This is a genomic window from Naumannella cuiyingiana (assembly GCF_013408305.1).
Lineage (GTDB): Bacteria > Actinomycetota > Actinomycetes > Propionibacteriales > Propionibacteriaceae > Naumannella > Naumannella cuiyingiana.
This window is the reverse complement of sequence record NZ_JACBZS010000001.1, coordinates 735,794-792,027: the sequence shown is the minus strand read 5'-3', so window position 1 is coordinate 792,027 and position 56,234 is coordinate 735,794. Positions and strand designations below refer to the sequence as shown.

Genomic DNA, 56,234 nt, shown 5'->3' with positions numbered 1-56,234 from the left:
CTGCGGTCGGCCGCCACCAACGAGGCTGCCGGGGCGTTGCTCCGCGAGTTTGTCGAGCGGGTGGTTCTCGGGCGCCTGGTCGGCCGGATTCGCGACGATCATCCCGAGCTGCGGGCCGCCCTCGCCGGGTCGCAGCTGATCGGTGTGGCCCTGGCCCGCCACGTGCTGCGCGTCGGGCCGCTGGCCGGCGTACCCGTCGAGACCGTGGTCGCCGCCGTCTCGCCGGCCATCCAGCGCTACCTGACCGGGAGGCTCGACGGGTGATCGGCGCTGGCCGACGGCATTGCTTGCTGATTGGAGCGCTAGGACTTCCGGCGTGGTGAATCCCTCGCGAACGCGGGGTCCGGGAGCACGAGGAAGCCGGCCCACACGTCGGGGGCGAAGAACACGTTGAGAATCCCTCCCCGAGCGCGGGGCCCGGGAGCACCGCGCTGGCCGAGTTCGCCGTTGATGATCTGGTCGATGTTGAGAATCCTCCCGAGCGCGGGGCCCGGGAGCACGAACCGCTCGATCAGTGCAGCCTCGACCATGGTGCCTGTTGAGATCCCTCCCGAGCGCGGGGCCCGGGAGCACCGCGCGTCCAGCCGGTCCAGCGCCGCCTCCGGCAACCAGTTGAGAATCCCTCCCGAGCGCGGGGCCCGGGAGCACCCAGCACCGCCGCGATGTGTCAGACGTGCTCGCGATGTTGAGAATCCCTCCCGAGCGCGGGGCCCGGGAGCACGTATGCCCCTCGGGGGCCGGGAGCCTTTGCCGCGTTGAGAATCCCTCCCGAGCGCGGGGCCCGGGAGCACGTATGCCCCTCGGGGGCCGGGAGCCTTTGCCGCGTTGAGAATCCCTCCCGAGCGCGGGGCCCGGGAGCACCGCTATCAGCATCGGTCAGGCCGCGGAAAGGCTGGCCGTTAGAATCCCTCCCGAGCGCGGGGCCCGGGAGCACGTCGGACTGGATGGCGACGCCGAGGCGCCGGCGGGGCGTGTTGAGAATCCCTCCCGAGCGCGGGGCCCGGGAGCACATCGCCGCCCCCGTGGTGCGGGCGGCCGTCACGGTGTTGAGAATCCCTCCCGAGCGCGGGGCCCGGGAGCACTGTAGAGGTCGTCGCCGTACTTGCGCATCCCGTCCTCGTTGAGAATCCCTCCCGAGCGCGGGGCCCGGGAGCACCTCAACCTGCGCGGCCGCGATCTTCTGCTGGTTCGCGTTGAGAATCCCTCCCGAGCGCGGGGCCCGGGAGCACACGGGTCGAAGATCACCTCGACATTAGTCACATCGGTTGAGAATCCCTCCCGAGCGCGGGGCCCGGGAGCACGACCGTGGCCGACACCGACGGGGAGACCCATGCGGTGTTGAGAATCCCTCCCGAGCGCGGGGCCCGGGAGCACGCGACCTTCCCGGACTCGGTTCCATCACGCGCATCGAGTTGAGAATCCCTCCCGAGCGCGGGGCCCGGGAGCACGCCTCAGTTTCCTTTCTCGATGCTTCGCTTCGGTGAGTTGAGAATCCCTCCCGAGCGCGGGGCCCGGGAGCACCTGACTCGACACAACGGGGCGGCAATCCGCGCGTTCAGTTGAGAATCCCTCCCGAGCGCGGGGCCCGGGAGCACCCTCGGCATCCACGGTGCCGACCGACTGCACGGGGATGTTGAGAATCCCTCCCGAGCGCGGGGCCCGGGAGCACGGTCTGAGGGTTGGGCTGATTCTACTGCGTCCGAAGTTGAGAATCCCTCCCGAGCGCGGGGCCCGGGAGCACCCCCGCGCCAGCACGCGCACAACCGCTGCCCTGGCAAGTTGAGAATCCCTCCCGAGCGCGGGGCCCGGGAGCACGATCGCGCCCTACCAGCGGCGCCTACGCCTCAGCGATGTTGAGAATCCCTCCCGAGCGCGGGGCCCGGGAGCACCTGAGCTATAGGCCCTTGGGGAGACTGCCGGGACTCGTTGAGAATCCCTCCCGAGCGCGGGGCCCGGGAGCACAGGCATCGCCGACCCTCTCCGCGGGCGATGCCTCCGTTGAGAATCCCTCCCGAGCGCGGGGCCCGGGAGCACGTCTTGCGGCCCTTGAAATCGCGGTGAACTGGTCCACCGTTGAGAATCCCTCCCGAGCGCGGGGCCCGGGAGCACCGCCGGAAACGGGGTCCCACTGGTCCTGGGGGATGGTGTTGAGAATCCCTCCCGAGCGCGGGGCCCGGGAGCACCTGAGCTATAGGCCCTTGGGGAGACTGCCGGGACCGTTGAGAATCCCTCCCGAGCGCGGGGCCCGGGAGCACCGCCGGAAACGGGGTCCCACTGGTCCTGGGGGATGGTGTTGAGAATCCCTCCCGAGCGCGGGGCCCGGGAGCACGTCTAAAGCTATTCCAGCCGCAATCAACCGTATTAAGTTGAGAATCCCTCCCGAGCGCGGGGCCCGGGAGCACCTGAGGCGCGACGAGTGCGATCCAGTTGTCAGCGATGTTGAGAATCCCTCCCGAGCGCGGGGCCCGGGAGCACGTAGACAAGCCACCAGTAGTCGCAGTGCCGCATGTTGAGAATCCCTCCCGAGCGCGGGGCCCGGGAGCACGAACAACTTCCCGCCGACCGCGGCGATCCCGCCGCCGTTGAGAATCCCTCCCGAGCGCGGGGCCCGGGAGCACCCCCCGTGACAAGCCACATCACTAAGAGGCTGGGGAACCACAGGGATTGCGCCAAGCTTCTCTTCAGGTTCGTCCGTCGACGTGTGGGGTGGCGCCGGGGCTGACGACATCGCCGATCCTTCCCCAGCGTGACCAAGTCTAGATGGTCCACGAGCGGTCGGTCGGCAACTCGCGGCATCGCCCCATCCTCACCACGTCGCGCTTGAAGTCAGAGCGGATTGGGTAGATGCGCAGGCTGTCCAGTTCAGGATCGACTGTGTCTTGGAGTTTCGCGAGCAACTGTGCGAACAGGGTCGGCGAGCACGTAACTTCGAAGACCGAGTACTGCACGCGCTGACCAAAGCCTTCGCAGATTCGAGCCACGCGGCGGAGTCGTTTCTCTCCTTCTGGTGTCGTCGTGTTCACGTCGTATGCCACCAAGTAGTTCATCTACGTCACCACGAGCTGATGAGGCGAATACTGGCCGTTCTCGCGTAACGCCTTCGCGAGTGCGTTGGCTTGGACGATCGGAAGCGCCGCGCGCGGAAGGGGCTCCGCGGCCCTCCTGATCTTGACGTCTGCTTGTCGATGTCGGTGCCAAGCGTCGAGAACGATCTGGCGACCCGCGTCGTTGAGCGCAACGGCGCCGCCGAGCTCGTCGGTGAAATGTTTTCGTCTCAACTGCCGACGATTGAACAAGCTGACGGCGAAGCGGTCTGCGCCTGGACGAAACTCTTCGGCGAGATCCAGGACGAGTGATGGCTGATCGCTGCGGTCTCCATGTAGGTACCCGCAGAATGGATCCAAACCGGCAGCCAGGATGGCTCCTTGAGTCGCAATGGTGATCATGCCGTACAGGAACGACAGGGTCGCGTTTACTGGATCTCGTGGCGGACGGCGAGTACGGGTGTTGAACGTCGTCTCGCTCAGGACAGCGCGCATTGCGGAGAAGTACCGGTGCGTCGCGGCGCCTTCGATGCCCAACAGCTGTTCCCGATGCTCGGATCCCGAGGGAGGCACCATGCTTTCGATGCCCGTAGCGTGATGACGAAGCTCAGCGGCTGCTGTAGCCGGGGCGTCGCGTGCCCACTGACGAAGCCCCCACGCCATCTGATGGATCTTCCCCGCGACGATGACGCCGGCCAGCGCCGATCGGGCCTCGGGGTCAAAGTGTCGGCGGTATTGCGACTCGCGGAGGAGCCCTCGCCCGTCTTGCGGGCCGAGGACGGATGCTCGGGCCTTCCCGAACTTGCTCAGAAAGGTGAGCCCTCGCCCGTCCGTCGCGCATCGGGTGAGTAGAGGGGTCGACACATCGATGCCCGACAGCACGACGATGGCATCGATGGCGGTCAGAGGCAGCCGCCGCGCTTCGCCATTCGGCATCAGCGCCTTGACCGCGTCGCCCTCGAGGACGAGCCGGGTACCAGGCGTTTGTACGACGAGCGTACGCAACAGGTACGTGCTCATCGCCACTGAACCCCGCGGGGCTGGCAGGAGTTCTGCAGGCTGCACGACTTGCACCTCAGCCGCTCGTACACCCCGGGGATAGCTCCAACGCGAAGCCGCCGGCGCGCCTCAGTGACGAGTTCGATCACCCGGCCGGAATGTGTCGCAACGTCGACGTACTCCCGCCGTCTCTCGCGGACCACGAAGATCGCGGCCTCGGGAACAGGTTGTCCGATCATCTCCGCCAAACACAGCGCTTGGGCAACCACCTGGACCGTTGTGGGCCACAGATCTCCGGCGCCTCGTCCCCGCTTGTGTTCGACTGGCATCAACCTTCCGTCCACATCCTCTTCGATGGCATCTGCAATGCCGTGGATCCGAAGCGCATCCGAGTGCAACTGCACCCGATGATGCACGCGCACGCCGCGACGCTGATCAAATCCAGGTTGGTCCACCCGCTCGTGTGCTGTGTCGCCCTCGACGGTGAGGTGATTGTCCAGCCAGGTGCCGTCGAGGATGAGCGATGCCTGCGTTGGGCAGTAGGCGTAGTGCTGCAACAGCGAGAGACGGAGCCAATCGTCCGGGATCTGCATGAGTCATCAGTCGGGTATCAGATCACACTGGTGAAAGTCACGCCCGAGGGCAGCTCGCCTGTCGCAGGGAGCTCGATCTTGTAATCGGCGTACGACTGCGGGGTCGGCCGCTCGGACGTCCTGGTGATCGCGACGGTGTCGAACAAGACGCGGGCTGGCGCGTTGCCGAGTGGATTGTCATGGCTGAAGATCAGGAGTTGGCGCGCAGCGACGTCCGGGCGTGCAGCGCTCCGGGTGTTCTCGAACATCGTCGCCAGTGAGTCCCAGAGGAGTTGAAGATCATCGGCGGACACTGCGTTGCCCTTTGTCGGCTGATAGTGCACCCGCGTGACGTACAAGCCGTACGGAACGACCGACTTGTTGCCCATCTGGGACGCGTTGTCCTTGGCTTCCTCGCGTGTGGAGGCGGTCCTGGTGATCCCCATCTCCATGGGCATCACCGGATCGACTGAGCGCGCGATGCCGATCGTCACAGGGCCGGTGACCTTGCCCGCCTGCGCCTTGCCTGTCGACATCACGGCACCGAACATCCGAACGTCGTAGAAGTTCTCCCGCATGTACTGCTCGCCCTTGGCGACATGCTCAGCATTCGGCTTGTCCGCCGGCTTCTGGTCAAGCGCTTGGTACGCCTTTTCCAACTGCTCGTTGAGGGACAATCCGCGACGGATGAAGATTCCGTTGCGCTCCGAGGCGAGCCCGTGCTCGATGCGATAGAGCACGGAGTCGCGCACCTTGCGCTTGAGGCTGACATCCGAGACGACGCCCTGACCGGTGTCCAGATCGACACGCGGCCGCCCGCCATTGTCGGGGTCGCCGTTCGGATTCGAGTCCGTGGCTTCGAACACGAACAACGCATCGTGTTTGACCGCGGGGTTGGTGTGGGTGCTCATTCGTCTGTTCCTTCCGGATTGGCAGCGTCGGCCGTTGAGTTCGGATCGTGGTCGGGCGGAGACTGCCCGGCGAGCTTCGCAGCTCGGTACTCGGCCGCTTTGGCGAAGTCGTGCTGGCGTTGCTGGAAGTAGCCGCAGATCCAGGCGGCCTCCTGCTCGGCGGTCTGCCGCGACGGTGCATCGCCCATGGTCGACTCAAGCTCGGTGAGGAGGCGCCCGATGGAGACGGCCGCTCCACGGCCGGACTCTGTGCGGCGCAACGCGGCGAGGTGCTGGTGCGCGAGGGTTGCCAAGGTCTTTTCGGTGGTCGCGGGGTTGGAGACCGCGCGCTCGAAGTAGCGATTGGTGATGGTGGAGGTCACGCCTCGGACCGCGCGTCGTTGCAGCGCCTCGCGGACAGCGAACAGTCGTCCACTCAGGTACGACTTGTCCTTACGGTCGGGGTCGAGTTCGGTCGACAACTGGTCCTCCTGGAGGTAAGTGCGGTTGAGGATGAGCTTGAAGAGTCCGACGCGGGCGTGCATTCGGCGCCGCGCGATGTGCACGGTCAAGCGGTCGGCACTGGTCAGATGCGTCACCTCGGCTTTGGCACGGCCGATTGCGGTGAGGAGATAGTTGGTGGGTACGCGGGCGCCGGCAACGGCCACGCGCAGCAAGGCTTCGCGAGCGCCCTCAGGGGCGGGCGCCGTCCAGCGTCCGTCGCGACGCACCATGGTGCCAAGGCTGCTCGCCACGGCACCGAGGGATGAGTACGGCGACTGATCGCCGTACTCGACCGCGACGTCACGGAACCACGCGGCGACGTTCGCGCGCATCTCGATCAGCGGGAGATCGATCCAACCCCGTATCACCAGGCGTGCGACGTTTCCGGAGAATGTCAGCGCATAGAACCGGTCCGCACGGATGTCCCTACCGGTAAGGCTTGACGGCTTGTCGAGCGTGCTGAGGAATTGCTGCACCCATTGCGGCTCCGGCTCCTCGAGTTGCTGGGTGAGCTCCTCATCGCCGCGATCTCCACCGCGGAGCCACCAGATCGTTGCCCGATCCTCGTCAGGGCGGCCCCACCGATGATCATCAGATCCGGCGAGGCGATTGAACGCATCGATGACGGCCAGGCCGCATTCCGCGCAGATCGGCGCGGACCGGAGCCCCTTGCCGGTAGCCCCGCGCTGGGCTGCCGGAAAGTTTCCGCTGAGCAGGGCGACGTTCGCGGTCTTCGTGGCCGGCACCAGTCCGCCGGCGATCGACTGAGGAAGAGTGCTGACCAGCGGCCTGGTCCTTCCGCAGACGAGGCAGACGCCCGTTGCGGCGTCCTCACTGCCCATGACCCGGGATTCCCAGAAGGCCTGCCCCTCCGGTTTGGCGTACAGCGGCGGACGTCGTTGGACGGCTACCGCGATCAGATCGACGTTGAGGCGCTTTCGCAGAGACTCGGGCAAGGCTGCGATGGCGGTGTCCAATCCCGGCTTCCCTTCGCGGTACCACGCGATGATCTGATCCGCGTCGCGGTCTGACGTGGCAGCGCAGTACTCACCGAGCAGCTCGACGAAAGCCTCGTTCTTCGCCCGCGCCGTCGCGTCCTCCTTTGGCTGCGCGGCAGGCTCTTTCGCGACCTTCGGCAGTCCGAGCACAAAGGCGGCGTTGTCGCAGGCAAACAGGGGCGGAGGGTTGTTTGCCCGCGTCAGGTTGGGCACCCACCGACTTGGCGCGACCGGACGCTTGCCATCTCCCGCGGGATTCTGTTCGTACAGTGACGTCAACTGCGCCGCAGGGTGTCTGGGATTGACCTGCAGGAGGAAGCCAATGGGCTTCTTGGCATACCCGATCGGCGCACGTTCGCCGGCCGCCGCGGTCAACGCCTGAAGCAACATCATGCCCCGCCGAGTTGGATGCCGTGTCGCGGAACCGTCATCACGCCGGACTCCACGGACGCGGGAAACCAGGAGTAGGTCTCCTTGCGCGTGCGGGATTCGGTGGTGATCGAGTGCAGCATGATCCCGAGGTCCTCCGTCCAGTCGATTGGCGATGTCGCGTCGGGCTCGTAGACATCTGCGTGGAACTCGCGACATCCCAAGAACGGTGTGCTGAACGTTTGCCCACGTCGCATCCGGCGGTGGAACTGGTCGCGCCACTTGGCCGGGTTCTGCTCCCTGGCGTCGGGGTGCACCCAGACATGGGCGTGGATGCGATAGGAGACGTCCTTGAGCATCGTCGTCATCCGCTGCTGGGTGACCGTGTTCACGTCGAGATGGCCGCGAGTGATCATCTCGCGGGTGATCGCCGTCTCGCTCTCGTTGCGTCGCAGTGTTCCCCACTTCACCGGGTTCAGGACCTCAACCTTGTCGATCACCCACTTGATCTCCGGCTTCCAGAACACGCTGCGGAAGAGCCCCTCCGCGGCCGTCGGAGTGATCACCGGATACGAGACTCGCTCAGAGGAGAACTCCGGTCGCGTGAAGACCGCGGCCTCCCCGTCGACCTGGAGGGCCAGCGCGGAGTGTGTGAACGATCGCGGAGGCCGTATAGTCATCCAGTCGTAGAACATACTTCATGCTCCTTGAAGTGAAGCACGTCGCCCTGTCTGGATTGACGATGGCAGCCGCAGATGGCGTTGTCAAGGGCGGTAATGATCAGCGAGGGGCTCCGCAGGTGTGTGCCGGCGGAGCCCCTGAAGTTCGTCACTTCAAGGCAGCATGTTGAGAATCCCGCCCGATCGGGCGCAGCGGCCCAGCGTACGCGGCTCACCAGATGCTCGCTTCGCTCGCGGCGTCGAAGGTGACCCCGCGGGCGGGGTGGTAGTCGCCCACCCACTGCTGGACGCCGCTCCGTCGTTCGACGATTTGTCCGATGGTGTGGTGCGGGCGTACCTGCACCGTGAACCGGTTGACCAACCGCCGGTTGGTAGGCGATCGGAGCAACTCGGGGTGCTCGTCGGCCGCGTCGAGGAGGCGCAGCAACTCAGCGGTGTCGCCGTAGGCATCGACAACCACGCCGATCGTGTCGCTGTCGATCATGGAGAACTCGTGCGCGGTCTGTGGGAAGTCGTGCTTCCCGCGCGATTCCTGGATCCGCTGCGACCGGGCACTGTCGCCGCCAGGGAGGAGTGAGTGGTAGAGGTCGAGGTAGTACTCGGTCAGGAACTCGGGGTTGCTCAGATCGAATTCCTCGCCGAACCCTCCGAGCTCCGGGAAATCCTCCATCAGGTAGCGAGTCTTGGTGGTCGCGGTCGCATAACTGCCGGGCGGCAGGCCGCCGTCGATGGGCGAGACGACATGCACCGTGCCACCGCGTGCGCCGAGGCGACCCTCGCGATTGCAGCGCCCTGCGCTCTGGATCAACGACTCCGCGGGTGCGAATGCACGGAAGACGACCGGAAAGTCGAGGTCGACGCCGGCTTCGATGATCTGGGTGGAGACCAGGATCAAATGCTCTCCAGCACTGATTGCGCGCCCCACCTCGGCAAGGACGTCCAGCCGATGCTGTCCGCACATGCGCGTCGACAGGTGGAGGGTGGGGGTGTCGGTGCTGTCTTCGATCATCGCGTGCAGGGATTGCGCGTCGCGTGTGGTGTTGACGATGGCCAAGGCCCGATCATGACTCGCGATGTCTGCCGCGACCGAGTCCCACGACTGTGGCGAGTTGATCAAGAACCGGGCCCGCTGGGTCGGCTCGGGGACGTCGGCAGGGTCGGCGATGTCCGTGACCTCGAGGTCCTTCCACATGTCTAGGGCCCAGAAGGCGGGCTGTGTTGCGGAGGCGAGCAGGACCGTGACGCCATACCCTTCGACAAGTTCCCGCAGGATCCCCAGCACGGTCGGTACCAGCTCAAGTGGGATCGACTGGACCTCGTCCAGCACGATCACCGAGTCGGCGATTCGATGCAGGCGCCTGGTCCGCGATGGCCGGTTGTCGAGCAGTGAGTCGAATAGTTGGACTGTCGTAGTCACGATGAACTCGGCGTCCCAGTTCTCCGCACTGAGCTTGCGCCATGCCACCTCGCGGACTGCATCCTCGTCGTTGTCGTCGCTGCCGCTGGCCGCGGATGGGCCCCCAGCCTCGACGATGTTCGAGTGGTGTTCGAGCACGACGTCACGGCCGAGCTCGTCGAAACGATCCCGGTAGGCCGCTGCATTCTGGGTGGTGATGGATGTGTAGGGAACCGCGACGATCACGCGGCGCTTGCTGGTGCTGACGGCGTGTTCCAGCGCGAACGCCGCCGCTGCCATTGTCTTCCCACTTCCTGTCTGCGCTGGGAGGCGGTAGACCCCATGGGGCAGCGGGGAGGCCGCGCCGATGGTGCGGCACTTCTCGTACAGCTCGGCGCGTACCGCGTTGATCCGCGTGTCCGACGCATCACCGAATCGAGCTGCATAGGACGCCACGAATGCGTCTCGCAGTCGGATCATCCCGCGGCGCGCGTGCTCGCGTGGCGCCTGAGCCCCGGCAAAGTGTCGAGCCGTGTCCAGATAGTCGGCATCGCACAACGCCGAGTGGCACATGCGTGCAAACAGCTCGACATCCGTGGCGCGCCCGGTGCTCACCCGAGCTGGCAGTCGCACGTTGGCGGCGACGTCGCGCAACGACAACCCCAACTCGCCGTCGAGCAAGCCGATCAACTCGTTGAGCCTCCCCGGATCCTTCCGCATCGCGTCGAACACCACCGAGAGGGGCCATCCGCTGCTCGGATCCCACGCAGGGATCTGGTTGTGGTGCCCGTAGGCGGCCAGGCACGCAACCCGTCCCGCAAGCGGGTTGCCCGCTTCGACCAGCAGGTATGCCAGGGCTGCGCCCTCGAGCTTGTGCGGCGTGCCGAGCCGTGCGGCACCCGTGCGGAGGCACTGCCGAAACGCCGCCTGCACGTCAGCGGTGGCCTTGCCTGCGTCATGGATCAAACCCACGAATCTGCAGATGGACTCGCCGTCGAAGGCGGAGCCGAACTTGCCGGCGAGGTCTCCGACGGTGATCAGATGCTCGCGTAAGGTGTGCCAACCTTGCGCAGGGTCGTCGACGCGCGGCGTGTGCGCAACAAGTGGACACTGGGCAACTGCCCGAACAGGCACGTCGTCTATCACGTTCTCTCCCCGGCGCGGTGACGTGAGTCTGGCAGGAGGCGAATCGCCCGACAAGACCTCGCTCGATTTCTCAACTCCGCGCCCGCGCTGCTAGAGTTCTGCACCGCGCGCCGCTAGCTCAATTGGCAGAGCAGCTGACTCTTAATCAGCGGGTTGGGGGTTCGATTCCCTCGCGGCGCACCGATCGCAGATCGCAGCAGACCGGCCGGCACCCCATCGGGCGCCGGCCGTTCGCGTTGGGGCCGCCGCTACTCGAACCAGCTCAGATCGACGCGGCTGACGCTGGGCAACAGGTCGCCGACCTCGACCCCGAGCGCTTGGGCCAGCCCGACCAGCACTCGCAGCGACGGGTTGGCCGGCTGGCCCGGCTTCCACGCGCCGCGTTCGAGCTGCTGATAGTGGGTACGCGTCATGCCGGCCCGGCTGGCCAGCTTCTCCTGGCTCAGCCCCGCGACGGAGCGGCGGCGTTGCAGCTCGAGCCCCAGTTCGCGGGCATAGGACTCCCAGTCGGTTGGTGCGGGGGATTGCACGCGGACAACGCTCTCAGCCGGCGTCCTTGACAGACGCCAGAAATATTTGGCCTAATTGATCAGGCAGTGGTTCGGGCCCGGGAATGATCAGGGCCGGGTGCGGTGCGGGGGTTCGCGCCCGGAGCGCCCGGATCGCGGGCGCGACTCCGGGCCCGTTCCACTGCTCGCTCAGTCGGCGTAGGGCGTCTGCGGGCCCCAACTGTCATTGAGCAACGTCAGCTCGTCGGCGCTCAGATCGAGGTCGGCGGCGCGTACCGAATCGGTGATCGACTCCGGGCGGCTCGCGCCCGGGATCGGGATCACCACCGGGGCCTGCGCCAGCTCCCACGCCAGCGTCACCTGCTGCGGGCTGACCCCGCGCGCCTGCGCGACCTCCGCGATGGCGGGGTAGTTCTCGCCCAGCGTCTTCGAATCCGCCCCGGTCCCGCCCAGCGGGCTCCACGGCAGGAAGGCGATCCCGCGCTCGGCGCAGTACTCCAGCTCGTCCGCCGAGGACCGGTACCGCGGCGAGAACTGGTTCTGCACGCTCGCCAGGTTGCCCTCACCCAACACGTCCACGGCGACCGCGATCTCCTCGACATTGGCGTTCGAGATGCCGATGGCGGTGATCAAGCCCTCGTCGCGGAACTTCGCCAGCGCCTCGACGCCCTCGGCGTAGCGGATGTTCCGGTCCGGCCGATGCCACTGGTAGAGATCGATCTTGTCCCGGCCGAGGATCCGCAACGACTTCTCCAGCGCCGCCCGCAGGTACGCCTCGGAGCCGTCGCGGCCCCAACTCTCGCCCTCGCCGCGGGTGATGCCGCCCTTGGTGCCGACGACGATCGAGCCGGCATCGCCCGACCAGGAGCCGAGCGCATTCGCCACGATCGCCTCGTTGTGGCCCATCGTGTCCCAGCTCGGGGCGTAGATGTCGGCCGTGTCGACGAACGTGATGCCGGCGTCCAGCGCGGCGTGCACCGTGGTGATCGCCTGCTCCTCGCTCGGCTGGGTGTTGCGGCCCATCGACATCGGCATGGCGCCGAGCCCGATGGCCGAGACGGTGAACGGTCCGAGGGTGCGCGTCTTCATCTGCCCAAACTAACCCGGCCGTCCCGGGCTGGCTATGCTGCCCCGGTGATCATCCGTGCGGGCGGAGCCGCGGCGGTACTGATCATGCTCGCGGCGCTCGTCGGCTGCGGCGGAGGTGTCGCGGCGCCGGCGAGCCCGAGCGACGAACGAGCGGCCCGGATCGCCGACGAGCAGATCGACTGGATCGCCAAGGACCTCGGCTATCGGGAGAACCCTCGCGACGCCGAACAGGTCGCCGCCGAGTTCGCCCCGAGCCGCTCCGACAGCAACGGCCCGACCATCGCCGTCGAGACCCTCGGCTGGGCCGGGGAGGTACGCCAGATCGGCCAGCCGGCGACCATCGACGTCCGGATCACGGTCGATCTGCCCGAGACGAACAACGCCGGATTCGGCGGCACCGAACCGCCCGGACATGCGGTGCGCTGCTATCAGCTCGTGGTCGAGTTCAATCGCTACACCGAATACCGCCCGCTCGACTGCGCGCCTGACGCCGCCGCCGTGACACCCGCGCCGAAGCCGATCGAGCGACTGCCCGACGACGCGGCCGACCGGCTCGGCGCGGCGCTGGCCGATGCCGACCCGGACACCCTCGAGGCCCGGATACGCGCGGCCTTCGACGAGGGATATGTCACGACGACCACCGAGGTACGCGGCAAGGAGCTGATCGCCACCGCCGGGGTCGCCGGCGAGCGCGACTGCGTCCTGGTGGTACGCCGCGCCGACGGCGAGATCGTCCGGCCCGGCTTCGACCGGATCCAGCTCGAACCGGGCGAGACCGGATGCCGGACCGCGCTCTACCGCGACTGAGCCCGCCGGGGCGATCCCGCGCCACCGGCCGGCATCACCTTCCACGCTAGTTGCCGCATTCCGCACCTTGCTGACGCTCGCGAACGCTCGCCGCGGCGCCCACCGCGTCGTGGCGCCGTGTGGCGGCGGACCGATGTCGCCGAGAGTCAGCATGGTGCGCGGCAGCGCGTCAATGTTGCGTCTCGGCGCGGCCGGCGATCCCGCGGCGCCGACCGAGCGCGAAATAGTGGCGGAAGCTGTAGATCAGCGGGCGCCAGGCCAGCGGATCGACATGCGAGGTGCCCGCGACGGTGAGCGGAGCGTCGACGTGCACGGCGCTGCACCGGGCGTGGGCGACGGCCAGCCCGCCGGTTTCCTCGTGCAGCGCGGTGACGCGGGCCTCGAGGTGCACCGCCAACTCGGCGACTCGCGCCGGCGCGACCGTGGTGGCGGCCAGCGGCGACCATCCGGCGGCCGCGAACTTGTCGGCCGCGTGCCGGGTGTCGGCCGGCTTGTCCGCCGGCACCGGGTGCGCGCCGGTCAGCCGACCCAGTCGCTCGATCGGCTCCCACTGGTGCTCCTCGGGCAGGTTCAGCACGAGCTGGGGGCGCTGGCGCAGGTTCGCGGCGGTGTGGCCGGTCGCGCCGAGGCCGATCACCAGCAGATTCCCCAGCGCCCAGAACGACGAGATCGGCGCAAGGTTGGTCGACCCGTCGGCATTCGACGACGAGACCACCGCGACCGGCGTACCGAAGTAGAGAACCGAAGGCGTGATCGTGCGGTGTGCGCGCATCCGGCCATCCTGCGGCCCGTTCACTTCGGGGTACGCCGAAGCGCCATCTGCGATGCGGGCACCAGCGCTCACGCATCCGCACGCGCCCTATCATTCCGGGGTCATCGAGGCGGGGTCCGACCCGTCGTGCTCTCGGAGGGTCGCATGAAACGCCACATCGCTCGCACGTCCAGTCCTGCCGGGTTTGCCCTGCTCGCCGGGGCGATCCTGCTCGCCGGTTGCGCGGCCCCCGTCGACGAGTCGGGACCGGCCGCCGGCGCACCGGAGCCCACCACCTGTACCAAGGAGGCGCTGGCCTCGGCCGGGGCGCTGAAGGCCGACGGGGTGTTGACGATCGGAACCGACAAGCCGGCGTATGCGCCCTGGTTCGTCGACGACGACCCGAGCAACGGCAAGGGCTACGAGTCGGCGGTCGGGTACGCGATCGCGAACCAGCTCGGCTTCGGCAACGACGAGGTCAGGTGGGAGGTGGTCCCGTTCAACTCGGTGATCGCGCCGGGGCCGAAGGCGTTCGACTTCGATCTCAACCAGGTGTCGATCAGCGACGAGCGGAAGCAGGCGGTCGACTTCTCGTCCGGCTACTACGACGTCCAGCAGGCCGTGATCACCTACCAGGGCAGCCCGATCGACGGCAAGACCAAGATCAGCGATCTCGCCGGCGCCAAGCTCGGCGCGCAGGTGGGCACCACCTCCTACACCGCGGCGACCGAGCAGATCAGACCGACGCAGCAGGTCGCGGTCTACGACACCAACGATCTGGCCGTGCAGGCGCTGAAGAACAAGCAGGTCGACGGCATCGTGGTGGACGTGCCCACCGCGTTCTACATGACCGCCGCCCAGCTCGACGACGGCGTGATCGTCGGACAGTTGCCCGCTGCCGGCGGCGAGGGCGAGCAGTTCGGGGCCGTGCTGGACAAGGGATCCACGCTGACCGGCTGCGTCACGCAGGCGGTCGACGCGCTGCGCGCGGACGGCACGCTGGACAAGCTGGAGCAGCAGTGGCTCGCCACCCAGGGCGCGCCCGAGCTGACATGATCACCGACCGCGCCGGGGATCAGTTGGCGGCGGCGGACGAGTGGACGCCATCGCAGCGGCAATTGCAGCGGGAGGCGTACCGCCGGCGCCGCGCGCGACGCTCGACCGTGATCGCCCTGGCGTCGACCGCGGTCGTGGTCGGGCTGCTGGTGGCCGGCGTGGTCGGCTCGCCGGGCTGGCCGCGGGTGCAGCAGACCTTCTTCGACCCGGTCAAGGCGGTCGAGGCATTCCCGGACGTGCTCGCCGGGTTGTGGCTGAACATCCGGGTGATGCTGGTGTGCGCGGTCCTGATCGGCGTGATCGGCCTCCTGCTGGCGATCCTGCGTACCCTGCGCGGCCCGGTCGCGTTCCCGTTCCGCCTGCTGGCGACGATCTACGTCGACCTGTTCCGGGGACTGCCGCTGCTGTTGGTGATCTTCCTGCTGGGCTTCGGCGCACCGGCCCTGCGCCTGCAGGGACTGCCGACCAGCGTGCTGTTCTGGGGCGGCGCGGCGCTGGTGCTGACCTACTCGTCGTATGTGGCCGAGGTGTTCCGCGCCGGCATCGAGTCCATCCATCCCTCGCAGCTCGCGGCGGCGCGCTCGCTCGGGCTCAGTCACGTCCAGACGCTGCGGTTCGTCGTGTTGCCCCAGGCGGTACGCCGGGTGCTGCCGCCGCTGATGAACGACCTCGTGTCGTTGCAGAAGGACTCCGGCCTGATCGCCGTGCTCGGCGTGATCGACGCCATCCGCGCCGCCCAGATCGCCACCGCCACCGACTTCAACTTCACCCCCTATGTCGTCGCCGGCGCCTTGTTCATCTGCCTGACGGTGCCGTTGGCCCGGCTGACCGACTGGGTCGCGAAGCGGCAGGGCCTGCACACCACGGCGGGGGTTCCATGATCGGCAGAGAGGACGCGGGCGCGTCGGCGCCCGGCCCGCTGCTGTCGCTGCGCGGCGTACGCAAGTCGTTCACGACCCACGGCCATACCAACGTCGTCCTTCGCTCGATCGACCTCGACGTCGCGGCGGGGGAGTGCGTCGTTCTGATCGGGGCCAGCGGATCGGGCAAGTCGACGCTGTTGCGCTGCGTCAACCTGCTGGAGACCGTCGACGACGGGGTGATCACCCTCGACGGCGCCGAGATCACCGATCCGCGCGTGGCCGTGGACCGGGTACGCGCCAAGATCGGCATCGTCTTCCAGGCCTACAACCTGTTCCCGCACCAGTCGGTGATCGACAACATCACCCTCGCGCCGATCCGCGTGCACAAGGTCGCCCCGGCGCAGGCGCGGGCGCGGGCGATGGAGATGCTGGAGCGGGTCGGCCTGCCCGACAAGGCGCATGCGCGGCCCGACGACCTGTCCGGCGGCCAGCAGCAGCGCGTCGCGATCGCCCGTGCGCTGGTCAACAACCCGGCACTGATGCTGCTCGACGAGGTCACCTCGGCCCTGGATCCGGAGCTCGTCGGCGACGTGCTGGATCTGCTCGGCGAGCTGTGCCGCGACGGCATGACCATGATCGTGAACACCCACGAGATGACCTTCGCGCGGCAGATCGCCGACCGGGTGTGCTTCCTGCACGGCGGCGAGATCCACGAACAGGGCACCCCGGAGGACGTGCTCGGCGCGCCGCAGCAGGAGCGTACCCAGCAGTTCCTGGCCCGGCTGCGCGACTGACGGGCAGGCTTCGTGCCGGTGATCAGCCGGTCGATGGCGCCGCTCAGCTCCCCGCGCCCGGCCCCAGCACCCGCACCGCGAGCGTGATGATCATGGTGGCGCCGAACAACACCAGGAAGCCGCCGGCGAGGCGGGTGAGCCAGGGCAGTACCCGGTCCATCCCGGCCAGCGCCCGCCGGGAGCCGAGGAGGACGGCCACGAAGATGTCCCAGGCCAGGAGGATGCCAACCATCCAGGCGCCGTAGCCGACCAGCGTCAGCGGTGCGGCGGCGCCGACCACCGCCGCAAGGCTCAGGTAGAACAGCGCGTTCTTCGGGTTCAGCAGCCCGGAGGCGATCCCGAGGCCGAAGTTCCGCAGCCAGGTGGTGCGCTCGGCGCCCCGCACCTGATCGGGATCGATCCGTGCCCCGGACCTGAGGAACGCGACGCCGACGAAGATCAGGAATCCCGCGCCGGCCAGTTGGATGGCGTCCAGCACGACCGGATGGGAGATCAGCGAAACTCCGGAGAACGCGGCCGCGATGATCATCGCGTTCGCGGCGGCGATGCCGAGGCAGGCGCCGGTCGCGTTGCGCCAGCCGCCGGTCATCGCCGTGCGCGCGATCAGGAAGAAGTCGACGCCGGGGATCAGCAGGGCCAGGAAGTGCGCGATGGCGACGCCGACGAACTGCTCCATGTCTCCCCTCGAGGACGATCAACCCCGAGAGCATCGGCGATCGGTCGGCGAGGGGTCTTGTACGTTCTTGCGGTCAGCCCCGGTACGCCCCGGGCGAGGTGGCGACGTGCGCCCGGAACACCCGGTGGAAGTGGCTCTGGTCGACGAAACCCAGCTCGTGGGCGGTCTCGGCGATGGGCCGGCCGGCGCGGAGCATCCGGCGGGCCTGCAGGATGCGCGCGTTCTGCCGCCAGGCCAGCGGGGTGAGGCCGGTGGCGCGCCGCACCGCGCGGATGAGCTGGTACGGGGTCATGCCGATCGAGTCGGCGAGCGCGCCGAGCGCCGGGTTCGCCCGGTCGGAGCGGAGTCGGCGCAGGACCGGCGCCAGCCGCCCGAGCAGCTCGGCGTCGGGCTCGCCGGCCACGAGATGCGCAGGAGTCGCGGTGGCGAGTTCGGCGAACAGCGCGGCCGCGCGCGCCTCGGTCGCCTCCCGGTCCGCCCCGGCGAAGATCGCCTCGGCCAGTCCGCGGGCCAGCGCGGTGACTTCGGGTCGGCGTACCACCCGGATCGCGGCGAGCAGGTCGCCGGTGGCGGTGGGCGGCGCGAGCGAGGCCGCCCACTCCTGATCAACGTGGATCATCTGGTAGCGCCACGGGCCGGTGTCGGGATTGCACGCGTGCACCCGACCGGCGGGAATGGTGATCACGTCGCCGGCGGCGAGTCGGAGCGGGCCATCGGGCGAGCCGGTGACCACCGAGGAGCCGGCCTCGATCACGCCGAGGGAGAAGTCGTCGTGGGCGTGCGGCCGGTAACAGTCCCTCTCCTGGCGCGACCGGCGCGCCTCGACCTGGGGCAGCGCCGCGCTGCGACGGAACTCCGCTACCACGCTGCCTCCTGCTCCCGATCCGGTGCGTAGTACAGCACGGCGAATGAAACGCGGACCTCCACACCCGGCCAGGCGGGCGCGGCTTGGCTTTCCGTCATCCGGTCACGTTGGACACTCAGCGCCGCCGAGACACCCGCGATGCAGGTGCGCCCTTCAGAGAAAACCTTGCCCCCGACCCGTGAGTCGGGGGCAAAGTTGCTGGGGTGGATGACGGGACTTGAACCCGCGACCACCGCGACCACAACGCGGTGCTCTACCAACTGAGCTACACCCACCATGTCCGCCCGTGGGCGGGACCGGTCGATTCTAGCGAACCTGCCCGGGCTGTGCGAAATCTTCGGCCGGTACGCCCGGTCTTCAGCCGCGCGCCGCCTCGCCGACCCGGCGCGCGATGTCGCGGGCGGCGGCGGAGTCGGGGCCGGGCGCCGGGACGAACACCGCGTCGCGGTAGTAGCGCAGCTCGTTGATCGACTCGGTGATGTCGGCGAGCGCCCGATGGTTCCCGCTCTTGGCGGGCGCCTGGTAGTACGCCTTGGGGTACCAGCGCCGGGCCAGTTCCTTGATCGACGACACGTCGACGTTGCGGTAGTGCACGTGTCCCTCCAGCTCGGCCATGTCCCGGGCCAGGAAGGCTCGGTCGGTGCCGATCGTGTTGCCGGCCAGCGGTGCCTTGCGCGCCTCCGGCACCCACTCGCGCACGTACTCCAGCACCCGGCGCTCGGCCTCCGCCAGCTCCAGGCCGCCGGCCAGCCGATCCAACAATCCGGACTTCGCGTGCATCTCCCGGACGAAGTCGTTCATCTGCTCCAGTGCCTCATCGGGCGGCGTGATCACGACGGTGACACCCTCGCCGAGGACGTTCAGATCACCGTCGGTGACGAGCGCGGCCACTTCGATCAATGTGTCGGTCTGCAGGTCGAGTCCCGTCATCTCGCAGTCGATCCAGACCAGGGCATTCTGCGGCTTCGCACTCACGACGGCCCACTCTACGGGTCGCGGCGGCGTGCACCCGACGACCCTTCCGGGGATGGACCGCCGCGCAACCCGGGCGGCAGCCAGCGGGCCAGCCAACCCGCGCCGGCCAGCGACAACACGCCCATCAGCACGACCGCTGCCGGCAGCGCCGCGACTGTCACCACCGCGGCGATCAACCCGGGTCCGACCGCATTGCCGAGATCGGCGGCGAGCCGCCACAGCGCCAGGAACTTCGGTCGCCCGGCGACGGGAGCATGATCGGCGCCCAGGGTCAGCACCACCCCCGCCGAGATCCCGTTACCGAGCCCGATCACCACCGCGACGACGCCGAGGCTGACCGGATCGCGGGCGAGCACCAGCGCCAGCAGGCCGGCGCCGATCACCACCAGAGCCGGTACGCCGACCCAGAACCGTCCGAAGCGGTCCATGATCATCCCGCCCGGATAGAACAGCACCATGTCCGCGGCCGCGGCGATGCCGAAGATCACGCTCGTGGTCGCCGCGTCGATGCCGAGGGACTCCGCCCACAGCGGCACCAGAGTCAGCCGGGCGGCCCGCGCCATCATGATCAACATGATGCCGATGCCGAGCGTACCGAACAGGCCGCGATGGGCGATCAGGACGGACCGGAAGGACACCGCTGACTCCGGGCTCGCCCGCCGGCCGCGGCCGGGCAGGTTCGGCAGGCTGAGGTTCAGAGCGGCGGCGCCCAGCGCCGTCACGGACGCGAACAGGTACGCCGCGGACAGCCCCCAGGTGGCCACGACCGCGGCGCCGGCCAGCGGACCGACGAACATCCCGATCCGGTACACCCCGCCGAGCGTCGACATCGCCCGCGCCCGCTGGTGGGCGGGAATCGCGTCGGTCAGGTACGCCTGACGCGCCAGCCCGAAGACCGCCGCCGACATCCCGGCGACCAGCACCGCGGCACCCAGCACGACGACGCTCCGCGCCTGCCAGGCGACCAGGAAGGCGACCGCATCCAGCAGGGACGCCCCGACCAGCGCCCGCTTCTCGCCGAACCGGGCGGCGAGCTGGCCCGCGGGCAGGTCGCCGAGCAACTGACCCACCCCGAGCAGCGCCACGACCAGCGCGGCGGTGCCCACATCGGCGCCCAGCGCCCGCGCCGACAGCGCGACGAGGGGATAGATCGCGCCGAGCCCCGTCGTCGCGATCAGCGTCGGCGCATAGGCAGAAACCGCGAGCCGCACCAGGCTGACCGATCCGCGTTCGCGCACCCGTCGAACCTATCCGGGACAGCCGGCGGTGCGGGCCCTAGGGTGTGGCGCATGACTGAACCCGGAAGCACCGCAGACATCCCCGCGTCAGTCCCGCCGGCCGAGCTGGCGGAACGCATCGATCGCGCCGTGGCGGCGCTCGATCTGCGCCAGAAGGTCGCCCTGCTCAGCGGCGACACCACCTGGACGGTGCCCGCCGAACCCGCGGCGGGGTTCGCCGGCATCACGACCTCCGACGGCCCGGTCGGCGTCCGCGGCACCAGGTCCGACGATGCCGATCCGTCGGCGAACACCCCCTCGCCGACAGCGCTCGCCGCCACCTGGGACATCGCTCTGGTGGAGCGGATCGGCGCGCTGCTTGCCGCCGAGGCGCGGCGCAAGGACGTCGACGTGCTGCTCGCCCCGACCGTGAACCTGCACCGCACCCCCGTCGGCGGCCGGCACTTCGAGTGCTTCTCCGAGGATCCGCTGCTCACCGGCGAGATCGGTACCGCCTATGTTCGCGGCGTGCAGGGCGGCGGCGTCAGCGCATGTGTCAAGCACTTCGTCGCCAATGATCAAGAACATGATCGGTTCACGGTCGACATCGTGGTCGATGATCAGACGCTGCGCGAGCTGTACCTGCTGCCATTCGAGATGATCACCGGCGACCCGGGTCGGGGCGGGGGTGGCGCGTGGTCGGTGATGGCGGCCTACAACGCCGTGAACGGACCGACCGCCACCGAGAACCCGCTGCTCGCCGACGTGCTGAAGGGGGAGTGGGGTTGGGACGGCGCCGTGATGTCGGACTGGTTCGCCGCCCGCGACACCGTGGGCGCCGGGCGAGCCGCGCTCGACCTCGCGATGCCCGGCCCGAACACCCCGTGGAGCGGTGATCAGCTCGTCGCGGCCGTCGAGGCCGGCGAGGTGCCCGAGGCCGCGATCGATGCCAAGGTGCGGGCCATCCTGCGCCTGGGCGCCCGCGTCGGCGCCCTGGCCGACCTGCCGGCTCCGGCCCGACCGGACGACTTCGACGATGCCGACGCGCGCGAGCTGCTGCGTACCGCGTCCTCGGCGGGAATGGTGCTCGTCCGCAACGACGGCGTCCTGCCGCTGCCGCGCGGTGCCTCGGTCGCGCTGGTCGGCCCGAACGCCGAGCGGATCCGCAACCTCGGCGGCGGATCCGCGACCGTCTATCCGGAATCGGTGAGCCACCCGCCCGAGGCGCTGACCGAGGCCGGCTTCGAGGTCCGTACGGCGCCCGGCGTCACCGCCACCACCCGGCTCACCCGGGCCGAGGCCGAGTGGTGCGAGCTGCCCGACGGTTCCGGCCCGGGCGTGCTGGCCCGGATCTACGACACCGCCGGCAACGAGGTCGACACCGCCACCTCGCGCAGCGGCCGGTTCCTGTGGAGCCGGGAGAGCCCGGCGGCCATCCCGGCCGCCGAGATCGGCCGGATCCGGCTGCAGACCCGGCTCAGCGTCCCGCGCGCCGGCCGCTACCGGATCGGCACCTCCGGGGACGGTCACACCACGCTGACGGTGGACGGTACGCCCGTGCTCGACGGGGAGGCCCACCTGCCTGCCGGCGCCGACCCCGTCCTGTTGACGATGGCGCCGCCCCAGGTGGACGCCGAGACCGAGCTGCCCGACGGCCCGGCCGAGGTCGTCGTGGACTTCGTGCCGGCGCGCTCCGAGACGGCCTTCGGCGGCGACGATCGGGTGATCATCTCCTGGCTCAACTGCGCCCCGGTGCTCGCCGACGACGACACCGAGATCGCCCGTGCGGCCGAGCTGGCCGCCGACAGCGATGTCGCGGTCGTCATCGTCGGGACCACCGAGGAGGTCGAGTCCGAAGGCTTCGACCGGACCAGCCTCGACCTGCCCGGGCGGCAGGCCGAGCTGGTCGATGCGGTACTCGCCGCCAATCCCCGGACCGTCGTCGTGGTGAACTCCGGCGCCCCGGTGCTGATGCCGTGGCTGGACCGCGTGCCCGCGACCCTGCTCGGCTGGTTCGGGGGGCAGGAGATGGGGCACGCGCTGGCCGACGTGCTGTCCGGGGCGGTCGAGCCCGGCGGCCGGGCGCCGACGACCTGGGGAGCGCCGGGCACGGTGATCATTCCCGACAACATCGGCACCGACGGCAAGCTCGCCTACACCGAGGGCCTCGACATCGGCTACCGGGCGTATCTGCGCGACGGGGTCGAGCCCGCCGTCCCGTTCGGCCACGGGCTGGGCTACACCACCTGGCAGTTCGGCGAGGCGACCCTCGGCGACGGCGAGGTCAGCGTGCAGATCACCAACACCGGCGAGCGAGAGGGCAGCCAGGTGGTCCAGGCCTACCTGTCTCGGTCGGATTCACAGGTACGCCGGGCCACGGCCTGGCTGGTGGGATTCGCGCGGGTGGAGGCCGGTCCTGGGCAGACCGTGACCGCGACCATCCCGCTGACCGATCGCGCGTTCCGGCACTGGGCGGGCGACGGGTGGGCGGTGGAGCCGGGCGACTACGAGCTGCGGCTCGGCACGTCGGTCGCCGACACCCCGGTCGCCCTGACGATCACCCGCTGACCGTCGCGCCGATTGCCTCGTCGCTGAGCTCGCACAGGGCCGCGCGCGTACGGCGTACCCGCTCGTCCTCACGGTCCAGGCGTTGCTCGACCTTCGCCAGCTCGCGCCGCAGATCCGGGCAGAGCTGCACCTGCAGGCCGTCCTCGCCGGCGGCGAGGCAATCCAGATAGCGCCGGATGGTCGCCGTGCCGAGGCCCGCGGCCAGCATCACCCGGATCCGCTCGACGGTGCCGGCGTCCTGCTCGGCGTAGTCGCGGTAGCCGCCGCTGGTCCGGTGCGGGTTCAGCAGCCCCTGCTCCTCGTAGTGCCGCAGCGCGCGCGGGCTCACCCCCGTGCGGGCGGAAAGTTCGCCGATCTGCATGGTGCCCTCCAGGTGTCGTGCTTGACCTTCACGCTAGCGGTAACCCCTAGCGTCCCCCTCATGTCCGAGAACGCCAGGCCCGCGAACGTTGTGCCCGACAACACTTGGGAGCGGGTGATCATCGTGCACGGTTTCGGCGCCGGCATCGACGACCACTGGTTCGGCTGGCTGGCCGGCGCGGTGCGCGGTGCCGAACGGGTCGTGCTGCCCGCATCCGACGCGCCCCGGTTCGCCGACTGGCTGCCGGTCGTCGCCGCCGCGATCGGTACGCCGACCCGCCGCACCGCGGTCATCGCGCACAGCCTCGGCTGCCTCACCGCCGTCCGCGCCCTCCAGCGGCTGGCACCGGGGTCGGGGCCGGGCACCTTCGTCGCGGTCGCGCCGTTCGCCGAGCCGCTGCTCCCGATCGGCGACCCGGGCCTGGATGCGTTCCTGGTCGACGGCTTGCCCGCATTCCTCGACGGCCTGGATCTCGCCGCGGCGCGAGCGGCGATCGGCCGAGCGGTCGTGCTGCGCTCGGATGCCGACCCGATCGTGCCGGCCGCCGCCAGCGACGCGTTCGCCGCCGGTCTGGGCGCGCCGGTGCGGGTCGTGCCGGGGGCGGGGCACTTCCTCGCCGACGAGGGCATCGACCGGCTGCCCGCCGCGCTCGACGCGCTCGCGGGTACGCCCGCCGCGTGAGCAGGCTCGCCCGCGGTCTCGCGCTGGGCGCGCTGTCGGTGGCGCTGTTCGCCTACCTGACGGCCGAGGTCTTCACCGCGGGCGCGCTGCTGGCGATGCAGGCGGAGTTCGGGGTGCCGCCCGGCGAGATCGGCGCGCTCGTCTCGACCTATGCGATCGTCGCGGCGCTCGCCATCCCGCCCGTCGCCTGGCTGACCCGGCGGGTCGCGGCGCGGCGACTGCTGCCCGCCGCGCTGGCGGTGCTGGCCGTCAGCCAGCTCGTTGTGGCGACGGCCCCCGGGCTCGCCGTGATCCAGTGGGCGCGAGGCGCCGCGGCGCTCGGGCACGGCGCGCTGTGGGCGGGCGCGCCCGTGGTCGCGGCGGCGATCCTGCCCCGGACGCCCGGGCGGGCCACGGCGATCGTCTTCCTCGGCAGCTCGATCGGGGGAGTGGCCGGCGCGCCGATGGTGGCGCTGGTCAGTCAGCTCGCGTCGTGGCGGGCGGCCGCGGCCGGGCTGGCGGTGCTGGCCGCGTTGTGCGCGGGCGCCCTGGCGTACCTGCTGCCGAGCGGGGTGGGTACGCCGCACGCGCGGCAACGGGTCGCCAGGCGGGGGTCCGTGCGCCGGGTGGCGCTGTGGTGCGGCCTGGTCATCGCGGTGGCGACCGCGCACCTGGCGTCGTTCAGCTATGTTGCCGACACCGCACTGCGCCGCGGGCTGGCCGCCGGCTGGGTGGCGCCGCTGTTGCTGGGCCTCGGCGTGGCCGGGATCGTCGGGAACCTGCTGATCGGCCGGGTCAACGACCGGGCGCCGCTGCGCAGCACCCTGCTCGCGCTGGTGGTCCTGACGATCGGTTTCGGGCTCACCTTCGGCCCGCTGCCGCTGTTCGTGATCGGCGGGATCGCCTGGTCGGCGGCCTATGCCGGATTGACCGTCGCCTTCCAGGCGTTCGTCACCCGCGACGCGCCGGGCTGGGAGCGGCAGGCGTCGAGTTGGTACGTGCTTGCCTTCCAGATCGGCATCGCCGCCGGCGCGACGCTCGGCGGGCTGGCCGTGCCGGGCCTCGATCCCGCCATCCAGCGCTCGGCGATCTCCGCCGGGGCGGCGCTCGCGGCCCTGGTGGTCGCCGCGATCGCCCTGGCCGGTCGCGCCCGCAAGATCGGAGAAGCGCCGACGGGCCCTCCCGCCTAGCGTGGGGCGTACCGAATCCGGCAAGCCGATCCAGGAGCCCGAAATGCCCGCCATCACCCCGTGTCTGTGGTTCAACACCAAACTGGACGATGTCCTCGACTACTACTTCTCGATCTTCCCCGACAGCTCGGTGCGCGAGCAGTTGCGCTACGGCGAGGAGGCGGGCGACAACGCGGGCGAGTTGATGTATGTCGTGTTCGAGCTCGCCGGAAATCGCTTGTCCGCGATCAATGGCGGCGGCCAGGACTTCCCGTTCTCCGAGGCCGTCTCGCTCGAGATCGACTGCGCCGACCAGGCCGAGATCGACTACTACTGGGACAAGCTCACCGCCGACGGCGGCGAGGAGGGCCCGTGCGGCTGGTGCAAGGACAAGTACGGCCTGAGCTGGCAGGTCGCGCCGAGCAGCCTGAACGAGCTCTTCGGCGATCCCGATCCCGCCCGGGCCGCGCGCGCCATGAACGCGATGATGCAGATGAAGAAGCTGGTGATCGCGGATCTGGAGGCCGCCGCGAACGGCTGAACGAGGACGGGCCCCGACCCGGCCGGTCCGAGACGATAAAGTCGCGAGTCGATATTCGTCGGGGCCGGCCGCGAGGCCGCACCGGGCCAGCAGCGACGGTCCACCCCGGGCCATCAGCAACCGGGAGGATCGCCCCGCCATGACCGATGCCAGCCGGACCGAGACCGCCGAGCCGCCGACCGGGGCGCTCAAACGTTGCATCTCGGGACCGTTGCTGTACTTCTACGTGCTCGGCGATGTCCTCGGGTCCGGGATCTACGTGCTGATCGGTTCGGTCGCCGCGGCGGTCGGCGGGGCATTCTGGCTGGCGTTCGCGGCCGGGGTCGCCATCGCGACGATCACGGGGATGGCGTACGCCGAACTGGTGACGAGGTATCCGCGGGCCGCGGGGGCGGCACTCTTCGTGCACAAGGCGTTCCGGCGTCCGGTGCTGACCTTCCTGATCACGATCTGCATGCTCTCCGCGAGCTTCGCCGCCGCCGGCTCGCTGGCCACCGGCTTCGCCCGCTACTTCGGTCAGGTCTGGGCGCTCCCGCCCGGGTTGTTGGTCGCCCTGTTGTTCATCCTCGCGCTGTGCGTGATCAACTTCATCGGGATCACCGAATCGGTGGTGGCCAACATGATCATGACCTTCGTCGAGATCATCGGGCTGGCGATCATCTTGCTGATCGGCATCATCCACGTGGCCGGAGGCAATGCGCAGTTCGGCGTGCTGACCGATTTCAACGCCGAGGGCAACCCGATCTTCGCGCTGCTCGCGGGCATCGCGCTGGCCTTCTTCGCGATGACGGGCTTCGAGAACGCCGCCAATGTCGCCGAGGAGACGGTGAACCCGCGGGTCAACTTCCCGCGGGCGCTGATCGGCGGCCTGCTCACGGCCGGGGTGATCTACGTGCTCGTCGCCGTCACCGCCGCGCTGGTCGTGCCCACCGATGTTCTCGGGGACTCCCCGGCGGCGCTGCTGGAGGTCGTCCGCGCCGGCATTCTGCCGGCGCCCGTCGGGATCTTGGTGATCGCATTCGCGATCATCGCGATGGTGGCGATCACCAATACGACCCTGGTGGCCGTGGTCACCGAGGCGCGGATCCTGTTCGGGATGGGTCGCGAGGGTGTGGTGCCGCGCATCTTCGCCCGACTGCACGCCAGCCGACGCAGCCCGTGGGTCGGCCTGGTCTTCTCCGGGCTGGTCGTCGGCTCGTTGCTGGTCATCGGCCAGTTGGTGATGGCGGTGAACCCCGAACTCGACCTGGTCGATCGGCTGGCGACGGTGACCGTGGTCTTCACCCTGGTGATCTACGGCCTGGTGATCGTCGCGGCGTTCAAGCTGCGCGGCAGCGACACCCACACCGACACCTATCGCGCCCCCACGGCGCTGCTCGTGCTGGGCATCCTCGGCAACCTGGCGCTGCTCGGCTATGTGGTCGCCGACGACCCCGAGTCCCTGGTCTGGGCCGCCGGGCTGCTCGGCATCGGCGTGGTGCTCTATCTGGTGTCGCGGCTGACCTCGGGCTCGGACCCGATGAAGGCCTACGACGCCGACACCGACACCTGACCGAACGCGATCTCCACGGTTGCCGCCCGGCCGGGCAACCAGCGGCTGACCACTCCGGGACAATCAGGTGAACCTTCGGCACCCGGGCCCGACCGATGTAGCGCGGCAGGCGATCGGTCGAACACGATCGGCCACGACAGCCCGGATCCGTCTCCGGGTCGCCGACGCCGAAGAGGTGATCATGACGCGACCGCCCGTGATCGAGATCGTGGCGCATCGGGGCGACCCCGTCGGCGAGCCCGAGAACACGGTCGCGTCGATCCGCCGGGCCATCGCCGACGGCGCCCGGGTCGTCGAGGTGGATGTCCGGCTGAGCGCGGAGGGGACGCCGGTGCTGCTGCACGATGCGACCACCGAGCGGTTGTGGGGCCGTGGCGCGCCGGTCGGTCGGCAGAGCCTCGCCCAGCTTCGCGCGCTGCGGGCGGTCGGCCGCCGGGACGCGGTCGGGATTCCCACCCTCGCCGAGGCGCTGGCCGCCGCCGACGGGGCACGCCTGCTGATCGATCTGCCGGATCGGCGCACCGCACCGGCCGCGTGGGAGGTCGCGCACGCGTCCGGGGCGCCCGTCGCCTGGTGCGGGGACCTGGGCGGTTTGCGTACCGTGCGCAGGCTCGACCCGGGTGCCGAGCTGTGGCTCACCTGGCATCGGCCCGGATTCCCCGGTGCCGCGCTGCTGGCGAAGCTCAGGCCGCATCGGGTCAATCCGTTCCACCGGTTGGTCAACGACCAGTGGGTACGCCTGGCGCGGCGCGCCGGCGTGGAGGTCAGTTGCTGGACCGTCGACGACATCGGCCGCGCCCGAAGGCTCGCCGACAGCGGGGTTGCGGCGATCATCTCCAATCGCGCCGCGAGCCTGCGCAGCGCGCTGCAGCCCGCATCCGTCGCGCTCTGACGTGCGCCCCCGGCAGGACTCGAACCTGCGGCCTGGAGATTAGAAGTCACCTGCTCTATCCAGCTGAGCTACGGGGGCCCGGCGGGTGATTCTAGTGGCCGGGACCGGCCGGGCGAGCCGGCGAGGCGCGGAATACGCTGCCATCATGAGCACCACCGACCTACCTCCGCGCAGCCGCATCGTCGCCGAGGCGCTGGAGCGCGCGGGCGTACCGGGCCGGATCCGCGCCATCGCCGAGTCCGCCCGGACCGCGCCCGAGGCCGCCGCCGCGGTCGGCGTACCCGTCGGGGCGATCGCCAACTCGTTGATCTTCACCGCAACGCTCGACGACGACAGCACCGAGCCCGTGCTCTTGCTGGTCTCCGGCGCACACCGCGTGGATGTCGCGGCCACCGCCGAGCGGATCGGAGTACGCAGCCTCGGCCGCGCCACCCCCGACCAGGTTCGCGCCGCGACCGGCCAGGCCATCGGCGGCGTCGCGCCGGTCGGCCACCCGGCACCCGTGCGGACCTGGGTCGACGAGACGCTCGCCGAACACCCCGAGATCTGGGCGGCCGGCGGCACACCGCACACGCTGTTCCCGATCAGCTACGACCAACTCGTCGGGCTGGCCGGCGGGCGTACCGTTCGCGTCGACTGAGCCGTACCCGCCCGCGGGTACGCTGGCCGCCATGACCCAGCTCGCCCCGCCGGAGGTACGCCGGCGCTCCGGGCTGCCGCGGCGTACCGAAGGGATGACGCCGCAGCGCCGATTTCTGACGAGCCACCTCACCTGGGTTCACCTCGGCCTGATCGCCGTCTCCCTGGTCGGCTTCGGCCTGTTGGTCCAAGAAGTCGTCCCCGATCGTCCGGTGCCCGGCGGCACCCGGATCGGGATCGGCACGGAGGCGTGGCGGATCGCGGCGTGGTACGCCCTGCCCACGGCGCTGGTGCTGATCCTGCTCTTCGTCGCCGCGGGCCGCTGGCGCCCGCGCCCGCTCGCCGGGCTGGTCGCGCTGCTCTGGGGCGGGGGCGTCGCCACCTTCGCCTCCCTGAAGATCAACACCTGGGCGGCCAGCCAGCTCAGCATCATCGGCGACGGCGACCCACAGACGGCGATACGCGCGGCGGTCTTCGTCGCGCCGTTCGTCGAGGAGTCCACCAAGGGCTCGGTGCTGTTCATCCTGGCGATCGTCGCCCGCTACCTGTGGGTCAACCGGCTGAACGGCCTGGTGCTCGGCGCACTCGCGGGCGTCGGCTTCGCGTTCACCGAGAACCTGCTCTACTACGGCCGGATCTACCGCGCCGCCGCCCAGACCTACGGCGCGGTCACCCCCGACGAGGCGGTGCAGCAGCTCGCCTTCCTGCGTGGTGTCGCGCTCGCCTTCGGGCACCCGCTGTTCACCATGATGATCGGCATCGGCCTCGCCATCGGGCTCGCCGCCCGGTCCCGGCTGGTCCGCATCCTGGCCCCGCTGACCGGATTCGTGGTGGCCGCGCTGCTGCACATGATCTTCAACTCGGTTGCCAGCCAACAACAGGCCGAGGGCCTGCCGCAGATGCTGATCTACATCTTCGGCTACTGGGGCCTGGTGATCACGATGCTGATCTTCGCGATCCGGCAGATCCTGCGCGAGTCGCGGCTGATCCGGGCCCGGCTCACCGACTATGCCCGCACGGGACAGTTGCAGCCCGGCGATCCCGAGGTGATGTCGCGTCTGCTCCGCCGCGGCAAGGCCCTGTGGCACGGGCTGCTGGCCGGCCGGCCCATCGCCACCTGGCGGATGCAGCGGGCGATGACCGAGCTGGCCTACCTGCGCGACGCGATGACCCGCGGACTGATCGACGAGGTCGGGCGCGAGCGCGAACGCGAACTCCTGACCACCATCGCGGCGCTGCGACCGGTCGCCGTCGTCGAGCCGTACACGCGCACGCCCCGGCCGGCGCTGCCGTGGCGCCGCCACCGGCCGGGCGTACCGCCGCTAGGATCGCCCGGCACGCATGGGCAGTACGCGGCGAGCGACCCCCGGTGGGGCCCGCCGCGCTGATCGGCGAGGCGTCGGCATGGGCCCGCGCCCGCGAGATGGGCGAGGAGGCGTCATGACGAGCAGCACCGAACCACCGGTGGCCGCGCCGCTGGTCGCGTTGCGCGACGCGCTGGCCACGGCGTACCTGCCCCTGCCGCTGCCCGATGCCGCGTCCGCCCGGCGTAGCGCCGCCGAGCTTGCCGGCCAGCTCGACGATTACGTGCTGCCGCGGCTGGCCCGCCTCGACGGGCCGCTGCTCGCGGTGGTCGGTGGCTCGACCGGCGCCGGCAAGTCGACCCTGGTCAATTCGTTGGTCGGGCGCGAGGTCACCCGGCCCGGCGTGATCCGGCCCACCACCCGGGCGCCCGTCCTGGTGCACAACCCCGCCGATGCCGACGCGTTCACCGGTGACCGCATCCTGCCCGGCCTCGCCCGCTCGGCCGGGGCCACCGCCGACACCCACTCGCTCCAACTCGTCGCCGAGCCCAGCATCCCGCCCGGCCTGGCGATCCTCGACGCCCCCGACATCGATTCGGTGGTCGAGGAGAATCGCGTGCTCGCCGGGCAGTTGCTCGCCGCGGCGGACCTGTGGCTGTTCGTCACCTCGGCCGCCCGGTACGCCGATGCGGTCCCCTGGGACTTCCTGCTGGCCGCGGCCGACCGCAGCGCCGCCGTCGCCGTCGTGGTCGACCGGGTGCCGCCCGCCGCGATGGCCGAGGTGCCCCCACACCTGGGGCAGATGATGACCGAGCGCGGGCTGGCCGATTCGCCGCTGTTCGCCGTGCCGGAGACCAGGGTCGGCGCCGACGGCCTGTTGCCCGACTCGGCGGTCTCGCCGATCCGCGACTGGCTGGCCGGGCTCGCCGCCGATCACGCGTCCCGGCAGCGGCTGGTCGAGCAGACCCTGGCCGGCGCGATCGGCGCCCAGCTTCGGCGAGCACCCGCGGTCGCGGACGCGATCGACGAGCAGGCCGACGTGATCGCGCAGTTGCGGGCCGAGGCCGACGCCCATTTCGCCGAGGCCGCGCGCAGCGTCGCGGTGCAGTCCGCGGACGGGACGCTGCTGCGCGGGGAGGTGCTGCAGCGCTGGCACGACTTCGTCGGAACGGGAGAGTTCTTCCGCGCACTGGAGCAACGGGTGGGTTGGCTGCGCGACCGGGTCGGCGCCTTCTTCCGCGGCCAGCCGCCGGAGGCCGACAATGTGAAGCTCGCGGTGGAATCCGGCCTGGAGGCGCTGGTCCGCGCCGAGGGCGAGGCGGCGGCCGAGCGTACCGAATCGGCCTGGGCCGCCCACCCCGGCGGCCGCGCCGTGCTCGCCTCGACCCGCGACGATCTTGCCCGCGCCTCGCGCGACTACGGGGAGGCCGTCGGCCGGATGATCCGCGAGTGGCAGGGCGGCGTACTCGATCTGGTCGCCGACGAGGGGATGGGCCGGCGCTCCCGCGCTCGCTTCCTCGCGCTCGGCGTGAACGGCGTCGGCGTCGCGTTGATGATCATCGTCTTCTCCCAGACCGGCGGCCTGGTCGGCGCGGAGATCGGCGTCGCCGGTGGTACCGCGGTGCTCGCGCAGCGGGTGCTGGAGGCGGTCTTCGGCGACGATGCGGTACGCCGGCTGGCCAAGAAGGCCAAGGATGATCTTGACGCCCGGACCGAGGCGCTGCTGGCGACCGAGCTGGGCAGGTTCCACGCGGTGCTCGACCAGCAGGGGGTACGCCCGGAGCAGGCGGCGGCGATCCGGGAGGCCGTGGCCGCCGTCGGGGCCAGCGTCGGCGGCCATGACTCTGCTCCCGCCGCGGTCGCGGCCGGCGGCACGGTCGGCGAGCTGACCACCGGTGAGCCCGTCGCCGATCCGTGGTTCCCCGGGTTGCCGCCCGGCGAGGTCGTCGAGGCCGAGCTGGTGCCAGATCCGATCGAGCGCGAGCCCATCGAACGCGGCGGGCCCATCGAGCGTGAGGGCCAGGCCCGCGAGGAGTGGCGATGAGCCGCAGGCGGGTCGGCCTGGCGGATCGGGTGAAGGCGCTGACCGCCGCCGTGGAGGAGAGCTCGGGGCGGCTCGACGAGGAGCTGCTGGCGCGGTCGCGCGCGCTGCTCGCCCGGGTCGGTCAGCGACAGCGGATCTCCGGCGATGCCACCGTCGTGGCGCTGGCCGGGGCCACGGGCTCGGGCAAGTCCTCGCTGTTCAATGCGCTCGCCGGCGCCGAGTTGGCCGTGCCCGGGGTGCGCCGCCCGACCACCTCGGAGGCGATGGCGGTCACCTTCGGCGAGGACTCTGCCGAGGAGCTGTTGGACTGGCTGTCGGTACGCCAGCGGCACGCGCTCGGCCAGCGCGGCGGGGCCGGGCTCGATGATCTTGTGCTGTTGGACCTGCCCGATCACGACTCGACCGAGCGCGCCCACCGCGCCGAGGTCGACCGGCTCGTCGAACTGGTCGACGCGCTGGTCTGGGTGGTCGACCCGCAGAAGTACGCCGACGCTGCCCTGCACCGCGACTATCTGGTCCCGCTGGCCCGGCAGGCCGAGCAGATGATCATCGTCCTGAATCAGGTCGACCGGCTGGAGGATCGCGAGCGGAAGGCGATGGTCGATGATCTACGCCGGTTGCTGGCCCGGGAGGGCCTGTCCGGGGTCGAGGTGTTCGCGGTCAGCGCGACCACCGGCGAGGGCGTGGATCGGCTCCGCGAGCGGCTGGCCCGCCGGGTCGCGGAGAAGCGTCTGGTCGCCAGCCGGTTGAGCGCCGATGTCGCCGAGGCGGCCCGGGAGCTGCTGGAGCAGGGCGGCGCGGCGCCGGCGCCGAAGCTGGGCCGGGGCCCGGTGCGCGAGCTGGAGCGTCAGCTCGCGGCGGCCGCCGGCGTACCCGCCGTGACCGAGGCCGTGGCCGGCGCGTGGCGGCATCGCGGCGCGCTCGCGACCGGCTGGCCCGCGCTCGCCTGGCTGGGACGCTTCCGGCCCGATCCGCTGAAGCGGCTGCGGCTCGGGCTGGGCGTCGGCCGGCGGCGGTCGAAGGAGATCGCGCCCGCGGAGGTGTCGCGCAGTTCGTTGCCGGCGACCGCGGGGGTGGAGCGGGCGCGGGTCGACAGCGCGATCCGGGCGCTGGTCGGCGAGGCCACCGAGGGGCTCGCGCGGCCGTGGCGCGATTCCGTGCGCGCCGCCGCGCGCCGAAGCGAGGACCGGTTGGCCGACGATCTCGACCGCGCGGTGGCGACGACCGATCTCGGCGTCGATCGGGTCCCGGTCTGGTGGCGGATCCTGCGGGTACTGCAGTGGCTGCTGGTGGCGGCCGTGCTGGCCGGGCTGGGCTGGCTCGGGATCGGTTTCGTGCTGCTCTATCTGCAGTTGCCGCCGCTGCCGCCGGTGACCTGGTGGGGTTTCCCGGCGCCGACCGTGCTGGCCGTCGGCGGGGTGTTGGCCGGGCTCGTCCTGGCGGGCCTGTCCCGGATCGGCGTGGAGGTCGGTGCCCGGCGGCGCCGCGCCGCGGCCGGTCAGGCGCTGCGGCGCTCGGTCGGGGCGGTCGCGCGTACCGACATCGTCGACCCGGTCAATGCCGAACTCGAGCGGTACGCCATCGCGCGCGACGCCGCCGCGCAGGCCGCGTCCTGAGGGACGTCGCTCGTTCCCGCCGGAACGTATCCGTTGTCCACAGGCCGCCGACCGCACCGAGTTGTCCACAGATCGGCGCACGTCCGACAAAACGCGCGCCGCACCGCCCAACTGTCTCGATGAGCCCGGGTGTCCGGGCCGGTGGCGAGGAGGAGCGAGACATGGAGGCACGAGTGACCCTGACCGGCCGCGTCGGCGGGCCGATCGAGGTGAAGGACACGACCGGCGGGATTCGGGTCGCGTCGTTCCGGCTGGGGAGCACCCCGCGCAGCCGGCGCGATGGCGAGTGGTCCGACCTGCCGACCACCTGGCTGACCGTGAAGTGCTTCGGGCGGCTGGCGTGGAATGTCGGCGGTTCGCTCGGCAAGGGCGAGCCCGTGGTCGTCGAGGGCCGGCTGCGGACCGAGCAGTGGCAGACCAAGGAGGGCGAGGACCGCGAGCGCCTGGTCCTCAACGCCGATGTGGTCGGTCACGACCTGAACCACGGCACGGCCAACTTCCGGAAGGTGCGGGTCGAGCCGAGGCCGGCAGAGATCGCGAACGAGGAGGCGACCGCCGCGACCGATCCGGCGCTGCGCACGGAGGAGGGTGAGCGGATCGATCCGGACACCGGAGAGATCGCCGCCTGAGCCGGGCCTTGCCGAAACTCCATAAACACGTATTATCGATGTTATGGAATTGGAGGACCGGGTGGCGGCGCTCGAGAAGGCAGTGGCCGAGCTGCGCGAGGCCGCCGAACGGGCCGCCTCCGCGTCCCCGGCCGACGGCACGTCCGTGCCCCCCGACGAGCGGGGGGCCGAGACGACCGAGCACTGGATGGTCGATGGACTGGACGCCCTCGGGTTGGCCGGCGGGGCGCTCGGGTTCGCGGGGAGCCTCCGGGTGGGCGATGGCGATCCGGTGCGTTGGCAGTGGGTACGCCCGGCCGAGCAGGTGTTGGGCGCCGACTGGCGGGTGGCCGCGGGCCGCCTGGACGCGCTCGGCAACCCGGTCCGCCTCCGGATCTTGCATGCCGTGCTGGCGGGAGCGCGCAGCACCGCCGAGCTCGGCGCGATCGACGGCCTCGGCACGAGCGGGCAGTTGCACCACCACCTGCGCACCCTGGTCGCGGCCGGCTGGCTGCAGTCACTTTCCCGCGGCCACTACGAGGTGCCGGTCACCCGGATCGTGCCGTTGTTGATCGCCGTTCTCGCGGGGGTGGAGTGAAATGATGAGTCCGTCACGTCGCCGCACATCGGGTCCCGGCAGGCCAGGCCCCGCCAGGCCAGGTCCCGGCAGGCCGGGTCCCGGCAGGCCAGATCCCGGAAGGCCAGGTTCCGGAAGGCCGCGTCGCGGGCGCGCGCTCGCGGTTCTCGTGGCCTGCCTGGTGGTCGGCGTGCTGGCCGCCGTGGCGATCATCCCTCGCCCGGTCCTCGGCCCCCGGGACTCGGGGGATCTCCGGCTCGCCGCCGATGCCCGCACCGTCGCCGGCGACGGGCGGGGGCTGGGCAGCCTGGCGATCGCCCGGATCGCGAACGGTCGGGTGAGCACGGCCGCGATCGGCGACGGCTTCCTGCCCGGGCCCGACACGAGCTTCGAGCTCGGGTCGGTCACCAAGACCTTCACCGGCAACCTGCTGGCCGATGCGGTCGAGCGCGGCGAGATCGAGCTCGACGCGCCGGTCGAACGCTGGATGCCCGAGCTGGTCGGCACGCCCGCCGGCTCCCTCACGCCCCTCGAACTCGCCACCCACACCTCCGGGCTGCCGTCCCTGCCGCCGCAGCTCGTCACGCGCCCTGATTTCTACGCCCCCGACGGTCTGCCGATGCTCGGCGGCAATCCCTACCGTGGCGTGGACACCGCGACCATGATCAACTGGTTGCGCGATGTGCCGCTGTCGGGACGCGGCCAGCGGGCCTACTCCAATCTCGGCATGTCCCTGCTCGGGCACACCGTGGCCCGAGCCGCCGGCAGCGACTACCCGACGCTGCTTCGCCAGCGGCTGCTCGACCCGCTCGGGATGACCGCCACGTCCCTCGCCCTCGACGAGCCGGCCGCCCCCGCGGCCCGCCCGCACACGGCGCCGGGCTGGGGCGTCGGGCCGTGGTGGGGCGAGGCGTTCGCGCCCGCCGGGACGTCCACGCGGACCACGCTCGCCGATCTCACCCGCTACGCCCGGGCACTGCTCGACGGCACCGCGCCCGGCGCCGCCGCGATGGACCCGGTCGACGGGCCGATCGGTGAGGAGGCCGGGCTGGCCTGGCAGCTCGCCGAGGTCAACGGCGCAGCCGTGGTCTGGCACAACGGGGCGACCGCCGGCACCAGGACGATGCTCGCGCTCGACCGGCAGCGCGGGGTCGCCGCCATCGTGTTCTCCGACCACGGCGCGGCCCCCGACCAGGACGCCACCATCGACCTGATGGGGATCCGGCTGGTCACCGGCAGCACCGAACCGTCGAACGGGCCGCGGTTCACCATCGGCGGGCTGGTTCCGGTCGCGATCGGGCTGATCTTCCTCACGCCGCTGTTCCTCGGGCTGCTGCGCCGCCGCCCGCCGACCCGCCTCGCCGCGGTCGACGTCTCCGCCTGGGCGGCGGCCGGCCTCACGCTGGTCGCCCTCACCGGTCCCTGGCAGTTCGTGCCCGGCATCGCGTGGGGCGTGATCGCGGGCGTGACGCTCGCGGCAGTCGTCGCCACCGCGCGGCGCGCCGCGGCAGGCCGCTGGATCGACCGCGGCGCGTGGTTCGGCGTCCCGTCGCTGCTGATCGGGCTCGCCGCGCTCGGCTACCTGCTGCTGGCCTTCGGCTGAGGCGGGTACTGCGCCAGCAGCACCTCCGAGGCCTTCTCCGCGACCAGATAGACGGCCGAGGCGATGAACAACCCCGGGATCCGGGGGAAGACCGACGCGTCGACCACCCGCAAGCCCTGCACCCCGCGCACCCGGAAGTCGCCGTCCAGCACCGCCATCGGGTCGTCGGCGGCGCCGATCGGGGCGCTGCACGAGGCGTGATGACCCCACGCCTGGTCCCGGACGAAATCCTCCACGGCATCCCGGCCGGCCACCTCGGCGCCCGGCACCAGCTCCTCGGCAACCAGGTCGCCGAGCCGGTCCCGCAGCCGCCGGGCGAAGTCCACGCCCTCGGCGACCGCCGTCAGATCCGCCCGCCAATCCCCGTCGCCGGTGTCGAAATAGCGGAAGTCGATCATGGGGGTATCGAGCGGGTCGGCCGAGCGCAGGCGTACCGTCCCGGCCCGGTTGTCGGTGTGTCCCTTCAGGATGACGAAGGTGACGGCGTCGTGCCGGGCCCGGAAGTCCACCGAATAGCCCGGGTAGTAGCCGCGGAACTGCACCGGCAGCGAGAAGACGATCAGGTCCGGATCCTTCCCGGCCACGCTCGAGCGCTTCAGGTACGCCGCGAGCGACCCGTTCGTCGTGAACGGCCCGTCCCGGTGATCGCGCCACTCCGCGAAGAGCCGGTCCGGCTCCTGCCCGGGGCCCGGTGCGTCGAGGTCCGACCCGTCGAACACCGGATAGTCGCGGGTGAGCCGCGACACCACGCTGACCTCGTAGCGGTCCTGCAGATTCGCCCCCACGCCCGGCAGGTCGGCCACCACCGCGATGCCGTGCTCGGCCAGCTCGTCCAGCGGCCCGACGCCCGACAGCTTCAACAACTGCGGGGTGTTGAAGGCGCCGGCGCAGACGATCACCTCGTTGCGGGCCGCGACGGTGTGCCGGGTCGGCGTACCTTCCCGATCGTTCCCGGCGGCGGGATCGGCGCGATACAGGTGCGCCCCGCGCAGATACTCCACGCCGACCGCGCGGCCGTCGACGATGTCGATCCTGGTCGCGAGACTGTGCGAGCGGATGGTCAGCTTGTCCCCGGCCCGCTGCGCTGCCTCCAGCAGCCGCTCCCGGGCGCCATTGCGCGCGCCGTGGGACACCGCGACCGGGATGAATGCCATGCCCTCCCCGTGCGCGTCGACCACCCGCCAGTCGTTCGGGTCCAGCGGCCAGTCCATCCCCTCCGGCGGGGCCGGCAGCTCCTCGCGCGCCGCCTCGTCCATCGTGTTGATCACGTCGATGAACATCGGTTCGCGGTTGCCGACCGCCGGGTTCGCCCGAGTCACGCCGAGCCAGCCCGCATAGCCGTGCCGGGCGGGGTCGGGCTCGTGCTCGGGCCGCGTGGCGAAATCGCGGGTCGGATCGCGCCAACGCTCGATCCGTTCGGTGTAGAGCTCACGCATCCGCTCCGGCGACCAGCTCCGATCCCCGGTGAGATCGGCGATGCGTTGCCAGTCGGCATTGTGCGGGTAGAGATTGATCATGGCCGAGACCGCGGTGCTGCCGCCGATCGTCGCGCCGCGCGGGTAGAGCACCCCGTCGCGCTCGGCGGTGAACTTGGGATCGCGCTCGGAGCGCTCCCGGTCGGGGTAGTGCCGCACGAAGTAGTCCCACCGCAGGTGCGGATCCTCGCTCGCCTGGGCGTGGAAGATCGGCAGGTCGTAGTAGGCGCAGTCGTGATCGTCACCGGCCTCCAACACGAGCACGCTGTGCCCGGCCAGGGCCAGGTTGGCTGCCAGGGGACCGCCGCCGGCGCCCGAGCCGACGATCACGAAGTCGAACTCTTCCATCGCCCCACCCTAGGCGCCCTCGTGCGAAGCTGGGCAGCACACCGATCGACAGGGGAGAGTGTCATGACCGAGCCGAACGAGAAGATTCCCGGGATCGATCCGAGCGTGCCGCCGTCGGGCACCGGCTGTGCCGAGTGCCTGGCCGGTGAGGGTGCCGGCTGGTGGGTGCACCTGCGCCGTTGCGCCCAGTGCGGCCACATCGGCTGCTGCGACACCTCGCCGAGCCAGCACGCGACCGCCCACAACGCCGCGACGGGGCATCCGTTCCTCACCAGTTTCGAGCCGGGCGAGGACTGGTACTACAACTTCGACGACCAGCAGATGTACGCCGGGCCGGAGCTCGCGCCGCCGACCTCCCACCCGGCCGACCAGCCGGTGCCCGGCCCCGAGGGCAAGGTGCCGGCGAACTGGCGCGAGCTGATCCACTGATCGGCGGGTCGGAGAGCCGGCTGGCATACTGGCACGGTCCCGGCCGGCCGCGCGTCGGCGTACCCGCGAAGCAACGAGGTTGAACTCAGCGACATGCCCGAATTCGTCTACTCCATGTCCCGTGTCCGCAAGGCCGTCGGCGACAAGGTGATCCTCGACAACGTCACGATGTCGTTCTTCCCCGGCGCCAAGATCGGCGTCGTCGGCCCGAACGGCGCCGGCAAGTCCACCCTGCTGAAGGTGATGGCCGGCCTCGAACAGGTCAACAACGGCGACACCCACCTGGCCAAGGACGCCACCGTCGGCATCTTGTTGCAGGAGCCGCCGCTGACCGAGGGCAAGACGGTACGCGAGAACGTCGAGGAGGCCGTCGCCGACATCAAGGCGCTGCAGGCGCGGCTGGAGGAGCTCGGCATCGCGATGGGCGAGCCCGATGCCGACTTCGACGCCCTGATGGCCGAGATGGGCGAGGTGCAGACCGAGCTCGACTCCCGCAACGCCTGGGACATCGACAACCAGCTCGAGCAGGCGATGGACGCGCTGCAGCTCCCGCCGAGCGACGAGATCGTCGATCACCTCTCCGGCGGCGAGCGGCGCCGCGTCGCGCTGTGCAAGCTGCTGCTGCAACAGCCCGACCTGCTGCTGCTCGACGAGCCCACCAACCACCTCGACGCCGAGTCGGTGAACTGGTTGGAGGGCCACCTGAAGGCCTATCCGGGCGCCGTCCTCGCCGTGACCCACGATCGCTACTTCCTCGACAATGTCGCGGAGTGGATCTGCGAGGTCGACCGCGGCCGGCTGCACCCCTACGAGGGCAACTACTCCACCTACCTCGACACCAAGCGCGAGCGGCTGCAGATCGAGGGCAAGAAGGACGCCAAGCGCGCCAAGATCCTCGCTCGCGAGCTCGACTGGGCCCGGTCCAACCCGAAGGCCCGCCAGGCCAAGAACCGCGCCCGGCTGGCCCGGTACGAGGAGATGGCCGCCGAGGCCGAGCGCAACAAGAAGCTGGACTTCGAGGAGATCAACATCCCCGCGGGTCCGCGGCTGGGCTCCACGGTGCTGGAGGTGGCCGACCTGAAGAAGGGCTTCGGTGACCGGACGCTCATCGACGGGCTGTCGTTCTCGCTGCCGCGCAACGGCATCGTCGGCATCATCGGCCCGAACGGCGTGGGCAAGTCGACGCTGTTCCGGATGATCGTCGGCGAGGAGACCCCGGACTCGGGCTCGCTGGAGCTGGGGGAGACGGTCAAGATCAGCTACACCGACCAGAGCCGCTCCGGGCTGGACCCGAAGAAGAATGTCTGGGAGGTCGTCTCCGACGGGCTGGACTACATCAAGGTCGCGAACTTCGAGATGCCCTCGCGCGCCTATGTCGCCTCCTTCGGTTTCAAGGGCCCCGACCAGCAAAAGCCCTCCGGCGTCCTGTCCGGCGGCGAGCGGAACCGGCTGAACCTCGCGCTCACCCTGAAGCAGGGCGGCAACCTGCTGCTGCTCGACGAGCCGACCAACGACCTCGACGTGGAGACCCTGCAGTCGCTGGAGGACGCGCTGTTGGAGTTTCCCGGCTGTGCCGTGGTGATCTCCCACGACCGCTGGTTCCTCGACCGCGTCGCGACCCACATCCTGGCCTGGGAGGGCACGGACGAGAACCCGTCGAACTGGTTCTGGTACGAGGGCAACTTCGCCGACTACGAGTCGAACAAGATCGAGCGGCTCGGCGCCGAGGCCGCCCGGCCGCACCGGGCGACGCACCGCCGGCTCACCCGCGACTGAGCCGCGGCCCGCTCAGCGGGCCAGCAGGTCGGCCAACGTGACCGCTTGCCGCCCGGCGAGCTGGTCGGCCTGCAGCCGGCAGGAGAAGCCGTCGGCGAGGAAGATCGCGTCCGGGGCATCGGCCAGCGCCGGCAGCAGGTCGTGCTCGGCGACCTTGACCGAGACCTCGTAGTGGCCGCGCTCGACGCCGAAGTTGCCGGCCAGGCCGCAGCAGCCGCCGAGGGTGCGGACCTCTGCCCCCGTCCGCTTGATCAACGCCAGGTCCGGGCCGTAGCCGGTGACCGACGCGGCATGGCAGTGCGGCTGGGCGATGATCGTCTGCCCGCTGAGGTCCGGCGGCGTCCAGCCGTCGGTACGCTGCAGCAGCTCGGCCAGCGTGAGCACCCCGGCGGCGACGTCGGGCACCCGCGGATCGTCCGGCAACAGCTCCGGGGCATCGGAGCGCCACACCGCCAGGCAGGACGGCTCCAGCCCGATCACCGGGATGCCCTGGCTGACCAGGGGATGCAGCACGTCGAGCGAGCGCCGCAACTGCGCGCGGGCGCCGTCGAGCTGTCCGGTGCTGATCCAGGTCAGCCCGCAGCAGGCGGTACGCTCCAGCACCCGCGGGGCGTACCCGGCGCTCTCCAGCACCCGCAGCACCGGCTCCACCTCGACGCCGGCGAAGGTGTCGCTGAAGGAGTCGACCCAGATGATCACCTCGCGCCCCGACGCCGGCGCGAGCTTTCTGGCCCGGCGGCGCGCCGAGCGGCTCGCGAACTGGGGCAGCGGGCGGCGGCGGTCGACCCCCGCGCCCCACTTCAGCAGCGCGCTCGGCCCGGGCAGCCGGCCGACGGTGTTGATCAACGCCGCCAGACCCGGCACCGCGGTGATCATGCGCGCCCAGCGCGGCAGCCAGCCGAGGGCATAGTGCGACCGCGGCCGCAGCCGCCCGGCGTAGGCGCGGTCCAGCACCGTCGCCTTGTAGCTCGCCATGTCCGTTCCGGTGGGGCAGTCGCGCCGACAGCCCTTGCAGGACAGGCACAGGTCGAGGGCCTCGTGCACCTCGGGCGAGCGCCAGCCGTCGCCGATCACCGAGCCGTTGATCATCTCCTGCAGCACCCGCGCCCGACCGCGGGTGGAGTCCTTTTCCGCGCCGGTCGCCTGGTAGGACGGACACATGACGCCGCCGCCCGGGGTCAGATCGGCGACGCACTTGCCGACGCCCGTGCAGCGATGCACCGCCGCCGCGAACTCCGGATCGGCGAGCTGCAGCGGCTTTCCGACGAACTGGGCCGCACGCACATCGGCATCCAGCGGCGCCGGCTCGACCAATACTCCGGGATTCATCAGATTGTCCGGATCGAAGATCGACTTCACCTCGCGCATCAGCCGCAGCGAAGCTTCGTCGTACATGATCGGCAACAGCTCCGAGCGCGCCCGTCCGTCGCCGTGCTCGCCCGACATCGAGCCGCCGTAGCGCGCCGCCAGCCGCGCCGCGTCGAACATGAACGCGCGGAACCGGTCCGTGCCGCCCGGGCTGGTCAGGGGAAAGTCGATCCGACAGTGCACGCAGCCGTCGCCGAAGTGGCCGTAGGGCAGGCCCTGCAGTTCGTGCTCGGTGAGCAGGGCGTCGAAGTCGCGCAGGTACGCCCCGAGGTGCTCCGGGCGTACCGCCGCATCCTCCCAGCCGGGATAGGCCGGCGCGCCGAGCGAGACCTGCGCCAGCCCGGCGCCGTCCTCGCGGATCTTCCACAGCGCCCGTGCCTGCGCGGCATCGGTGACGATCCGCCCGTCGACCGCGTCTGCCGCCTCGAACAGCGCGCCGGCCCGCTCGCGCAGCCGGTCGGCGTCGTCGTCGACCAGCTCGACGAAGAGCCAACCGTCACCGTCGGGCAGCGGCGGAACGGCGGCATCGCCCAGATGGCGCCGCACCACATCGACGATCCGGCGGTCCAGACCCTCGGCGGCCGTCGGCCGGTGTGCCAGGATCGCCGGGATGTCGTCGGCGGCCTGTGGCATCGACGGGTATCCCAGCGCGACCATGATCGAATACGGGGCGTCGGCGACCAGATTGACCGTCGCCTCGGTCCACACCCCGAGGGTGCCCTCGGTCCCGGCGAGGAACCGTTCGACCGCGAATCCGTTCTCCGGCAACAGGTGCTCCAGGCTGTAGCCCGAGACCTGGCGGTCGAACTGACCGAAGTTGGTGCGGATGGTGGCCAGGCCGGCCCGGGTCAGCTCGCCCAGCCGGGTCAGCGCGGTCGCATCCGGCGTACCCGAATCGGCCGTGCCGGGGTGGCCAACCCGTAGTGTCTCGCCGGTGCCGGTGATCAACTCCAGCCCCAAGACATTGCTCGCGGTCTTGCCGTAGCCGAGCGCGCGCGGGCCGCAGGCGTTGTTGCCGATCATGCCGCCGATGGTGCAGCGGGTGTGCGTCGACGGGTCCGGGCCGAACCGCAGCCCGTAGGGCCGCGCCGCGGCCTGCAGCTCGGCCTGCACCACCCCCGGCTCGACGGTGGCGGTGCGTGCCTGCGGGTCGAGCGCGAGGATCCGGTTCAGCCCGGCGCGGAAATCGATCACCAGTCCGGGCCCGACGGCATTGCCCGCGCAGGAGGTGCCGGCCCCGCGCGATGTCACGGGTACGCCGTGCTCGCGCGCCGCCCCGAGCAGGGCCCGCAACTGTTCCCGCTCGCGGGGGCGGGCGACGGCTCCCGGGGTGACCCGGTAGAGGGAGGCGTCGGAGGAGTAGAGCGCGCGGGCGAGATCGGTGGTGTCGACGACATCGCGCAGTCCGGCGTGGCCGACCGCGCGGGCGAACCCGGCCCAGTCGGGCGCGGGCGCGGCCCGGGGAGCGTCGATCAGCGCGGGAGTGCTCACCGGGCGGATTCTCGCTGGTCGGGGTCACCGACCTCAAGTACGGCGCCGAAGGCGCGCCCCAGGGCCTCGAAGTCTGCCGGGTCGACCGCCTCGACGAAGATCTTGCGGACCGCCTCGACATGGCCCGGCGCCGCGCCGGCCAGCAACTCGAATCCCTTCGGCGTGAGGTGCGCCCAGACGCCGCGCCGGTCGTCCGGGCAGGTGTCGCGCTCGACCAGGTTGGACTTCTCCATCCGGGCAACGGTGTGGGTGAGCCGCGAGCGCGACTGGTGCACCCGGTCGGCCAACTCGGACATCCGCAGCCGCCGATGGGGCGCCTCCTCCAGGCAGACCAGGATCTCGTACTCGCCGAGGTCGAGGCCGTGTCGGCGCAGGTCGGCGTCGAGATATTCTGCGATCCGGGCCACCCCGAGCAGATAGGTACGCCAGACGTGCTGCTGCTCCGTCGAGAGCCAGCGAGCCGAGACCCGATCGGTCTGCGTGGCGGCGCCGGTGGTCTGCGGCGGGTGGGCGGTGCGGGCGGACATGCGTACCATCCTATCCGGGAAATTGACGATTCAACTCAATACCCCTACCCTGAACGTAGTTGAAAATGCAACTATGTTGTCGACCACAGTCAACGCACCCAGCACGAGGAGCACCCCCATGACCCAGTCCACGACCGAGCAGCTCACCGGCTCCTGGCAGATCGACGCGAGCCACTCCGAGGTCGCCTTCACCGTCCGGCACCTGATGAGCAAGGTGCGCGGCACCTTCACCGCCTTCCAGGGAACGATCGAGACCCCGTCCGACGACCTGACGCAGGCCTCGGTGCAGGTCCGGATCGACATGTCCTCGGTGAACACCAACAACGAGCAGCGCGACGGGCACCTGCGCAGCACCGACATCTTCGACGTCGAGAAGAACCCGGAGATGACCTTCGCCTCCACCGCGATCACCGACAACGGCGACGGTGACTACACGATCACCGGTGATCTGACGATCAACGGCACCACCCGGTCGGTCGACCTGGCCGCGGAGTACCTCGGGGTGGACGTCGACGCCTACGGCGTGACCCGGCTCGGTGCCGAGGCGAAGACCCAGATCAACCGCAAGGACTTCGGTGTCGACTTCAACGTGCCGCTGGACGGCGGCAAGGTGCTGCTGGGCGACAAGCTCGACATCACCCTGACCATCGAGGCGACCAAGAACTGACCGAGTGCCGGCGCTTCCGTCAGCGGTCCCGGCTTCGTCTGTGCGCGCAGGCTACGGCCCGGTAGGATCGCGCCACCACGACGAGGAGGACCAATGACGGATGCGCCGGCGCGGGCGGACGGCCCGGGGCGTGAGGCCCAACTTCGGGACCGGAGCAGCTCGGTCGGGCAGATGCTTCTCGACCAGGTCGAGCGGTCCGGCAATCGGGAGGCCTTCCGTCATCGCGACGCGGCCGAACGATGGACCTCGCTGAGCTGGAACCAGACCAAGGACCAGGTCTTCGAGCTCGCCGCCGGCCTGCTCGCGCTCGGCCTCGAGCCCGAGGCGCGGGTGTCGATCGCCGCGACCACCCGGATCGAGTGGATCCTCGCCGACCTGGCCGCGATGTGCGCCGGCGGCGCGGTGACCACGGTCTACCCGACGACCCAGCACGACGATGTCGCCTTCATCATGAACGATGCGGGCGTGAGCATCGCTGTCGTCGAGGACGCCGAACAGTTGGAAAAGGTACGCCGGGACGCGGAGCTCTACGACCGGCTGCGTGCCGTGATCATGATCGACGGCGACGATCCCGACGAGAAGGTGCACTCCTGGCAGGACCTGCGCGAGCTCGGGCGTACCCTCCTGCAGGAGAATCCGGGCGCCGTGGACGAGGCGATCGCGCGCACCGGCCCCGACACGGTCGCCACCTTGATCTACACCTCCGGCACCACCGGCCGGCCCAAGGGCGTCGTGCTGAACCATGACGCCTGGGCCTACGAGGGCCGCGCGGTGCAACTGTTCGCGCTGCTGCACCCCTCCGATGTGCAGTTCCTCTGGCTGCCGCTGTCCCACGTGTTCGGCAAGGCGCTGCTCGCGCTGCAACTGCAGATCGGTTTCGTCACCGCGGTCGACGGCCGGATCGAGAAGATCGTCGACGGCCTCGGGGAGGTCCGCCCGACCTGGATGGCCGGCGCCCCGCGGATCTTCGAGAAGGTCCGGGCCCGCGTGATGATGGGCACCCAGGGCGGGGTGAAGGGGCTGATCGCGCGCTGGGCCTTCTCGGTCGGGCAGCGCACGATTCCCTATCGCCTGGCGGGGCGGCCGCTGCCGCGCGGGCTGGCCGCCCAGTACTGGCTCGCCGACCGGCTGGTCTTCTCGAAGCTGAAGGAGCGGATGGGCGGGCGGATGCGCTTCATGGTGTCCGGCTCGGCCAAGCTGTCCACGCAGGTGCAGAACTGGTTCTACGCCGCAGGCCTGCTCGTGATCGAGGGCTACGGCCTGACCGAGACCTCCGCGGTCACCTTCGTCGACGACCCGCGCGCGCCCCGCCTGGGCACGGTCGGTCGCCCGGTGCCCGGCACCGAGGTGCAGATCGCCGACGACGGGGAGGTGTTGCTGCGTGGCCCGGGCGTCTCCGGCGGCTATCACAACCGCGCGGAGGCGAACGCGGAATCCTTCGTCGACGGCTGGTTCCACACCGGCGACATCGGCGAACTGGACGCCGACGGGTACCTGCGGATCACCGACCGCAAGAAGGATCTGATCAAGACCTCCGGCGGCAAGTATGTGGCGCCGCAGAAGGTCGAGGGGATCCTGGTCGCCAACTGCCCCTATGCCTCCCAGGTGGTCGTCTACGGCGAGGGGCGCAAGTACGTCACCGCCTTGATCGCCCTCGATCCCGAGGCGATCACCCAGTGGGCCGCGGACAACGACCTGGGCGGGCAGAGCCCGTCGGAGCTGGCCCGGCACCCGAAGGTGCGCGAGCTGATCTCCGGCTACGTCGACCGCGCGAACGAGCGGCTCGAACGCTGGGAGACCGTGAAGCGGTTCGTGATCCTCGACTCCGAGCTGTCGGTCGATTCCGGTGAGGTGACGCCGAGCATGAAGATCCGGCGCGGCGCCGTGGTGCGCAAGTACCAGCCGCAGTTGGACGATCTCTACGAGGACTGATCTTGACTCGCTTCGAAACCGGCGTCGAGTTGCGCTGGTCGGATCTCGACGCGCTCCGCCACGTCAACAACGGCGCCTATGTCGATTTCCTGCAGGAGGCGCGCGTCGGGCTGCTGCTGAGCGGGCCGGACGGCACCGGGCCGGTCCGCGAACTGCTCGGCGGCGGCGTGCTGGTCGCCGCCCACCAGGTCGCCTACCTGCGCCCGATGACCTCCACGCGTACCCCGTTGCGGGTGTCGATGTGGACCGAGAAGATCGGTGCCGCACGGTTCACCGTCGGCTACGAGCTGTTCGACCGCGACCGGTCCGGGGTGGAAACACTGGTCTGTTCCGCGCGGTCGGTGCTCTGCCCGTTCGACCTGTCCGCCCAGCGGGTGCGCCGGCTCAGTCCCGATGAGCGGGCCTTCTTCGAGTCGGTACGCGACGACGCCGCCGAGCCGATGCGCCCGCTCGCGCCGGCCACCCGCAGCGGGCTGGCGGTCCGCGGCGATCTGCGCGTGCGCTGGGGCGACCTCGACTCCTACGGCCACGTGAACAACGTCCGCTACTTCGACTACTTCCAGGAGGGCCGGCTGTGGCTCCTGGACCGCGCGCGGGACTCGGCTTCGGCCGGGCCGTACTGGGTGGTCGCCCGGCAGGACGTGCGCTACCTGGAGCAGCTCAACCACCGGCTCGAGCCCTACCGCCTGTCGACGGAGGTCACCCACCTCGGGCGTACCTCGATGCGGCTGGACGCGACGATCACCGACCCGCGCACCGACACCGTGCACGCGACCTGCTCGACCGTCTGCGTCGCGACCGATCGCGACGGCCGGAGCGTATCGATCGGCGACGACTTCCGCGCCCGCGTCTAGCTGTTGCCGGTCCGGGGCGGGCGACTCAGACCGCCAGCCAGACCGCCTCGTCGGTGCCGACGACGCCGCTGCCGGCATCGCCGGAGTGCACCAGCACGCGGGCGCCGTCCGGGAGGGGGTACGCCTGCGCGCCGAAGTTCACCACGCACCGAAAGCCGGGCTCGCGGGTGAACGACAACACATCGTCCGGCACCCCCTCGTCCCAGATCAGGGTGCCGTCGCCGAGCGCCGGATTGCGCCGCCGCTCGGCCAGGGCCGCCCGATACAGGTTCAGCTCGCTCGCCGGATCGGTGTCCTCGGTCTCGACGGAGAATCGCTGCCAGTCCGCCGGTTGCGGCAGCCACGGCTGGGCGTCGCCCGGCCCGAAGCCGAAGGGCGGCTCGGCGCCCGACCACGGCAGCGGCACCCGGCACCCGTCCCGGCCGCGCTGGATGTGCCCCGAGCGCTCCCACACCGGGTCCTGCAGCGCCTCCGTCGGCAGGTCCTCCACCTCGGGCAGGCCCAGCTCGTCGCCCTGGTAGATGTAGGCGCCGCCCGGCAGGGCGAGCTCCAGCAGCGCGGCCGCACGCGAGCGGCGACGACCGAGTTCGAGGTCGGTGGCGTCGTCATTGGTGATCATGTTGGGCCGCGCCGTCTCGCCGAGCATCGAGCCGTCGGCGGCGAAGGCCGCCCCGGTGCGGGTCTTGCCGTAGCGGGTCGCGACCCGCTGGTTGTCGTGATTGGCGAGCACCCACGTGCACGGCGCCCCGACCGCGGTGTGCGCGGCGATCGTCGTGTTGATCACATTGCGCTGGGTCTCGGCGCTCCACTCGGCGAGCAGCGCGTCGAAGTTGAAGGTGGTGTGCAGCCGCTCCGGCACCACATAGCGGACCAGCCGCTCGGCCGGGGTGAGATAGGCCTCGGAGACGAAGATCCGGCCGCCCATCTCGGTGTCGGCATAGGAGTCGGCGATCGCCCGCCAGCGCTTGTGGATGCGTTCCACGCCGGGGTGGTCCCAGATCGGCGAGCCGACGAACTTCTCGTGCGTGGGCTGCTGGGTCACCGAGTCGACCGGGACATCGGGCAGTTGCTCAAGGTCCTTGGCCATCGAGTCGGCGACATCGATCCGGAAGCCGTCGATGCCGCGGTCGAACCAGAAGCGCAGGATCGAGTCGAACTCGTCGGCGACCGCATCGTTGTCCCAGTTCCAGTCGGGCTGGGAGATGTCGAACAGGTGCAGGTACCACTGCCCGGGCGTACCGTCCGGATTGGTCGTGCGCTCCCAGGCTGGACCACCGAAGACGGCAGGCCAGTTGTTCGGCGGCTCGTCGCCGTTCGGGCCGCGGCCGTCGCGGAAGATGTAGAGATCGCGCTCGGGAGCGGCCGGGTCGGCGAGCGCCGCGCGGAAGGCCGGATGGTCCCACGAGGAGTGGTTCGGGACCAGGTCGATGATCACCCGGATGCCTGCCTCGTGGGCCTTCGCGATCAGTTCATCGGCATCGGCGAGGCTGCCGAAATCGGGGTTGATGTCGCGGTAGTCGGCGACGTCGTAGCCGCCGTCGAGCAGCGGCGACGGGTACCACGGGCTGATCCAGATCGCGTCCACGCCGAGCTCGGCCAGATAGGGGAGCCGGTCGATGATGCCGCGCACGTCGCCGGTGCCGTCGCCGTCGGCGTCGGCGAAGGAGCGGGGATAGATCTGGTAGACGACCGCCGAGCGCCACCAGTCGGGGCTGGTGTCGAGGCGGTGCGCGCCCGAGCCGGCCGGGGCCGTCGCGGGGGAGTCGGTGCGGGTGGTCTGCGAGTCGTTCGAGGACACGCCGCGACTCTGCCACCGAAACGGTTCGACCGACAAGCCTCGGCGGCCGATCGCTTGAGAAAACGTTCCCGCGGGAACGTCTCAGATCAGGCTGGTACGCCCGTCGGGCGCGGCGGGTGAGGGCGTGTTGACCATCGCGTGCGCCGCGCGCCACAGGTAGTCCCACAGCTCCTGGGCATCGCCGTCGGGCAGGCCGAGGCTGAGCACCGCGGCGCGCATGTGGGTGAGCCACCGATCGCGCATCTCGGGGGTGACGGCGAAGGGAGCGTGGCGCATCCGCAGCCGCGGGTGGCCCTGGAGCTGGGAGTAGGTGGTCGGGCCACCCCAGTACTGCTCCAGGAACAGGCGCAGGCGGTCCTCGGCCGGGCCGAGATCCTCCTCGGGATAGAGGGCGCGGAGCTCGGGGTCGCCGGCCACGCCCCGGTAGAACTCGGCCGTCAGCTTGTCGAAGGTGGGGTGGCCGCCGACCCGTTCGAAGAAGGTCGGGCCGTCCGGTCCGGGCTGGCCGGGGGGCTGGGCGATGGGATTCGTCATGGCGCGACCAGCCTACGCGGGGTCGATGGGGAACGGACGCGCGGTGATCACCCGGTCGCCGCGACGCATTCGGCCTCGGCGCGGCTGACACCGCGCTCGTCCTCGGGCAGCACCGCGTGTTCGCCGCTGGCGAGCCGCTGCAGGGTCACGGTGCCGGCGGTCGGATAGATCTTCGGGGTCAGGCAGTCGGCGACCCGCTGCGCTCCGGCCTCGCTGAGGCCCTGGTCGGTCATGATCGACGCGATGCCGCGGCGTACCTCCGATTCCGGTGGGCGTACGCCCGCGCAACCGCCGAGCACCAGTGCCGCGGCCGCCACGGCCGCCACCACCGGCCCACGCACCGCGCGTCGTCGCAGCATCAGCCGTTGCCCTTCTTGTCCTTGTCGCCCTTGTTCTTGGCGTTCTTGTCGAGCTTGTGCACACACGACTCGACCGCGGAGCGCAGTTGCGGCATCGCCTCGTGCGGCAGCTCACCGTCGGCGAGGCGGCGCAACTGGGACGCGTCCAGGGTCTGGTAGAGCTCGTCCACGACGCAACCGTAGTAGCGCTCGGCCTTCTCGCTCGACGAATATGCCTGCGAGTTGACCAGCTTGCGTACGCCGTCGAGCACCTCCGCCTTGCTCGGCTTCGCACCGGTTTCACCCTCGTCCTTCGGCGACGCGGGCGCCGCGGGAGTGCCGGAGCTCGCCGGGTTGGTGGGGCTCGCCGGGTTGGTGGGGCTCGCCGGGCTTGCCGGGCTCGTCGGGCTCGTCGGGCTCGCCGGGCCGGGCGGCGCCGGGGGTGGGGAGTCCGGCGGGGCGTCCGCACTGGTCTGGGCGGCGCAGCCGGCGAGGACGATCAGCACCGCGACGACAACCAGCACGCCGGGCAGGCGGCGGGCGATCGTCGACGAGGGCATGCCGGACAGGTTAACGAGGCCGGGCAAGACGCCGGTGGTACGCGGGGGCGACAATGGGGCGATGGGGGAGCCACCAGGGGAGCCGCCACAGCAAGCGCCCGATCCGGTCGCCGAGGCGTTCCGCCGGCTGCCGCGGGCCGGCTTCCTGCCCAGCGACCAGCGGGCCAGCGCCGCGGTCGACGCGGCCCTGCCGATCGCGGCCGGCCAGTCCAACAGTCAGCCCCGCACGGTCGCCGCGATGCTGCGGCTGCTCGCCCCGGTGCCCGGGGACCGGGTGCTCGATGTCGGTTCCGGCTCGGGCTGGACGACGGCGCTGCTGGCCGTGCTGGTCGGCCCCGCGGGCTCGGTCCTCGGCGTCGAGCGACACCCCGAGCTGGTTGCCTTCGGCCGGGCGAATCTCGCGTCGGCGCGCCTGCCCTGGGCCCGGATCGAACCCGCCACGCCGGGGGTGCTCGGCGACCCGTCGGGCGCGCCGTACCGGCGGATCCTGGTCTCGGCCAGCGCGCGCCGACTGCCCGCCGCGCTGGTGGCCCAGCTCGATGATGGCGGCGTGCTGATCTGTCCCGTCGGCTCCACCATGACGCGGGTCCGCCGCGACGGCGACCGGGTACGCGTCAGCGAGCACGGGGAGTACCGCTTCGTGCCCCTCGTCGAGGACTGATCCGTCGAGGTGTCAGTCGCGCGGGTCGGGCTCGTCGAGCAGGCGTACCCGCTGGACCGGTTGCGGTTCGACCACCGGCCGGCCGGTCCCGCCCTGGGAGAAGTTCCCGACGCGGGAGACCTCGCCGTTGCGGACGTACCACAGATTGCCGTTGTCATCGCGCAGCGTGGTGTTCCGCAGACCGACCTGGACGACCGTGCCGGAGGCCTCCTCCAGATCGACGTAGTCGCCCACGCCGAGCTGGTCCTCGACCAGGATGGTGATCCCGGCGACGATGTCCTTGATCACGTTCTGCATGCCGAAGGCGATGGTCGCGGCGACGATCGTGGTGCCGGTGAGCAGGCCGGTGATGTTGAAGCCGAGTTCGGCGAGGATCATCGCGGCGAGGATCACGAAGATCACGGCGCTGATGATGGAACGCATCATCGAGCCGAGCGCCCGCATCCGCTGCTCGCGGCGCTCGTCGCTCATCGCCGAGGGGAAGCGGGGCCTGGCATCGGCGGCGCGCCGGAATGCGGTGGTCACCGCTCGGACGATGATCGCGCGGATGATCACGGCAAGCACGACCAGGAACGCGATCCGGAACGGCAGGGAGGTCAGGACCGCGAGCACGGCTTCGGGGATCCAGTTCTGCACGCTTCCTCCTCAGTCGTGGCGGTAGGTGACGCGCCCGGCCCACACGGTCATTCGGACCGGATCGGGCAGGTCGCGGCCGTGCCACGGGTTGTTCCGCGACAGCGACAGCGACGCGGCGGCATCGACGGATGCTCGGGCCTGCGGGTCGATCAGGGTGAGATTGGCCGGCTCGCCGATGGCGATCGGCCGGCCCTGCCCGGGCAGCCCGGCGATCCGGGCGGGCGCGTGGGACATCGCCTCGATGACGCGGGACCAGTCGGACCGATCGGTATTGATCATGGTCTCGATCAGTACGCCGAGCGCGGTCTCCAGGCCGAGCATGCCGAAGGCCGCATCGGCGAACGCGTGTTCCTTGTCCTGGCGGGCGTGCGGCGCATGATCGGTGCCCACGGCGTCGATCGTGCCGTCGGCCAGCGCCTCGCGCAGCGCGGTGACATCCTCCGCCGGGCGCAGCGGCGGGTTCACCTTGTAGGTCGGGTCGTAGCCGACGACCTCGTCGGTGGTCAGCATCAGGTGATGCGGCGTCACCTCGGCGGTGATCGCGATCCCGCGTTGCTTGGCCCAGCGCAACACCTCGACGGTCTCGGCGGTGCTGACGTGGCAGACGTGGACGCGGGAGCGGGTGAGCGCGGCGAGTTGCGCGTCACGGGCCACGATGGTCGACTCCGCGGCCGCCGGCCAACCCGGCAGGCCCAGTCGGCCGGAGACCTCGCCCTCGTGGCAGCAGGCCTGCCCGCCCGCCAGTCGCGGGTCCTGCGCGTGCTGGGCGATCACGCCGCCGAAGGTCCGGACATATTCCAACGCCCGGCGCATCAGGGTCGGATCGTGCACGCACCGGCCGTCGTCGGAGAACATCCGGACCCGCGCCCGGCTGCGCGCCATCAGGCCGAGCTCGGCCAGCTCCTCACCGGCCAGCCCCTTCGACACGGCACCGACGGGCTGCACCTGCGCGGAGCCCTCGCGCGCCCCGACATCGAGGACGTACTCGGCGGCTTCTGCGGTATCGGTCACCGGTGTCGTGTTGGCCATCGCCAGGACTGCGGTGTAGCCGCCGCGCGCCGCCGCGGCCGTGCCGGTGGCGATCGTCTCGGTGTCCTCGCGACCGGGCTCGCGCAGGTGGGTGTGCGGGTCCACCAGCCCGGGCAGCGCGAGCAGGCCGTCAGCATCGACGCGCTCGGCATCGGCGGGCGCGTCGGCCGGATCGGCGTACCGGCCGTCCATGATCAACAGGTCACCGGAGCCGGCGTCGGCGCGGCGGGCGCCGGTGATCAACAGTGGGCGGGCCGGCAGCGGGGCAGGTCCGGGGGGCTGGCTCACGTCGTCTCCTCCTCGCCACCCAGCAGGTGGTACAGCACACTCATCCGGACCGCGACCCCCGCCGCGACCTGGTCCAGGATCAGCGACGACGCGGCGTCTGCGGCATCTGCGCTGATCTCCAGCCCGCGGTTCATCGGGCCGGGATGGCAGATGGCGGCGCCGGGCTTCATCGCGGCCAACCGCTCGCGGGTCAGGCCGTAGCCGACCGTGTACTCCCGCGGTGTGGGGAAGTAGCCGCCCGACATTCGCTCGCGCTGCACCCGGAGCATCATCGCGATGTCGACCGAGTCGATCACGGCATCGAGGTCGTTGCTGATCTCGACCCCCCAGGTGTCGACGCCCGACGGCAGCAGCGTCGGCGGCGCCACCATGATCACCTGCGCACCCAGCGTGCGCAGCAGCGCGACATTCGACCGGGCGACCCGGGAATGGGTGATGTCGCCGACGATCGCGATCCGGGCCCCGGCAAGATCGTCGTGATTCCCGCGGCGCAGGTGATTGCGGATGGCGTAGGCATCCAGCAGCGCCTGGGTCGGATGTTCGTGCGTACCGTCTCCGGCATTGATCACCGGGATTCCGGTCCACGCCGCGGCCTGGGCCGGCGCGCCGGAGGCCGGGTGCCTGATCACCATCGCGTCCACCCCCATCGCCGCGATGGTCAGCACGGTGTCACGCAGCGACTCGCCCTTGGAGACGCTGGACCCCTTCGCGGACACGTTGATCACGTCGGCCGACAGCCACTTGCCGGCCAGCTCGAAGGAGGACCGCGTGCGGGTGGAGTCCTCGAAGAACAGATTGACGACGGTACGCCCGCGCAGCGCGGGCAGCTTCTTGATCGGCCGCGACTGGACCTCGGCCATCTCCTCGGCGAGATCGAGCACGGAGTCGATCTCGGCGACGCTCAGGTCGGCCGCGGACAGCAGATTCTTCATGCGCCCGTCCCGTCGCCGGGCCGCTCGATCGCGACCTCGGTGCTGCCGTCGGTCTCGGCGAACCGGACGTGGACCCGCTCGCCGGTGGCGGTCGGGAGGTTCTTCCCGACATGGTCGGCGCGGATCGGCAACTGCCGGTGACCGCGGTCGACGAGCACTGCCAGGCGCACCGCACGCGGCCGGCCGATGTCCTTCAGCGCGTCCAGCGCCGCGGCGACGGTGCGGCCGGAGAACAGCACGTCGTCGACCAGCAGCACGGTCGCGTCGTCGATGTCGCCCGGCAGCCGGGTCCGCCCGACGGTGCGGGTCGGTTGGTTGCGCAGGTCGTCGCGGTACATGGTGATGTCGAGCTGGCCGATTCGCGGGGCGCGCGACTCGACCTGGCCGATGGCCGCGCCGATCCGTTCCGCGAGCGGTACGCCGCGGGTCGGGATGCCGAGCAGGACGAGCTGCTCCGCGCCGTGGTTGGCCTCGAGGATCTCGTGCGCCATGCGGGTCACCGTGCGAGCGATCTCGTCGGCATCGAGAACGGTGCGGGCGGAGCTGGCTGGCTCGGTGCTCGGCGGTGGCACGCTCAACGGCGTTCTCCTCGGGTCCGTTCCGACTGGCTGCCCGGGGCGCGGGCTGCACTAGCCTAGGGCCCGTGAGCGGATTCTTCAGCCCCATGCAGGTCGTTCCGATGGAGACGCTGCCCGGTTGGCCGCCGGCGCAGGACCCGTCGGCCCTGACCTTCCTGCTGGCCTTCGTCGGTATTCCGGCCCTGCTGCTCTCGGTGCTGGCGCTGCTGATCTGGGCGCCGGCGCTCGGCCGTGCCGCGCGCGGGCAGACCCGCGGGGGCAGGGAACCGCTGTGGTTGGGCTCGACGTCGTCGCCGAAGGCGCTGGCGAGCGATCCGCGGGTCGGTGCCGCGGGCGGGGCGAGCCAGGCCCCGACGCGGGAATCGCTGGAGGTGAATGCCGAGGGCGGGGTCTCGTTCACTCCCGCCGAGATCGACGATCTCAAGCAGGCGCTGCATGATGCCGACGCCCAGTCCGGGCTGGACTTCTCGCTGTTCGTCGGTGCGCCCGCCGACCAGCCGCGGCAGTTCGCCGAAGGTCTGCTGAGCGCCCAGCCGGACCCGGCCACGGCCGTGGTCGTGGTGGTGGACCCGGAGTCGCGCGGTATCGAGATCGTCACCGGTGAGCAGGCGACGCGCCAGCTCGACGACGCCGATTGCGCGCTCGCCGCCGCCGGCATCCAGCGCGCGGCCACCGACGGCGCGTTGGCCGGCGGCATCGTGGATGCGCTGAATCTGCTCGGCAACGCTGCGCGCGAGATCCCCTCGCTGCACGGCTCCACGGAGTTCCACCCGGAGCACTGAGCGCGTCGGTCGCGCCCGGCGCCTCGGGCCGGGCGTCGCGGTCAGGCCGCGAGCGTCCGGTCATCGGGTGCGCGGCGCATCCCGAATCTGGCAGCCTCGAGACGTGACGCCCGCATCATCGACCTCCGTCCGACGGCCGGCCGGCCCGCGCCCGGAGTACCCGCGCCCGCAATTTCGCCGCGAGCGCTGGCTCAGCCTGAACGGGACCTGGCGCTTCCAGCGCGACCCGTCGGATTCCGGCCTGGAGCGCGGCCTGCTCGGTGCGGACTTCGCCGAGACCATCGTCGTCCCGTTCGCGCCGGAGTCGGAACTGTCCGGGATCGGCGACCCCGACTTCTGCGAAGCGGTCTGGTACGCCCGCGAGATCGCCGTTCCGGACGAGTGGCCGGCGGACGGGCGCGTGCTGCTGCACTGCCAGGCGATCGATCATGACGCGACCGTGTGGCTCGACGGGCGCGAGGTCGGGCGGCACCGCGGCGGTCACACCTCCTTCACCCTTGACCTCACCGACGCGCTGGCCGGCCGGCGTACCGGCACGCTGACGATCCGCGCCCGCGACAGTCGCGACGCTCCGCAACCCCGGGGCAAGCAGTCCACCCACTACGCCAACTCCGGCTGCCACTACACCCGCACCACCGGGATCTGGCAGCCGGTCTGGTTGGAGTGGGTGCCGGCGAGCCATCTGGCGCGGCCGCGGATCACCCCGGACGTCGCGCGCGGCGAGTTCGAGCTGGACGTTCCGGTACGCCACGGTCGGCGCGGGATGACCGTGCGGGCGCTGCTGCTGGACGAACCGGCGGCGCCCGCCGCCGCGAGCCCGATCGACGCGGACGAGGCCCCGGCCGATGCGTCGATGACGCCGCGGCTGCGGCTGCGCGTACCGGCCGACCGGGTTCG

General features: G+C 70.8%; 52 protein-coding genes, 3 tRNA genes and 1 CRISPR repeat array (2 of these 56 running past the window's edge). Of the genes, 27 read left to right on the top strand and 28 right to left on the bottom strand.

Annotation, left to right across the window (positions count from 1 at the left end; genetic code table 11):
• Positions 1–264 carry the final stretch of a TetR/AcrR family transcriptional regulator gene (locus GGQ54_RS03565; protein WP_179444131.1) on the top strand. The gene continues 333 nt to the left of window position 1, outside the view, so the window shows 264 of its 597 coding nt (coding positions 334–597); the start codon falls outside the window, past its left edge; the stop codon is at positions 262–264.
• 272 nt (positions 265–536) lie between these two features.
• Positions 537–2,618: a CRISPR direct-repeat array (repeat unit 37 nt; unit sequence GTTGAGAATCCCTCCCGAGCGCGGGGCCCGGGAGCAC).
• 138 nt (positions 2,619–2,756) lie between these two features.
• On the opposite strand, the gene cas2 is transcribed toward GGQ54_RS03565, so the two are convergent.
• From cas2 to cas3, 7 genes are all read right to left on the bottom strand, one after another.
• On the bottom strand, positions 2,757–3,035 hold the full coding sequence (gene cas2 / locus GGQ54_RS03560) for a CRISPR-associated endonuclease Cas2 (RefSeq protein WP_218843673.1): 279 nt from the start codon (positions 3,033–3,035) through the stop codon (positions 2,757–2,759).
• A 12-nt stretch (positions 3,036–3,047) separates the two neighbouring features.
• Positions 3,048–4,064 carry a CRISPR-associated endonuclease Cas1 gene (gene cas1 / locus GGQ54_RS03555; protein WP_179444129.1) on the bottom strand — a complete coding sequence of 339 codons (1,017 nt, stop codon included), beginning with the start codon at positions 4,062–4,064 and terminating at the stop codon, positions 3,048–3,050.
• A complete protein-coding gene (gene cas4 / locus GGQ54_RS03550) occupies positions 4,061–4,636 on the bottom strand; it encodes a CRISPR-associated protein Cas4 (protein ID WP_179444128.1) in 576 nt (191 codons plus the stop codon). Before cas4 ends, cas1 begins: the two co-directional genes overlap by 4 nt.
• A 17-nt stretch (positions 4,637–4,653) precedes the next feature.
• Positions 4,654–5,526, bottom strand: a complete 873-nt coding sequence (cas7c, locus tag GGQ54_RS03545) for a type I-C CRISPR-associated protein Cas7/Csd2 (protein WP_179444127.1) — start codon at positions 5,524–5,526, stop codon at positions 4,654–4,656.
• Positions 5,523–7,400, bottom strand: a complete 1,878-nt coding sequence (cas8c, locus tag GGQ54_RS03540) for a type I-C CRISPR-associated protein Cas8c/Csd1 (protein ID WP_179444126.1) — start codon at positions 7,398–7,400, stop codon at positions 5,523–5,525. The genes cas7c and cas8c overlap by 4 nt, the downstream gene beginning before the upstream one ends.
• Positions 7,397–8,056, bottom strand: a complete 660-nt coding sequence (cas5c, locus tag GGQ54_RS03535) for a type I-C CRISPR-associated protein Cas5c (RefSeq protein WP_218843671.1) — start codon at positions 8,054–8,056, stop codon at positions 7,397–7,399. Before cas5c ends, cas8c begins: the two co-directional genes overlap by 4 nt.
• Positions 8,057–8,267: 211 nt before the next feature.
• A complete protein-coding gene (gene cas3 / locus GGQ54_RS03530) occupies positions 8,268–10,598 on the bottom strand; it encodes a CRISPR-associated helicase Cas3' (RefSeq protein WP_179444125.1) in 2,331 nt (776 codons plus the stop codon).
• A gap of 107 nt (positions 10,599–10,705) precedes the next feature.
• Here cas3 and GGQ54_RS03525 point away from each other — a divergent pair.
• A tRNA-Lys gene (locus GGQ54_RS03525) sits at positions 10,706–10,778 on the top strand.
• A 68-nt stretch (positions 10,779–10,846) separates the two neighbouring features.
• Here the strand turns inward: GGQ54_RS03525 and GGQ54_RS03520 are convergent.
• Together GGQ54_RS03520 and GGQ54_RS03515 are read right to left on the bottom strand one after the other, a co-directional pair.
• On the bottom strand, positions 10,847–11,128 hold the full coding sequence (locus GGQ54_RS03520; protein ID WP_179444124.1) for a helix-turn-helix domain-containing protein: 282 nt from the start codon (positions 11,126–11,128) through the stop codon (positions 10,847–10,849).
• A gap of 168 nt (positions 11,129–11,296) precedes the next feature.
• Positions 11,297–12,196, bottom strand: a complete 900-nt coding sequence (locus GGQ54_RS03515; protein ID WP_179444123.1) for an aldo/keto reductase — start codon at positions 12,194–12,196, stop codon at positions 11,297–11,299.
• A 45-nt stretch (positions 12,197–12,241) separates the two neighbouring features.
• Between GGQ54_RS03515 and GGQ54_RS03510 the strand changes: the two genes are divergently transcribed.
• Positions 12,242–13,003: a hypothetical protein gene (locus GGQ54_RS03510; RefSeq protein ID WP_179444122.1), complete on the top strand. Its 762-nt coding sequence runs from the start codon at positions 12,242–12,244 to the stop codon at positions 13,001–13,003.
• Between the two features lie 169 nt (positions 13,004–13,172).
• Here GGQ54_RS03510 and GGQ54_RS03505 read toward each other — a convergent pair whose 3' ends face one another.
• The gene (locus tag GGQ54_RS03505) at positions 13,173–13,775 is read right to left on the bottom strand and encodes a flavin reductase family protein (RefSeq protein ID WP_179444121.1); all 603 of its coding nucleotides are present in this window, start codon (positions 13,773–13,775) and stop codon (positions 13,173–13,175) included.
• 144 nt (positions 13,776–13,919) lie between these two features.
• Here GGQ54_RS03505 and GGQ54_RS03500 point away from each other — a divergent pair, with 144 nt between their 5' ends.
• Genes GGQ54_RS03500 through GGQ54_RS03490 form a run of 3 tightly spaced genes read left to right on the top strand, consistent with a single transcriptional unit; the run spans position 13,920 to position 16,467 of the window.
• Entirely contained in the window at positions 13,920–14,810 is an 891-nt protein-coding gene (locus GGQ54_RS03500) for an ABC transporter substrate-binding protein (protein ID WP_179444120.1), read from the top strand.
• Entirely contained in the window at positions 14,807–15,691 is an 885-nt protein-coding gene (locus tag GGQ54_RS03495; RefSeq protein ID WP_179444119.1) for an amino acid ABC transporter permease, read from the top strand. Before GGQ54_RS03500 ends, GGQ54_RS03495 begins: the two co-directional genes overlap by 4 nt.
• Positions 15,688–16,467: an amino acid ABC transporter ATP-binding protein gene (locus GGQ54_RS03490; protein ID WP_179444118.1), complete on the top strand. Its 780-nt coding sequence runs from the start codon at positions 15,688–15,690 to the stop codon at positions 16,465–16,467. The genes GGQ54_RS03495 and GGQ54_RS03490 overlap by 4 nt, the downstream gene beginning before the upstream one ends.
• A gap of 43 nt (positions 16,468–16,510) precedes the next feature.
• On the opposite strand, the gene GGQ54_RS03485 is transcribed toward GGQ54_RS03490, so the two are convergent.
• The 5 genes from GGQ54_RS03485 to GGQ54_RS03465 all read right to left on the bottom strand — a co-directional run bounded on the left by GGQ54_RS03485 (position 16,511) and on the right by GGQ54_RS03465 (position 20,221).
• The gene (locus GGQ54_RS03485; RefSeq protein ID WP_179444117.1) at positions 16,511–17,143 is read right to left on the bottom strand and encodes a LysE family translocator; all 633 of its coding nucleotides are present in this window, start codon (positions 17,141–17,143) and stop codon (positions 16,511–16,513) included.
• Positions 17,144–17,216: 73 nt separating this feature from the next.
• Positions 17,217–18,008 carry a helix-turn-helix domain-containing protein gene (locus GGQ54_RS03480; RefSeq protein ID WP_179444116.1) on the bottom strand — a complete coding sequence of 264 codons (792 nt, stop codon included), beginning with the start codon at positions 18,006–18,008 and terminating at the stop codon, positions 17,217–17,219.
• Positions 18,009–18,207: 199 nt separating this feature from the next.
• A tRNA-His gene (locus GGQ54_RS03475) sits at positions 18,208–18,283 on the bottom strand.
• An 82-nt stretch (positions 18,284–18,365) separates the two neighbouring features.
• Positions 18,366–18,983 carry an oligoribonuclease gene (orn, locus tag GGQ54_RS03470; protein WP_343045841.1) on the bottom strand — a complete coding sequence of 206 codons (618 nt, stop codon included), beginning with the start codon at positions 18,981–18,983 and terminating at the stop codon, positions 18,366–18,368.
• An 11-nt stretch (positions 18,984–18,994) separates the two neighbouring features.
• Complete coding sequence (locus GGQ54_RS03465) at positions 18,995–20,221, bottom strand: MFS transporter (RefSeq protein ID WP_179444115.1); 1,227 nt, start codon at positions 20,219–20,221, stop codon at positions 18,995–18,997.
• Positions 20,222–20,272: 51 nt separating this feature from the next.
• On the opposite strand from GGQ54_RS03465, the gene GGQ54_RS03460 reads away from it, so the two are divergent.
• The gene (locus GGQ54_RS03460) at positions 20,273–22,768 is read left to right on the top strand and encodes a beta-glucosidase family protein (RefSeq protein WP_179444114.1); all 2,496 of its coding nucleotides are present in this window, start codon (positions 20,273–20,275) and stop codon (positions 22,766–22,768) included.
• Here the strand turns inward: GGQ54_RS03460 and GGQ54_RS03455 are convergent.
• Positions 22,758–23,129 (bottom strand): MerR family transcriptional regulator, encoded by a 372-nt coding sequence (locus tag GGQ54_RS03455; protein WP_179444113.1) that lies wholly within the window; start codon positions 23,127–23,129, stop codon positions 22,758–22,760. The genes GGQ54_RS03460 and GGQ54_RS03455 overlap by 11 nt on opposite strands.
• A gap of 60 nt (positions 23,130–23,189) precedes the next feature.
• Here GGQ54_RS03455 and GGQ54_RS03450 point away from each other — a divergent pair, with 60 nt between their 5' ends.
• The 5 genes from GGQ54_RS03450 to GGQ54_RS03430 all read left to right on the top strand — a co-directional run bounded on the left by GGQ54_RS03450 (position 23,190) and on the right by GGQ54_RS03430 (position 27,943).
• Entirely contained in the window at positions 23,190–23,810 is a 621-nt protein-coding gene (locus tag GGQ54_RS03450) for an RBBP9/YdeN family alpha/beta hydrolase (protein WP_179444112.1), read from the top strand.
• Complete coding sequence (locus GGQ54_RS03445) at positions 23,807–24,979, top strand: MFS transporter (RefSeq protein WP_179444111.1); 1,173 nt, start codon at positions 23,807–23,809, stop codon at positions 24,977–24,979. The genes GGQ54_RS03450 and GGQ54_RS03445 overlap by 4 nt, the downstream gene beginning before the upstream one ends.
• Positions 24,980–25,022: 43 nt before the next feature.
• Positions 25,023–25,499, top strand: a complete 477-nt coding sequence (locus tag GGQ54_RS03440) for a VOC family protein (RefSeq protein WP_179444110.1) — start codon at positions 25,023–25,025, stop codon at positions 25,497–25,499.
• Positions 25,500–25,638: 139 nt separating this feature from the next.
• Positions 25,639–27,051 (top strand): APC family permease, encoded by a 1,413-nt coding sequence (locus GGQ54_RS03435; protein ID WP_179444109.1) that lies wholly within the window; start codon positions 25,639–25,641, stop codon positions 27,049–27,051.
• A 181-nt stretch (positions 27,052–27,232) separates the two neighbouring features.
• Positions 27,233–27,943: a glycerophosphodiester phosphodiesterase gene (locus GGQ54_RS03430; protein WP_179444108.1), complete on the top strand. Its 711-nt coding sequence runs from the start codon at positions 27,233–27,235 to the stop codon at positions 27,941–27,943.
• Positions 27,944–27,947: 4 nt separating this feature from the next.
• Here GGQ54_RS03430 and GGQ54_RS03425 read toward each other — a convergent pair.
• Positions 27,948–28,021 (bottom strand) — tRNA-Arg (locus GGQ54_RS03425).
• A gap of 67 nt (positions 28,022–28,088) precedes the next feature.
• On the opposite strand from GGQ54_RS03425, the gene GGQ54_RS03420 reads away from it, so the two are divergent.
• The 7 genes from GGQ54_RS03420 (at position 28,089) to GGQ54_RS03390 (ending at position 36,334) form a co-directional block, all read left to right on the top strand.
• Positions 28,089–28,583 (top strand): YbaK/EbsC family protein, encoded by a 495-nt coding sequence (locus GGQ54_RS03420; protein WP_179444107.1) that lies wholly within the window; start codon positions 28,089–28,091, stop codon positions 28,581–28,583.
• Between the two features lie 31 nt (positions 28,584–28,614).
• Complete coding sequence (locus tag GGQ54_RS03415; protein WP_179444106.1) at positions 28,615–29,970, top strand: PrsW family intramembrane metalloprotease; 1,356 nt, start codon at positions 28,615–28,617, stop codon at positions 29,968–29,970.
• Between the two features lie 52 nt (positions 29,971–30,022).
• Positions 30,023–31,930 carry an ABC transporter gene (locus GGQ54_RS03410; RefSeq protein WP_179444105.1) on the top strand — a complete coding sequence of 636 codons (1,908 nt, stop codon included), beginning with the start codon at positions 30,023–30,025 and terminating at the stop codon, positions 31,928–31,930.
• On the top strand, positions 31,927–33,546 hold the full coding sequence (locus GGQ54_RS03405) for a GTPase (protein ID WP_179444104.1): 1,620 nt from the start codon (positions 31,927–31,929) through the stop codon (positions 33,544–33,546). The genes GGQ54_RS03410 and GGQ54_RS03405 overlap by 4 nt, the downstream gene beginning before the upstream one ends.
• 161 nt (positions 33,547–33,707) lie before the next feature.
• Positions 33,708–34,175 (top strand): single-stranded DNA-binding protein, encoded by a 468-nt coding sequence (locus GGQ54_RS03400; RefSeq protein WP_179444103.1) that lies wholly within the window; start codon positions 33,708–33,710, stop codon positions 34,173–34,175.
• A 43-nt stretch (positions 34,176–34,218) separates the two neighbouring features.
• The gene (locus GGQ54_RS03395) at positions 34,219–34,752 is read left to right on the top strand and encodes an ArsR/SmtB family transcription factor (RefSeq protein WP_179444102.1); all 534 of its coding nucleotides are present in this window, start codon (positions 34,219–34,221) and stop codon (positions 34,750–34,752) included.
• A 148-nt stretch (positions 34,753–34,900) separates the two neighbouring features.
• Positions 34,901–36,334, top strand: coding sequence for a serine hydrolase (locus GGQ54_RS03390; RefSeq protein WP_179444101.1), 1,434 nt, complete (start codon positions 34,901–34,903; stop codon positions 36,332–36,334).
• On the opposite strand, the gene GGQ54_RS03385 is transcribed toward GGQ54_RS03390, so the two are convergent.
• Entirely contained in the window at positions 36,310–38,157 is a 1,848-nt protein-coding gene (locus GGQ54_RS03385) for a GMC family oxidoreductase (protein WP_179444100.1), read from the bottom strand. The genes GGQ54_RS03390 and GGQ54_RS03385 overlap by 25 nt on opposite strands.
• Before the next feature lie 63 nt (positions 38,158–38,220).
• Between GGQ54_RS03385 and GGQ54_RS03380 the strand changes: the two genes are divergently transcribed.
• On the top strand, positions 38,221–38,586 hold the full coding sequence (locus GGQ54_RS03380; protein ID WP_179444099.1) for a UBP-type zinc finger domain-containing protein: 366 nt from the start codon (positions 38,221–38,223) through the stop codon (positions 38,584–38,586).
• A gap of 93 nt (positions 38,587–38,679) precedes the next feature.
• On the top strand, positions 38,680–40,362 hold the full coding sequence (gene ettA, locus GGQ54_RS03375; protein WP_179444098.1) for an energy-dependent translational throttle protein EttA: 1,683 nt from the start codon (positions 38,680–38,682) through the stop codon (positions 40,360–40,362).
• A gap of 12 nt (positions 40,363–40,374) precedes the next feature.
• On the opposite strand, the gene GGQ54_RS03370 is transcribed toward ettA, so the two are convergent.
• Positions 40,375–43,134: an FAD-binding and (Fe-S)-binding domain-containing protein gene (locus GGQ54_RS03370; protein ID WP_246292925.1), complete on the bottom strand. Its 2,760-nt coding sequence runs from the start codon at positions 43,132–43,134 to the stop codon at positions 40,375–40,377.
• 83 nt (positions 43,135–43,217) lie between these two features.
• Complete coding sequence (locus GGQ54_RS03365; RefSeq protein WP_179444097.1) at positions 43,218–43,748, bottom strand: MarR family winged helix-turn-helix transcriptional regulator; 531 nt, start codon at positions 43,746–43,748, stop codon at positions 43,218–43,220.
• 118 nt (positions 43,749–43,866) lie between these two features.
• On the opposite strand from GGQ54_RS03365, the gene GGQ54_RS03360 reads away from it, so the two are divergent.
• The 3 genes from GGQ54_RS03360 (at position 43,867) to GGQ54_RS03350 (ending at position 47,201) form a co-directional block, all read left to right on the top strand.
• A complete protein-coding gene (locus GGQ54_RS03360) occupies positions 43,867–44,415 on the top strand; it encodes a YceI family protein (protein ID WP_179444096.1) in 549 nt (182 codons plus the stop codon).
• Positions 44,416–44,508: 93 nt separating this feature from the next.
• Positions 44,509–46,347 (top strand): AMP-dependent synthetase/ligase, encoded by a 1,839-nt coding sequence (locus GGQ54_RS03355; protein WP_179444095.1) that lies wholly within the window; start codon positions 44,509–44,511, stop codon positions 46,345–46,347.
• A 2-nt stretch (positions 46,348–46,349) separates the two neighbouring features.
• Positions 46,350–47,201, top strand: a complete 852-nt coding sequence (locus GGQ54_RS03350) for an acyl-CoA thioesterase (RefSeq protein ID WP_179444094.1) — start codon at positions 46,350–46,352, stop codon at positions 47,199–47,201.
• Between the two features lie 25 nt (positions 47,202–47,226).
• Here the strand turns inward: GGQ54_RS03350 and GGQ54_RS03345 are convergent, their stop codons facing one another.
• The 4 genes from GGQ54_RS03345 to GGQ54_RS03330 all read right to left on the bottom strand — a co-directional run bounded on the left by GGQ54_RS03345 (position 47,227) and on the right by GGQ54_RS03330 (position 50,431).
• On the bottom strand, positions 47,227–48,879 hold the full coding sequence (locus tag GGQ54_RS03345; protein WP_343046009.1) for a glycoside hydrolase family 13 protein: 1,653 nt from the start codon (positions 48,877–48,879) through the stop codon (positions 47,227–47,229).
• A 201-nt stretch (positions 48,880–49,080) separates the two neighbouring features.
• Complete coding sequence (locus GGQ54_RS03340; RefSeq protein WP_179444092.1) at positions 49,081–49,533, bottom strand: globin; 453 nt, start codon at positions 49,531–49,533, stop codon at positions 49,081–49,083.
• Between the two features lie 47 nt (positions 49,534–49,580).
• On the bottom strand, positions 49,581–49,892 hold the full coding sequence (locus GGQ54_RS03335) for a hypothetical protein (protein WP_179444091.1): 312 nt from the start codon (positions 49,890–49,892) through the stop codon (positions 49,581–49,583).
• Positions 49,892–50,431, bottom strand: a complete 540-nt coding sequence (locus GGQ54_RS03330) for a hypothetical protein (protein WP_179444090.1) — start codon at positions 50,429–50,431, stop codon at positions 49,892–49,894. Before GGQ54_RS03330 ends, GGQ54_RS03335 begins: the two co-directional genes overlap by 1 nt.
• A gap of 61 nt (positions 50,432–50,492) precedes the next feature.
• On the opposite strand from GGQ54_RS03330, the gene GGQ54_RS03325 reads away from it, so the two are divergent.
• Positions 50,493–51,092, top strand: a complete 600-nt coding sequence (locus tag GGQ54_RS03325) for a protein-L-isoaspartate O-methyltransferase family protein (RefSeq protein WP_179444089.1) — start codon at positions 50,493–50,495, stop codon at positions 51,090–51,092.
• 12 nt (positions 51,093–51,104) lie between these two features.
• Here GGQ54_RS03325 and GGQ54_RS16840 read toward each other — a convergent pair whose 3' ends face one another.
• From GGQ54_RS16840 to pyrR, 4 genes are read right to left on the bottom strand one after another with little or no spacing between them, the layout of a single operon-like run.
• Complete coding sequence (locus GGQ54_RS16840) at positions 51,105–51,728, bottom strand: mechanosensitive ion channel domain-containing protein (protein ID WP_179444088.1); 624 nt, start codon at positions 51,726–51,728, stop codon at positions 51,105–51,107.
• A 9-nt stretch (positions 51,729–51,737) separates the two neighbouring features.
• Positions 51,738–53,045, bottom strand: coding sequence for a dihydroorotase (locus tag GGQ54_RS03315; protein WP_343045840.1), 1,308 nt, complete (start codon positions 53,043–53,045; stop codon positions 51,738–51,740).
• Positions 53,042–53,977, bottom strand: a complete 936-nt coding sequence (locus GGQ54_RS03310; protein WP_179444087.1) for an aspartate carbamoyltransferase catalytic subunit — start codon at positions 53,975–53,977, stop codon at positions 53,042–53,044. The genes GGQ54_RS03315 and GGQ54_RS03310 overlap by 4 nt, the downstream gene beginning before the upstream one ends.
• A complete protein-coding gene (pyrR, locus tag GGQ54_RS03305; RefSeq protein WP_218843666.1) occupies positions 53,974–54,555 on the bottom strand; it encodes a bifunctional pyr operon transcriptional regulator/uracil phosphoribosyltransferase PyrR in 582 nt (193 codons plus the stop codon). Before pyrR ends, GGQ54_RS03310 begins: the two co-directional genes overlap by 4 nt.
• A gap of 65 nt (positions 54,556–54,620) precedes the next feature.
• Here pyrR and GGQ54_RS03300 point away from each other — a divergent pair, with 65 nt between their 5' ends.
• Entirely contained in the window at positions 54,621–55,337 is a 717-nt protein-coding gene (locus GGQ54_RS03300; protein WP_179444086.1) for a DUF5130 family protein, read from the top strand.
• Between the two features lie 103 nt (positions 55,338–55,440).
• Positions 55,441–56,234 carry the 5' end (the start) of a sugar-binding domain-containing protein gene (locus tag GGQ54_RS03295; protein WP_179444085.1) on the top strand. 1,075 nt of this gene lie beyond the right edge of the window, so the window shows 794 of its 1,869 coding nt (coding positions 1–794); its start codon is at positions 55,441–55,443; the stop codon falls past the right edge of the window.

Excerpts from the sequence above, each read along its gene's own strand:
- GGQ54_RS03310 (WP_179444087.1), bottom strand. The coding sequence starts at position 53,977 with ATGAAGAATCTGCTGTCCGCGGCCGACCTGAGCGTCGCCGAGATCGAC.
- GGQ54_RS03455 (WP_179444113.1), bottom strand. The coding sequence starts at position 23,129 with ATGCAGATCGGCGAACTTTCCGCCCGCACGGGGGTGAGCCCGCGCGCG.
- GGQ54_RS03460 (WP_179444114.1), top strand. The coding sequence starts at position 20,273 with ATGACTGAACCCGGAAGCACCGCAGACATCCCCGCGTCAGTCCCGCCG.
- GGQ54_RS03380 (WP_179444099.1), top strand. The coding sequence starts at position 38,221 with ATGACCGAGCCGAACGAGAAGATTCCCGGGATCGATCCGAGCGTGCCG.
- GGQ54_RS03325 (WP_179444089.1), top strand. The coding sequence starts at position 50,493 with ATGGGGGAGCCACCAGGGGAGCCGCCACAGCAAGCGCCCGATCCGGTC.
- GGQ54_RS03400 (WP_179444103.1), top strand. The coding sequence starts at position 33,708 with ATGGAGGCACGAGTGACCCTGACCGGCCGCGTCGGCGGGCCGATCGAG.
- GGQ54_RS03490 (WP_179444118.1), top strand. The coding sequence starts at position 15,688 with ATGATCGGCAGAGAGGACGCGGGCGCGTCGGCGCCCGGCCCGCTGCTG.
- ettA (WP_179444098.1), top strand. The coding sequence starts at position 38,680 with ATGCCCGAATTCGTCTACTCCATGTCCCGTGTCCGCAAGGCCGTCGGC.
- GGQ54_RS03495 (WP_179444119.1), top strand. The coding sequence starts at position 14,807 with ATGATCACCGACCGCGCCGGGGATCAGTTGGCGGCGGCGGACGAGTGG.
- GGQ54_RS03450 (WP_179444112.1), top strand. The coding sequence starts at position 23,190 with ATGTCCGAGAACGCCAGGCCCGCGAACGTTGTGCCCGACAACACTTGG.
- GGQ54_RS03410 (WP_179444105.1), top strand. The coding sequence starts at position 30,023 with ATGACGAGCAGCACCGAACCACCGGTGGCCGCGCCGCTGGTCGCGTTG.
- cas7c (WP_179444127.1), bottom strand. The coding sequence starts at position 5,526 with ATGAGCACCCACACCAACCCCGCGGTCAAACACGATGCGTTGTTCGTG.
- GGQ54_RS03395 (WP_179444102.1), top strand. The coding sequence starts at position 34,219 with ATGGAATTGGAGGACCGGGTGGCGGCGCTCGAGAAGGCAGTGGCCGAG.
- GGQ54_RS03340 (WP_179444092.1), bottom strand. The coding sequence starts at position 49,533 with ATGACGAATCCCATCGCCCAGCCCCCCGGCCAGCCCGGACCGGACGGC.
- GGQ54_RS03435 (WP_179444109.1), top strand. The coding sequence starts at position 25,639 with ATGACCGATGCCAGCCGGACCGAGACCGCCGAGCCGCCGACCGGGGCG.
- GGQ54_RS03505 (WP_179444121.1), bottom strand. The coding sequence starts at position 13,775 with ATGCGCGCACACCGCACGATCACGCCTTCGGTTCTCTACTTCGGTACG.
- GGQ54_RS03485 (WP_179444117.1), bottom strand. The coding sequence starts at position 17,143 with ATGGAGCAGTTCGTCGGCGTCGCCATCGCGCACTTCCTGGCCCTGCTG.
- GGQ54_RS03365 (WP_179444097.1), bottom strand. The coding sequence starts at position 43,748 with ATGTCCGCCCGCACCGCCCACCCGCCGCAGACCACCGGCGCCGCCACG.
- GGQ54_RS03440 (WP_179444110.1), top strand. The coding sequence starts at position 25,023 with ATGCCCGCCATCACCCCGTGTCTGTGGTTCAACACCAAACTGGACGAT.
- GGQ54_RS03430 (WP_179444108.1), top strand. The coding sequence starts at position 27,233 with ATGACGCGACCGCCCGTGATCGAGATCGTGGCGCATCGGGGCGACCCC.
- GGQ54_RS03385 (WP_179444100.1), bottom strand. The coding sequence starts at position 38,157 with ATGGAAGAGTTCGACTTCGTGATCGTCGGCTCGGGCGCCGGCGGCGGT.
- GGQ54_RS03500 (WP_179444120.1), top strand. The coding sequence starts at position 13,920 with ATGAAACGCCACATCGCTCGCACGTCCAGTCCTGCCGGGTTTGCCCTG.
- cas1 (WP_179444129.1), bottom strand. The coding sequence starts at position 4,064 with ATGAGCACGTACCTGTTGCGTACGCTCGTCGTACAAACGCCTGGTACC.
- GGQ54_RS03515 (WP_179444123.1), bottom strand. The coding sequence starts at position 12,196 with ATGAAGACGCGCACCCTCGGACCGTTCACCGTCTCGGCCATCGGGCTC.
- GGQ54_RS03405 (WP_179444104.1), top strand. The coding sequence starts at position 31,927 with ATGAGCCGCAGGCGGGTCGGCCTGGCGGATCGGGTGAAGGCGCTGACC.
- GGQ54_RS03355 (WP_179444095.1), top strand. The coding sequence starts at position 44,509 with ATGACGGATGCGCCGGCGCGGGCGGACGGCCCGGGGCGTGAGGCCCAA.
- GGQ54_RS03335 (WP_179444091.1), bottom strand. The coding sequence starts at position 49,892 with ATGCTGCGACGACGCGCGGTGCGTGGGCCGGTGGTGGCGGCCGTGGCG.
- GGQ54_RS03415 (WP_179444106.1), top strand. The coding sequence starts at position 28,615 with ATGACCCAGCTCGCCCCGCCGGAGGTACGCCGGCGCTCCGGGCTGCCG.
- cas5c (WP_218843671.1), bottom strand. The coding sequence starts at position 8,056 with ATGACTATACGGCCTCCGCGATCGTTCACACACTCCGCGCTGGCCCTC.
- GGQ54_RS03420 (WP_179444107.1), top strand. The coding sequence starts at position 28,089 with ATGAGCACCACCGACCTACCTCCGCGCAGCCGCATCGTCGCCGAGGCG.
- cas8c (WP_179444126.1), bottom strand. The coding sequence starts at position 7,400 with ATGATGTTGCTTCAGGCGTTGACCGCGGCGGCCGGCGAACGTGCGCCG.
- GGQ54_RS03330 (WP_179444090.1), bottom strand. The coding sequence starts at position 50,431 with ATGCCCTCGTCGACGATCGCCCGCCGCCTGCCCGGCGTGCTGGTTGTC.
- cas4 (WP_179444128.1), bottom strand. The coding sequence starts at position 4,636 with ATGCAGATCCCGGACGATTGGCTCCGTCTCTCGCTGTTGCAGCACTAC.
- GGQ54_RS03360 (WP_179444096.1), top strand. The coding sequence starts at position 43,867 with ATGACCCAGTCCACGACCGAGCAGCTCACCGGCTCCTGGCAGATCGAC.